58 protein-coding genes and 5 pseudogenes (2 of these 63 running past the window's edge) are annotated in these 57,671 nt (G+C 33.5%); 16 read left to right on the top strand and 47 right to left on the bottom strand.

Translation table 11 applies throughout. The annotated features are described in order from the left end of the window. The 3 genes from ACLBWW_RS13475 to ACLBWW_RS13485 form a co-directional block, all read right to left on the bottom strand. Window positions 1–268: the start of a lytic polysaccharide monooxygenase gene (locus tag ACLBWW_RS13475; RefSeq protein ID WP_048547409.1), read on the bottom strand. It extends 398 nt beyond the left edge of the window; the window shows 268 of its 666 coding nt (coding positions 1–268); it begins with the start codon at window positions 266–268; its stop codon lies beyond the left edge, outside the window. Between the two features lie 247 nt (window positions 269–515). After that, the gene (locus tag ACLBWW_RS13480) at window positions 516–1,031 is read right to left on the bottom strand and encodes a DinB family protein (RefSeq protein ID WP_098076159.1); all 516 of its coding nucleotides are present in this window, start codon (window positions 1,029–1,031) and stop codon (window positions 516–518) included. A 255-nt stretch (window positions 1,032–1,286) separates the two neighbouring features. Next, the gene (locus tag ACLBWW_RS13485; protein WP_447614072.1) at window positions 1,287–1,790 is read right to left on the bottom strand and encodes a GNAT family N-acetyltransferase; all 504 of its coding nucleotides are present in this window, start codon (window positions 1,788–1,790) and stop codon (window positions 1,287–1,289) included. Window positions 1,791–1,896: 106 nt separating this feature from the next. Here ACLBWW_RS13485 and ACLBWW_RS13490 point away from each other — a divergent pair, with 106 nt between their 5' ends. Further along, a complete protein-coding gene (locus tag ACLBWW_RS13490) occupies window positions 1,897–2,538 on the top strand; it encodes an HD domain-containing protein (protein ID WP_098047713.1) in 642 nt (213 codons plus the stop codon). 63 nt (window positions 2,539–2,601) lie between these two features. Next, a complete protein-coding gene (locus ACLBWW_RS13495; protein WP_048547416.1) occupies window positions 2,602–2,898 on the top strand; it encodes a hypothetical protein in 297 nt (98 codons plus the stop codon). Between the two features lie 146 nt (window positions 2,899–3,044). On the opposite strand, the gene ACLBWW_RS13500 is transcribed toward ACLBWW_RS13495, so the two are convergent. The 7 genes from ACLBWW_RS13500 to ACLBWW_RS13530 form a co-directional block, all read right to left on the bottom strand. Then, window positions 3,045–3,482, bottom strand: coding sequence for a carboxymuconolactone decarboxylase family protein (locus tag ACLBWW_RS13500; RefSeq protein ID WP_165775556.1), 438 nt, complete (start codon window positions 3,480–3,482; stop codon window positions 3,045–3,047). A gap of 30 nt (window positions 3,483–3,512) precedes the next feature. After that, entirely contained in the window at window positions 3,513–5,003 is a 1,491-nt protein-coding gene (locus ACLBWW_RS13505) for an alanine/glycine:cation symporter family protein (RefSeq protein ID WP_098221991.1), read from the bottom strand. A 130-nt stretch (window positions 5,004–5,133) separates the two neighbouring features. Beyond that, window positions 5,134–6,618, bottom strand: coding sequence for an aldehyde dehydrogenase family protein (locus ACLBWW_RS13510; RefSeq protein ID WP_048547420.1), 1,485 nt, complete (start codon window positions 6,616–6,618; stop codon window positions 5,134–5,136). An 18-nt stretch (window positions 6,619–6,636) separates the two neighbouring features. Further along, the gene (dapA, locus tag ACLBWW_RS13515) at window positions 6,637–7,554 is read right to left on the bottom strand and encodes a 4-hydroxy-tetrahydrodipicolinate synthase (protein WP_116442984.1); all 918 of its coding nucleotides are present in this window, start codon (window positions 7,552–7,554) and stop codon (window positions 6,637–6,639) included. 1 nt (window position 7,555) lies between these two features. Next, complete coding sequence (locus ACLBWW_RS13520) at window positions 7,556–8,497, bottom strand: proline racemase family protein (protein WP_098221994.1); 942 nt, start codon at window positions 8,495–8,497, stop codon at window positions 7,556–7,558. After that, window positions 8,494–9,531, bottom strand: coding sequence for a proline racemase family protein (locus ACLBWW_RS13525; protein ID WP_098047717.1), 1,038 nt, complete (start codon window positions 9,529–9,531; stop codon window positions 8,494–8,496). Before ACLBWW_RS13525 ends, ACLBWW_RS13520 begins: the two co-directional genes overlap by 4 nt. Continuing rightward, the gene (locus ACLBWW_RS13530; protein WP_447614073.1) at window positions 9,528–10,703 is read right to left on the bottom strand and encodes an NAD(P)/FAD-dependent oxidoreductase; all 1,176 of its coding nucleotides are present in this window, start codon (window positions 10,701–10,703) and stop codon (window positions 9,528–9,530) included. Before ACLBWW_RS13530 ends, ACLBWW_RS13525 begins: the two co-directional genes overlap by 4 nt. Window positions 10,704–10,885: 182 nt before the next feature. Here ACLBWW_RS13530 and ACLBWW_RS13535 point away from each other — a divergent pair, with 182 nt between their 5' ends. The 4 genes from ACLBWW_RS13535 (at window position 10,886) to ACLBWW_RS13550 (ending at window position 14,456) form a co-directional block, all read left to right on the top strand. After that, complete coding sequence (locus tag ACLBWW_RS13535; protein ID WP_048547429.1) at window positions 10,886–12,547, top strand: sigma-54 interaction domain-containing protein; 1,662 nt, start codon at window positions 10,886–10,888, stop codon at window positions 12,545–12,547. Between the two features lie 75 nt (window positions 12,548–12,622). Then, window positions 12,623–12,895: a (2Fe-2S)-binding protein gene (locus tag ACLBWW_RS13540; RefSeq protein ID WP_048547431.1), complete on the top strand. Its 273-nt coding sequence runs from the start codon at window positions 12,623–12,625 to the stop codon at window positions 12,893–12,895. After that, window positions 12,892–13,224 (top strand): (2Fe-2S)-binding protein, encoded by a 333-nt coding sequence (locus ACLBWW_RS13545; RefSeq protein WP_048547433.1) that lies wholly within the window; start codon window positions 12,892–12,894, stop codon window positions 13,222–13,224. Before ACLBWW_RS13540 ends, ACLBWW_RS13545 begins: the two co-directional genes overlap by 4 nt. Further along, the gene (locus tag ACLBWW_RS13550; protein ID WP_098089849.1) at window positions 13,221–14,456 is read left to right on the top strand and encodes an NAD(P)/FAD-dependent oxidoreductase; all 1,236 of its coding nucleotides are present in this window, start codon (window positions 13,221–13,223) and stop codon (window positions 14,454–14,456) included. The genes ACLBWW_RS13545 and ACLBWW_RS13550 overlap by 4 nt, the downstream gene beginning before the upstream one ends. A 24-nt stretch (window positions 14,457–14,480) precedes the next feature. Here ACLBWW_RS13550 and ACLBWW_RS13555 read toward each other — a convergent pair whose 3' ends face one another. Both ACLBWW_RS13555 and ACLBWW_RS13560 read right to left on the bottom strand, forming a co-directional pair. Then, the gene (locus ACLBWW_RS13555) at window positions 14,481–14,789 is read right to left on the bottom strand and encodes a YxcD family protein (RefSeq protein ID WP_000447756.1); all 309 of its coding nucleotides are present in this window, start codon (window positions 14,787–14,789) and stop codon (window positions 14,481–14,483) included. Further along, entirely contained in the window at window positions 14,777–15,226 is a 450-nt protein-coding gene (locus tag ACLBWW_RS13560) for a hypothetical protein (protein ID WP_098047721.1), read from the bottom strand. Before ACLBWW_RS13560 ends, ACLBWW_RS13555 begins: the two co-directional genes overlap by 13 nt. 259 nt (window positions 15,227–15,485) lie before the next feature. On the opposite strand from ACLBWW_RS13560, the gene ACLBWW_RS13565 reads away from it, so the two are divergent. Then, on the top strand, window positions 15,486–16,250 hold the full coding sequence (locus tag ACLBWW_RS13565; RefSeq protein ID WP_000447228.1) for a DUF1836 domain-containing protein: 765 nt from the start codon (window positions 15,486–15,488) through the stop codon (window positions 16,248–16,250). 195 nt (window positions 16,251–16,445) lie between these two features. On the opposite strand, the gene ACLBWW_RS13570 is transcribed toward ACLBWW_RS13565, so the two are convergent. Next, window positions 16,446–17,843 carry an HD domain-containing protein gene (locus ACLBWW_RS13570; protein WP_098706673.1) on the bottom strand — a complete coding sequence of 466 codons (1,398 nt, stop codon included), beginning with the start codon at window positions 17,841–17,843 and terminating at the stop codon, window positions 16,446–16,448. Window positions 17,844–18,335: 492 nt separating this feature from the next. Between ACLBWW_RS13570 and ACLBWW_RS13575 the strand changes: the two genes are divergently transcribed. Then, entirely contained in the window at window positions 18,336–18,941 is a 606-nt protein-coding gene (locus ACLBWW_RS13575) for a DedA family protein (RefSeq protein ID WP_000254824.1), read from the top strand. A gap of 38 nt (window positions 18,942–18,979) precedes the next feature. On the opposite strand, the pseudogene ACLBWW_RS13580 reads toward ACLBWW_RS13575, so the two are convergent. Beyond that, window positions 18,980–19,440 (bottom strand): annotated as a pseudogene (locus ACLBWW_RS13580) (DinB family protein). 140 nt (window positions 19,441–19,580) lie between these two features. Between ACLBWW_RS13580 and ACLBWW_RS13585 the strand changes: the two are divergent. Further along, entirely contained in the window at window positions 19,581–19,805 is a 225-nt protein-coding gene (locus ACLBWW_RS13585; protein WP_000558704.1) for a hypothetical protein, read from the top strand. Between the two features lie 38 nt (window positions 19,806–19,843). On the opposite strand, the gene dltD is transcribed toward ACLBWW_RS13585, so the two are convergent. The 7 genes from dltD to ACLBWW_RS13620 form a co-directional block, all read right to left on the bottom strand. Beyond that, the gene (gene dltD, locus ACLBWW_RS13590) at window positions 19,844–21,025 is read right to left on the bottom strand and encodes a D-alanyl-lipoteichoic acid biosynthesis protein DltD (RefSeq protein WP_098706672.1); all 1,182 of its coding nucleotides are present in this window, start codon (window positions 21,023–21,025) and stop codon (window positions 19,844–19,846) included. A 268-nt stretch (window positions 21,026–21,293) separates the two neighbouring features. Next, window positions 21,294–21,821, bottom strand: a complete 528-nt coding sequence (locus ACLBWW_RS13595) for a GNAT family N-acetyltransferase (protein ID WP_447614074.1) — start codon at window positions 21,819–21,821, stop codon at window positions 21,294–21,296. A gap of 119 nt (window positions 21,822–21,940) precedes the next feature. Beyond that, on the bottom strand, window positions 21,941–23,563 hold the full coding sequence (locus tag ACLBWW_RS13600) for a peptide ABC transporter substrate-binding protein (protein ID WP_447614075.1): 1,623 nt from the start codon (window positions 23,561–23,563) through the stop codon (window positions 21,941–21,943). Window positions 23,564–23,583: 20 nt separating this feature from the next. Further along, window positions 23,584–24,585, bottom strand: a complete 1,002-nt coding sequence (locus ACLBWW_RS13605; protein ID WP_048547444.1) for a C40 family peptidase — start codon at window positions 24,583–24,585, stop codon at window positions 23,584–23,586. 39 nt (window positions 24,586–24,624) lie between these two features. Beyond that, the gene (locus ACLBWW_RS13610) at window positions 24,625–25,686 is read right to left on the bottom strand and encodes a dipeptide epimerase (protein WP_141519945.1); all 1,062 of its coding nucleotides are present in this window, start codon (window positions 25,684–25,686) and stop codon (window positions 24,625–24,627) included. A gap of 153 nt (window positions 25,687–25,839) precedes the next feature. After that, entirely contained in the window at window positions 25,840–26,166 is a 327-nt protein-coding gene (locus tag ACLBWW_RS13615; protein WP_048547447.1) for a DUF3870 domain-containing protein, read from the bottom strand. A 259-nt stretch (window positions 26,167–26,425) separates the two neighbouring features. Beyond that, entirely contained in the window at window positions 26,426–26,782 is a 357-nt protein-coding gene (locus tag ACLBWW_RS13620) for an FtsB family cell division protein (protein WP_048547449.1), read from the bottom strand. A 287-nt stretch (window positions 26,783–27,069) separates the two neighbouring features. Between ACLBWW_RS13620 and ACLBWW_RS13625 the strand changes: the two genes are divergently transcribed. Further along, window positions 27,070–27,996, top strand: coding sequence for an aldo/keto reductase (locus ACLBWW_RS13625; RefSeq protein ID WP_048547451.1), 927 nt, complete (start codon window positions 27,070–27,072; stop codon window positions 27,994–27,996). A gap of 21 nt (window positions 27,997–28,017) precedes the next feature. On the opposite strand, the gene ACLBWW_RS13630 is transcribed toward ACLBWW_RS13625, so the two are convergent. Both ACLBWW_RS13630 and ACLBWW_RS13635 read right to left on the bottom strand, forming a co-directional pair. Next, entirely contained in the window at window positions 28,018–28,614 is a 597-nt protein-coding gene (locus tag ACLBWW_RS13630; RefSeq protein ID WP_048547453.1) for a DJ-1/PfpI family protein, read from the bottom strand. Next, a pseudogene (locus tag ACLBWW_RS13635) lies at window positions 28,611–28,694 on the bottom strand (ankyrin repeat domain-containing protein); the annotation flags it as partial. The pseudogene ACLBWW_RS13635 and the gene ACLBWW_RS13630, both read right to left, overlap by 4 nt. A gap of 173 nt (window positions 28,695–28,867) precedes the next feature. Between ACLBWW_RS13635 and ACLBWW_RS13640 the strand changes: the two are divergent. Then, window positions 28,868–29,300: pseudogene (locus ACLBWW_RS13640) on the top strand (cytidine deaminase). A 260-nt stretch (window positions 29,301–29,560) separates the two neighbouring features. Here ACLBWW_RS13640 and ACLBWW_RS13645 read toward each other — a convergent pair. From ACLBWW_RS13645 to ACLBWW_RS13655, 3 genes are all read right to left on the bottom strand, one after another. After that, window positions 29,561–29,791, bottom strand: a complete 231-nt coding sequence (locus tag ACLBWW_RS13645; RefSeq protein WP_000789031.1) for a hypothetical protein — start codon at window positions 29,789–29,791, stop codon at window positions 29,561–29,563. Between the two features lie 373 nt (window positions 29,792–30,164). Then, entirely contained in the window at window positions 30,165–30,428 is a 264-nt protein-coding gene (locus ACLBWW_RS13650) for a hypothetical protein (protein WP_098222009.1), read from the bottom strand. 204 nt (window positions 30,429–30,632) lie between these two features. After that, window positions 30,633–31,397: a class I SAM-dependent methyltransferase gene (locus ACLBWW_RS13655; RefSeq protein WP_048547454.1), complete on the bottom strand. Its 765-nt coding sequence runs from the start codon at window positions 31,395–31,397 to the stop codon at window positions 30,633–30,635. A gap of 194 nt (window positions 31,398–31,591) precedes the next feature. Here ACLBWW_RS13655 and ACLBWW_RS13660 point away from each other — a divergent pair, with 194 nt between their 5' ends. Beyond that, the gene (locus ACLBWW_RS13660) at window positions 31,592–31,873 is read left to right on the top strand and encodes a hypothetical protein (RefSeq protein ID WP_095205752.1); all 282 of its coding nucleotides are present in this window, start codon (window positions 31,592–31,594) and stop codon (window positions 31,871–31,873) included. Between the two features lie 62 nt (window positions 31,874–31,935). Here ACLBWW_RS13660 and ACLBWW_RS13665 read toward each other — a convergent pair whose 3' ends face one another. From ACLBWW_RS13665 to ACLBWW_RS13675, 3 genes are all read right to left on the bottom strand, one after another. After that, window positions 31,936–33,732 carry a Xaa-Pro dipeptidyl-peptidase gene (locus ACLBWW_RS13665; protein WP_098123828.1) on the bottom strand — a complete coding sequence of 599 codons (1,797 nt, stop codon included), beginning with the start codon at window positions 33,730–33,732 and terminating at the stop codon, window positions 31,936–31,938. A 201-nt stretch (window positions 33,733–33,933) separates the two neighbouring features. Beyond that, complete coding sequence (locus ACLBWW_RS13670) at window positions 33,934–35,310, bottom strand: sensor histidine kinase (RefSeq protein ID WP_098079512.1); 1,377 nt, start codon at window positions 35,308–35,310, stop codon at window positions 33,934–33,936. Beyond that, on the bottom strand, window positions 35,303–35,950 hold the full coding sequence (locus ACLBWW_RS13675; protein ID WP_048547461.1) for a response regulator transcription factor: 648 nt from the start codon (window positions 35,948–35,950) through the stop codon (window positions 35,303–35,305). The genes ACLBWW_RS13670 and ACLBWW_RS13675 overlap by 8 nt, the downstream gene beginning before the upstream one ends. 121 nt (window positions 35,951–36,071) lie before the next feature. Between ACLBWW_RS13675 and ACLBWW_RS13680 the strand changes: the two genes are divergently transcribed. Next, window positions 36,072–36,488, top strand: coding sequence for a hypothetical protein (locus ACLBWW_RS13680; RefSeq protein WP_048547464.1), 417 nt, complete (start codon window positions 36,072–36,074; stop codon window positions 36,486–36,488). 44 nt (window positions 36,489–36,532) lie between these two features. Here the strand turns inward: ACLBWW_RS13680 and ACLBWW_RS13685 are convergent, their stop codons facing one another. The 7 genes and pseudogenes from ACLBWW_RS13685 to ACLBWW_RS13715 form a co-directional block, all read right to left on the bottom strand. Next, window positions 36,533–37,030, bottom strand: a complete 498-nt coding sequence (locus tag ACLBWW_RS13685) for a DinB family protein (RefSeq protein WP_048547466.1) — start codon at window positions 37,028–37,030, stop codon at window positions 36,533–36,535. A gap of 102 nt (window positions 37,031–37,132) precedes the next feature. Next, window positions 37,133–37,591, bottom strand: coding sequence for a GNAT family N-acetyltransferase (locus ACLBWW_RS13690; protein ID WP_447614076.1), 459 nt, complete (start codon window positions 37,589–37,591; stop codon window positions 37,133–37,135). Window positions 37,592–37,672: 81 nt separating this feature from the next. Then, on the bottom strand, window positions 37,673–39,064 hold the full coding sequence (locus ACLBWW_RS13695; protein ID WP_447614077.1) for a 5'-methylthioadenosine/adenosylhomocysteine nucleosidase: 1,392 nt from the start codon (window positions 39,062–39,064) through the stop codon (window positions 37,673–37,675). A gap of 20 nt (window positions 39,065–39,084) precedes the next feature. Next, window positions 39,085–40,083, bottom strand: a complete 999-nt coding sequence (locus ACLBWW_RS13700; RefSeq protein WP_048547471.1) for a phosphotransferase — start codon at window positions 40,081–40,083, stop codon at window positions 39,085–39,087. A 15-nt stretch (window positions 40,084–40,098) separates the two neighbouring features. Further along, a pseudogene (locus ACLBWW_RS13705) lies at window positions 40,099–40,850 on the bottom strand (WecB/TagA/CpsF family glycosyltransferase). Between the two features lie 12 nt (window positions 40,851–40,862). Further along, entirely contained in the window at window positions 40,863–42,452 is a 1,590-nt protein-coding gene (locus tag ACLBWW_RS13710) for a M3 family metallopeptidase (RefSeq protein WP_098076191.1), read from the bottom strand. 114 nt (window positions 42,453–42,566) lie between these two features. Further along, window positions 42,567–43,835 (bottom strand): APC family permease, encoded by a 1,269-nt coding sequence (locus ACLBWW_RS13715; RefSeq protein ID WP_447614078.1) that lies wholly within the window; start codon window positions 43,833–43,835, stop codon window positions 42,567–42,569. A 142-nt stretch (window positions 43,836–43,977) separates the two neighbouring features. Here ACLBWW_RS13715 and ACLBWW_RS13720 point away from each other — a divergent pair, with 142 nt between their 5' ends. Further along, the gene (locus ACLBWW_RS13720) at window positions 43,978–44,412 is read left to right on the top strand and encodes an Lrp/AsnC family transcriptional regulator (protein ID WP_000343327.1); all 435 of its coding nucleotides are present in this window, start codon (window positions 43,978–43,980) and stop codon (window positions 44,410–44,412) included. Window positions 44,413–44,445: 33 nt separating this feature from the next. Here the strand turns inward: ACLBWW_RS13720 and ACLBWW_RS13725 are convergent, their stop codons facing one another. Together ACLBWW_RS13725 and ACLBWW_RS13730 are read right to left on the bottom strand one after the other, a co-directional pair. After that, a complete protein-coding gene (locus ACLBWW_RS13725; protein ID WP_048547477.1) occupies window positions 44,446–45,306 on the bottom strand; it encodes a DegV family protein in 861 nt (286 codons plus the stop codon). A 479-nt stretch (window positions 45,307–45,785) separates the two neighbouring features. Then, a pseudogene (locus ACLBWW_RS13730) lies at window positions 45,786–46,091 on the bottom strand (spore coat protein); the annotation flags it as partial. A 773-nt stretch (window positions 46,092–46,864) separates the two neighbouring features. Between ACLBWW_RS13730 and ACLBWW_RS13735 the strand changes: the two are divergent. After that, window positions 46,865–47,296: a GNAT family N-acetyltransferase gene (locus ACLBWW_RS13735; RefSeq protein WP_048547480.1), complete on the top strand. Its 432-nt coding sequence runs from the start codon at window positions 46,865–46,867 to the stop codon at window positions 47,294–47,296. Between the two features lie 202 nt (window positions 47,297–47,498). Here the strand turns inward: ACLBWW_RS13735 and ACLBWW_RS13740 are convergent, their stop codons facing one another. The 4 genes from ACLBWW_RS13740 to ACLBWW_RS13755 all read right to left on the bottom strand — a co-directional run bounded on the left by ACLBWW_RS13740 (window position 47,499) and on the right by ACLBWW_RS13755 (window position 52,181). Next, entirely contained in the window at window positions 47,499–49,001 is a 1,503-nt protein-coding gene (locus ACLBWW_RS13740) for a BC_2427 family protein (RefSeq protein WP_447614079.1), read from the bottom strand. A gap of 125 nt (window positions 49,002–49,126) precedes the next feature. After that, window positions 49,127–49,822, bottom strand: a complete 696-nt coding sequence (locus tag ACLBWW_RS13745) for a CsxC family protein (protein WP_048547484.1) — start codon at window positions 49,820–49,822, stop codon at window positions 49,127–49,129. Between the two features lie 549 nt (window positions 49,823–50,371). Continuing rightward, a complete protein-coding gene (locus ACLBWW_RS13750; protein ID WP_048547485.1) occupies window positions 50,372–51,142 on the bottom strand; it encodes a GNAT family N-acetyltransferase in 771 nt (256 codons plus the stop codon). Between the two features lie 259 nt (window positions 51,143–51,401). Then, complete coding sequence (locus ACLBWW_RS13755) at window positions 51,402–52,181, bottom strand: BC_2878 family exosporium-associated protein (protein ID WP_048547487.1); 780 nt, start codon at window positions 52,179–52,181, stop codon at window positions 51,402–51,404. Between the two features lie 253 nt (window positions 52,182–52,434). On the opposite strand from ACLBWW_RS13755, the gene ACLBWW_RS13760 reads away from it, so the two are divergent. Then, window positions 52,435–52,755: a hypothetical protein gene (locus ACLBWW_RS13760; RefSeq protein WP_046954336.1), complete on the top strand. Its 321-nt coding sequence runs from the start codon at window positions 52,435–52,437 to the stop codon at window positions 52,753–52,755. A 54-nt stretch (window positions 52,756–52,809) separates the two neighbouring features. Here the strand turns inward: ACLBWW_RS13760 and ACLBWW_RS13765 are convergent, their stop codons facing one another. From ACLBWW_RS13765 to ACLBWW_RS13785, 5 genes are all read right to left on the bottom strand, one after another. Further along, window positions 52,810–54,345, bottom strand: a complete 1,536-nt coding sequence (locus tag ACLBWW_RS13765; RefSeq protein ID WP_048547489.1) for an MDR family MFS transporter — start codon at window positions 54,343–54,345, stop codon at window positions 52,810–52,812. 23 nt (window positions 54,346–54,368) lie between these two features. Beyond that, entirely contained in the window at window positions 54,369–55,076 is a 708-nt protein-coding gene (locus ACLBWW_RS13770) for a cytoplasmic protein (RefSeq protein ID WP_048547491.1), read from the bottom strand. 18 nt (window positions 55,077–55,094) lie between these two features. After that, window positions 55,095–55,805: a bactofilin family protein gene (locus ACLBWW_RS13775; RefSeq protein ID WP_098047742.1), complete on the bottom strand. Its 711-nt coding sequence runs from the start codon at window positions 55,803–55,805 to the stop codon at window positions 55,095–55,097. Between the two features lie 13 nt (window positions 55,806–55,818). Continuing rightward, window positions 55,819–56,442, bottom strand: coding sequence for a YhbD family protein (locus tag ACLBWW_RS13780; RefSeq protein ID WP_447614080.1), 624 nt, complete (start codon window positions 56,440–56,442; stop codon window positions 55,819–55,821). 159 nt (window positions 56,443–56,601) lie between these two features. Continuing rightward, window positions 56,602–57,671, bottom strand: partial view of an ABC transporter substrate-binding protein gene (locus ACLBWW_RS13785; protein ID WP_447614081.1) — the 3' portion only. The gene runs 667 nt beyond the window's last position; 1,070 of the gene's 1,737 nt are visible here — the last part of the coding sequence; its start codon lies off the right edge, out of view; the stop codon is at window positions 56,602–56,604.

The raw sequence follows: 57,671 nt of genomic DNA on the forward strand, positions 1-57,671 counted from the left end.
CAGGAAAATGGCCTGCTCCTGCGATTTGTCCATCAGAAGGTCCTAATTGCGGGAATCCACCTATTCCTTCTACACTTTGCGGCTCGTATTGAATTGGTCCGCAATTTACATTTACCCCTTGCTTACATAAATAAGAACGGCTCGCTGGTGATTCAACATATCCATGAGCTGAAGCTTTTTCTGAAAAACCGAAAGTTAACAATCCCGTAAGTAATATACCACCACTTAATATAACTTTCTTCACCTTCTGTAAACCTTTCGTTCTCATCCCATCATCCCCTTTCCCATAATAAAGCGAAAATAACTATAGTCGGCTAGTCATCTTCTCTACATCAATTATAAGTCGAAGAACATACCTAAAAGAACCCTCTAAAAACTTTCTCAAATTCATTTAGTACATTAAATAAATTTTATTGATACATTCAAATAACACCGCTAGAGAAATATAGACGGTGTTAAATATACTAAATTAAACTATTCGTTTATAAATAAATTACGAAATTGGCAAAGTTAGTCTAGTTATCAAATAGCCCTCTCCCTCTCAGATTTGCGGAAACTGGCTCCTTTCCGATTTCACGTGCCCATATAGATAACTGGCCGATATGGTGGATTTCGTGGACAATGACATGACTTATTAACTCTCCGTGTGTACATTCAATGACTCGGCGCCTAATTGGTGCGTCTCTTGAGCTAATCGGCTCTTCATTGAAGTCAGCTTTTGAAAGTTTCCGAGAATCCATTTCATTTGTCCAAGAGGTCACAAATGGCTTCACTTTCCCGTGGTATTGAGCTGAAAGATTTTTCACTTTTTGTAAGCTGGCATACTCTTCAAACAATGGCTCCTCAGGCACTGATTCACCACGCAACCCTAAGATCCACATATATTCCACATCTACAATATGAAATAGGGTATGTAGTATACTGCCGAATCCACCGACCCGTTTCTTTACCAGTTCTTCGGCCGATATGTCTTCGCACCATGTAAACCAATCATCACGAACTTGCCAGTTATATTGAAACAGTTTCAACATCACAGCAACCTCCATCTTTTAGATTAACATTTAATATTCACCAAAAGACTTCAAAATCCTTATTTAAGTAATACCTCTTATACAACTGTTAAAACCTTATACAAATTGGCCCTCAAATTGAACATTCAATATGAAGTTAATGAATGAAAAGAAACCCCCTATTATACAGGGGGTTATCAATCTTTTTACAAATCAATACTCAGACCTAATAACAGATTTTTCGTTTGAAAATATCCCTCTTTTTAAATAAAAATACTAAATCATTTTATAATAAATAACCGTTGCATCTAAATTACCATTTGGAGATATTGCATATTCTAGTATTTTTCCAACTTCTTTATAGTCTAATGATTTATACAATCTATTAGAAGGGTCTCCTTCTCTCGTATCTAACACTATAAGAGATCTATTTTCTTGCTTTGCTCTTTCCTCTGCTTTTTGCATAAGCGAACGTCCAATGCCGTTACGTCTAAAGTTCGGGTGAGTCATTAACTTGCAAATTTCAGCTCTATGAATCCCATTAGGCTTTGTAACTAAATGTAATTGAATACTCCCTGCCACTTCATTATTTATTTTAGCAACATACAAGATCACTTCTGGTGCTAAAACAGTTTCCCAATACTTTGTTGATTCTATTTGTTCCAGTGGAGGTAAAAAACCAATTGACGCCCCATCATCTACAACCGTTTTCAAAAGTTTAGAAAGCTCTTCCATATCATCATTTATTTGCTTAATCTCTTCAATTACTACATTTTGCATTACTAATCCCCCCTTTTGTTTCATTGTACCAAGTTTTAAGGAAGGAAAAACGGGTTACTAAGATGAAATTATTTAAAGTACAATTTTTTAGAGAAAGGATACTTATATGAAGTATATATTAGATAGGACATACGCAAGAGAACTTCTCGAGTGGGCATATGAACAAAACCCAGGTCCGTGGTTCAAACATTCATATAATGTTGCTCTTGCAACTGAAAAGATAGCTGTAGAACTTATTAATAATGGGTATGACCTAAATGCTGACATAGCATATAATGCAGCTCTCCTGCATGATATAGGACGGTATAAAGGTTTTACTAAATCTGTTATTCATTCCTATGATGGTTATATGTATATGAATGATTTAGGCTATATAGGAAACGCGATTATTTGCGTGACACATTCATTCCCGTGCAAAAATGAACATTTAGACATAGCAGCGGAGTGGTCCCTTGTTCCTGATTATATGAAAAGCCGATTAATTGAAATTTTAAATAAAAATAGTGACTACGACTTATACAATAAGGTCATTACCCTTTGTGACGCACTTGCTGATGCAGAAGGCTTTACTACTCTTGAAAAAAGATTAATTTCAGTTGGTTTACGACATGGAACAACCTCTCATTCTTCTTTACATTGGAAAGGTTTCTATACAATTAAGAATGAATTAGAATCTTTAATCGGTAAGAGCATATACAGAGTTCTTCCTGACGTGGAGAAATCGATTTATAAAAATATGGAATGTTAAATTACATACAACTTAAAGACGGTAGAATTTTTGTATGCGTACTTCTAAAAAACTCATTGAAAAGTGGAGGGATTAACCATTAGTAACACAGGTTTTGACTTAATAAAACATGAGGACAACTTTAATCTTGGCTATGAAGATATCGAAGAGATATCTATGAGCTGTAAATTCTCTAACTGCACTCATACAAATGAACCACATTGCGCAATTAAAAAAGCTATTTCCGATGGATTTCTTACAGAAGAAATAATGAATTGTTATTATCGAGATAAGAATGAATTCGAATATGTATGTAAACAAAAGAACAAAACAAAAGCTATTGATTATATGAAACAATTGAAACTTTTTAGAAAATCTTAATACTAAATAAATAGTTGTTATTTCTCATTCCGACTAAATTTAAAATTCTTACTTTAATACATCACATACCAGATACTTTTTATACTCAAATTTAATCTCACGTAAAAGAACGTTTTAAACATAAAGTTTAAAACGTTCTTTTACATTCAATGCTTCTGATTTTTCAGTTCACTTAAACACTCTTGTACTAATGTTACCGCTTGACTCATTGCAGCTCCGCCAGCAAATGCCGCTGATACACCACACGCTTCCAAAATTTCTTTATCTGAACACCCTTGATCAAGACAACCTTTTGTATGATAAACGGTACAATATTCATCTTGCGTTGCTAGACTAATTCCTAATGCGATAAGTTGTTTTTCTCTTTTAGTTAAAGAACCCTCTTGAAAACAAGCTTGCGTGAATGCATTATATGTTTCAGCAATTTCAGGAATTTGGTTTGTAAAACTACCGATTCCTTCTTTATAATGATGTAGAACGTCATTTACTGAACTATGTTGTTCGTGTTCCATTTTATTATTACCTCCATTCCAATTATGTGTACCTATTGTAGTATGTGATGAAAAGAAGGCAATATACAACACTAAAAAGAATGAATATTCAGTTTATTTTAACTATAATTTCAGACTATCATCCTCTACCGTTTGTTCTTTATAGTTTTTCCTTTCAATCTCTTTACTTCTCTCCTCCCAAAAAACTAATCCTTCAATCCCAACTTTTTTAGGATCAAACACGGGATCTTTCCCTTCCTTTTTCTGTGCTTCATAATCTTTTAACACTTTTAATGCGATTTTACTTAATAGTAGAATCGCAATTAAGTTTAACCATGCCATGCTACCGATTCCTAAATCTCCAAGATTCCATAAAAGCGACGCTGATTCTACGCTACCGATGTAAACCATAATTAAAAATCCAATTTTTAAAACTGGTTTTAACCAGCTATGTTTAAGCTCACGATCTAAATAAGTAAGTGTCGTTTCAGCGATATAGTAGTATGCGAGTAAAGTTGTAAATGCGAAGAAGAAGATTGCGATTGAAATGAATAATGGACCAAACCCTGTCATAACAGTTTCAACTGCTTGTTGTGTATAAATTGGACCTGCATCAACATTCCCTATATTTTTTACAATAGCGCTTTTCCCTTCCGGTATAACATTATACATACCTGTTATTAAAATCATAAGAGCTGTCGCTGTACATACAACAATTGTATCGATATATACAGAAAACGCTTGAACTAACCCTTGTTTTGCAGGATGGGATACTTCAGCAGCAGCGGAGCTATACGTCGCTTCTCCAACACCAGCAACATTTGAAAATACAGCACGCTTTACGCCCCAAGCGATTGCTGCACCAACGATTCCGCCAAACATTTCATTTACACCAAAAGCACTAGAGAAAATTAAAGCGAACATACTTGGAATTTCTGTTACATTCGCAATTAATACGATACATGTAACAATTACATAACCTATTGCCATAAATGGAACGAGCATTTGCGAAACGCCAGCTATTCTCTTTACGCCACCAAAAATGATCGCTGCTAATAATACGACTAACAATATACCAGTTATATATTTACTAATACCGTTAGAGTTTTCAAAACCAACTGCGATACTACTAGATTGAATACCTGGTAATAAAACGCCATATGAAAGTGTTACAACGACCGCTACAATAACTGCAAACCATTTCATTTCCAGGCCTTTTTCAATGAAATATGGTGTACCACCTCGGTATTCATTCCCAACTTTACTTTTATACACTTGAGATAATGTTGATTCAACAAATGCACTCGCTGCTCCTAAAAGAGCCATTACCCACATCCAAAACACAGCTCCTGGTCCGCCAAAAGCGATTGCTGTCGCGACCCCTGCGATATTACCTATTCCAACCCTACCAGATAACGCTAAACAAAATGCTTGAAAGGATGAAATTCCCGTCTCCGAGCTCTTCCCTTCAAATAATAGTTTAATCATCTCTTTAAAATAACGAATTTGCAAAAAACGAGTGGCAATTGTAAAATACACACCTGCCCCTAATGCAAAAACAACTAACCCAATACTCCATACTTGCCCTACTAACCACTCTACTAATTGCTCCATCCAAATCCCCCTTAACATTCTTTTGAAAACTATTTTATATATAAGAAAACGGACAACTATTATTAAACCTTACAGTTGTCCGTATCTCTCATTATTTCATCCCTCTATTTATTAACAGTTAGATTCTCTATTACTTTATATTTACCCAAACGCTTTTCACTTCTGTATAGTTATCAAGCGCATATGAACCTAACTCACGACCGATTCCAGATTGTTTAAACCCACCAAATGGTGCAGCTGCATTTTCTAAGTTATAATCATTAATCCATACTGTTCCTGCCTTTAATTTATTGGCAACTTGATGTCCTGTTTTAATATTTTGTGTCCATACGCCCGCAGCGAGTCCGTATGAAGAGCGATTTGCTCTTTCGATAACCTCTTCTGTTGAATCAAATGGAAGTACAACGACAACTGGTCCAAAAATTTCTTCTTTCACAATTGTCATATCATCAGTAACATTTGTGAAAACTGTTGGCTGTACAAAATATCCTTTTTCAAATGCCCGTTCACCACCAGCAGCAACAGTAGCGCCTTCTGCTTTTCCTTGTTCAATGTAATGTAGCACACGTTCTTGTTGCTTTTTAGATACGAGTGGCCCCATTTCCGTTTCCTTCTCCATACCTGCTCCAAGTTTCACGTTATTCGCCATTTTCACTAGTTCATTTACGACTGTTTCGTAATGTTTTCGGTGAACGAACACGCGAGATCCAGCACTACAATTTTGGCCGTGATTATACATAATGCCTTGGAATGCACCGTTAATCGCTTCTTCTAAATCAGCATCTTCTAAAATGATATTTGGTGATTTACCACCAAGTTCTAACGTTACATGTTTAATTGTTTCTGCAGATTGACGCATAATATATTTCCCTGTAACTGTTGAACCTGTGAAGGCTACTTTATCAATATCATGATGGTTTACGATTGCAGCTCCTGCTTCAGGGCCAAAACCTGGAACAAAGTTTACAACACCGTTTGGAAAACCTGCTTCTTTAAAGAGCTTCGCTGTATATAATAACGATAAAGGCGTTTGCTCTGCTGGTTTTAATACGATTGTACAACCTGTTGCTAGTGCAGCTCCCATTTTCCAAGAAGACATAACGAGTGGAAAATTCCAAGGAATAATTTGACCTACAACGCCAACAGGTTCATGGCGTGTGTAATTTAAGTAATCTTTTGAAATCGGAATCGTTTGCCCGATAATTTTCGTAGCCCATCCCGCATAATAACGATAATTTTCTACAGTCGCTGCAATATCATCATCCAGTGCTACTTGATATGGTTTTCCATTATCTAAAGCTTCTAACTGCGCTAATTCTTCTCCATGCTCTTCAATTAAGTCTGCTAATTTATAAATAAGGTGCGCTCTTTCAGCGGTAGTCATTTCTACCCAAGGTCCTGATTCAAATGCAGATCTTGCAGCTTTTACCGCTACATCAATATCCTCTTCTCGCGCTTCGCATACGACAGCTAAAACATCTTCTGTTGCTGGATTGTATGTCTCAAATGTCTTCCCGCTAATGGAAGGTACAAATTCACCATTAATAAACATTTTAATTTCTTCATTTAAAAACGCTTTCACTTTTGGTCTCAGCTCAATGTTTGTCGTTAACATATATGCTCTCCTCCTTATTTAAACAGCTGCATGAGCTGCAATTTTTGAAATAATCGTTTGAAGTTTTTGATCTTCTTCTTCAGTTAATCCGAGTCTCGGATAACGAGAAGGTCCCCCTGCTTGCCCGTGTAATTCCATTGAGCGTTTAACAATTTGTACATATTTTCCTGATCCTTCAAGAAACTCGCAAAGAGGTAAAATAGCATCGTTTATTTCCCAAGCTTTTTCTAATTCACCATTTTGGAAATGCTCATACATTTTCGTAACAAGTCCCGGCACGATATTTCCTGCTACTGAAACCCATCCCGTTGCACCTACTAAATAAGATTCCATAACTAAATCTTCAGATCCACAGAATACTTGAAAAGCACCTTCGCCTTGTCGTACTAAATCTCTTGCTTTACGAATATCTCCGCTAGATTCTTTAATATGTGTAACATTTTCACATTCTTTTCCAATACGTAGCATGAGCTCTGTACTCATATCAACACCAGAAGTAAACGGATTATTGTATAACATAATTGGTATATTTACAGCGTTTGAGATTTCTTTAAAATGAAAATAAATTTCCTCTTCTTTCGGCTTACAATAGTACGAGTTAATAATTAATGCGCAATCCGCTCCGTGTGCTTCTGCATGTTTCGTATATTCAATCGTTTCTTTCGTCGTTTCTGCTGCAGTTCCTACAATAACTGGAATACGGCCATCAACTTCTTTTAATACTGTTTCTACCATTTTAAATCGTTCTTCTTTTGATAAACTAACAAACTCCCCTGTACTTCCATTAATAATAATGCCAGCTACTTTTTGCTCAATAAAATAGTTTACGTTTTGTTTTACACCGTTCCAATTAATTTCTTGCAACTCATCCATCGGTGTGATTAATACTGGAAATGCCCCTTTAATTTTTTTCATATTTATCTCTCCCTTTACCATTTTATTTTAGTAAAAATCCTGTCGGAAACGGATCTGTATGGTCTAATAGAAACGTCTGCATCCCTGTAATAAAACCTCTACTTTCGAAACGGAAAATGTAACCCGTTTCTTCCTTCTTCACTTTTTCAACAGTTATAAAGCTATTAAATATACTTTCATTTATAAAAGGTTTATCCGCTATATAATCATTTTTAAATAATGTATGAACAAAAGACACAATAGTAGAGACAAATCCTGGCGAACGTACGATGAAATTATCTTCATGAAATGTAATCGACTTTATATGGTTCTTTTCTTTCTGCGAAGAATCTACTAAAATAAGTCTTTTTATAAGTGATTGTTTTTGTATAGCTTGTAGTGTAGCTTCTCCCCATTTTTTCAATTCAGAAATGTTTTCAATACGAATTTCTGGTGAATACGCACCTTTTTCTACAACTGCATATACTTTATCTGCCTGTATGAGAGAGTAACTTAAATTACCGACTTGTAAATTTTTCTCAATCATATAACATAGTTTGCTTTCAAACGAAACAGAGACTACTTCATCATTCTCTACATACGCATAGACTGAGAATATGCCAGATAACGTTTCGATTTTGTATTGATTCGTCTCTCTCTTTTTTAAATACCCGCTTTCTAGTAACATCGTTATGACTGCGACAATACCTCCGTAGTGGAGAGGAATTGATCCTTCATGATTAAAAAATAATACAGCTGCATCGACTTCCGAATGAATAGAAGGAACGACGATACATCCATTTAAACCGATAAAACCACGCGGTTCATTTAATAAAAGCTGCATTTCATCTGCTAATTCACCTGAGAATTGTTCGTTTAATTGTTCTAAATTGTAGTAGTACTTACATGGTACATCTTTTATTACACGAAATGCCTCGCCATTTACGTGTACGTCTACTGCTGTATACATTTTTTGAATGTTCATTTTACATCCTCCGTTTCATGTTCCATCGGCGGAATTAGCAAAAAGCCTTCTTTCAGCGGATCCTTTTCATTGTAAAAAAATCTATGCATACCCATAAGCCAGGCTGAACCTGTAATTTTCGTTACGACAGCTTCAATATTTTCTACAGATGTTGTATTTATGACGCACCCTTTAAATAAAGAGCCAACGATACTCTCATGAATAAACTCTTCATCCACTTCAATTTTTTGATTTGCGTATAATACAGCTAGCTTCGCTGATGTTCCTGTACCACATGGAGAACGATCAATTCCTCCTGGCGGAACGACAACTGTATTTTTCACATGAGCACTTTCATGAGTAGGATCCGTATAAAATTCAATATGGGTTAACCCTCTAATAAACGAATACTGCGGATGAATGATTTCAAATTTCTCATTTATGATATTTCTAATATGAATTGCCTTATCGATAATTGTAGATGCATTTTCCGGTACTAACTCTAAACCTACTGACTTCGCATCAATAATGGCATAGAAATTTCCTCCATACGCAATATCTGCTTTAACAGTTCCAATTCCTTCGACTTGTACGGTGATATGTTTCAGTAAAAAAGCTGGTATGTTACAGAAAGAGACTTCTTTCGCTTTTCCATCTTGAACAAAGATATCAACTTCAACTAAGCCGGCTGGCGTGTCTAACTTTAACGAAGTAATCGGTTCAACTACCGGAATTAAACCTGATTCAATTAAAGCTGTACATACACCAATTGTATCGTGACCACACATCGGTAAATATCCACCTGTTTCTATGTAAATAACACCAATATCTGCTTCAGGATGACATGGATCTGTTAATAATGCTCCTGACATGACATCATGACCACGCGGTTCATTCATTAACAATTTGCGAATCCAGTCATACTCCTTTTTCATATGTAACATCTTCTCTGCCATCGTCTCTCCAATTAACTTAGGAAGTCCGCTAATCAATGTTCTCGTTGGATTCCCGCCTGTATGTGTATCAATTGTCGTAAAGACTCTTTGTGACCTCATCCGTTTAACACCCTTTCTGTAAAACGACTCAAACGAAGTGGTTCAATAGGAATAATTGTTTCTTTTTCATTTAATAACTCTTCAATCACTTTCCCAGTAACTGCGGCAAGACTAATGCCGTCCCCTTCATGCCCTGCTGCTATAAAGTAATTCGGGATATGTTCCACACGTGAAATGATTGGCAAATGGTCTTCTGTCCACGGACGTAATCCAGCGTATGAACGAATCACCATCATATCCGCCATTTTCGGATAAAAGCGTATTGCTCTGTTCGCAATACATTTAATTAACTCGTTATTTATCCTCGTATGAAATCCTACAAACTCTCTACTACTACCAATTAAAAAATTTTGGCTTTCTGTCGGCTCAAACACAAGAGCTACCCCATATTTTTCAGTTAAAGCATCCACTTTTCGTTTTCCACCAAATTTAGAAATTAAATAACCAAATTCCATTACTTTACGGCAACCAACGTGTTGTTGCCTTGAAGCTACAATAATATGTCCTTTTCTCGGTTCAATTGGGATATTTACATCCAACATTTCTCCGATCTTTGGAGCCCATACACCAGCTGCGTTTACTACTTGCTTCGCAGTAAACGTCCCATTTGTCGTTTCTACAATAAAGTAACCGTCTATATCTCTTTTCATTTCTTTTACTTCTGTATGATTAAAAACTTTCGTACCAAACTTCTTCGATTCTGCAAGAAGTGAAAAAGCGAGAAGATATGGATTTACAGTCGAATCCGTTGCGCATTCTAACCCGCCTAATAAATCGTCCGCGAAAAATGGTGATTCTGCTCTTATATCTTGTCTATCAAGCATTCGAAATGGTAATCCAGCTTCTTTTTGACGATTTACCCATTGCAGCGCTGCTTCCATCTCTTCGTCCGACTCACATACGAGAATACTTCCTGGCGCCCTATATTCAAATGAGTGCTCTAACTCTTCACTTAAATCAGTTACTAATCTTTGACTTACTAATGACATTTGACTATCAAACCCTGGGTCTTTATCAATAGCCAAAATATTTCCGTCACACCGTGAAGACGTCCCACTGACAAATTCTCCTTTTTCAATGATTGTTACGTCTCTTCCATATTTTGATGTGTAATAAGCGATAGAACATCCTATAATACCACCGCCTATTATTAAAACGTCACAGTGCCTCACGTAGCACCCCTCCCTTCTTTTTACTCCCTCACTTTCTTTTATGCAATTGACGTGCCAACTCTACATATATACACTTTTTACAAATAATATTTTTATTTTGTAAAAATATTTTGAATTTATCATAAATAGGTGTATTATTTTTTTATCACTGTCAAAATTTTTATACATAATAGGAGGACAATATGGCATTCTCATTTCCCACAATACAAGAATTTCTAAAAACTTTATTAATTGATCACACAAACAATTTGCAACATATTGAGCAAGTTAACGAAAAGTTTTATTACAGCCCTTCTACTACAGAAAAATACAACTGTGCAGTTATAGATGAAGATGATTCATTCAACACTTTAATTGACGCATTTTCTCATGAAATGATTGTTATCGTAATAAACGAAAATAAAGAGCCTATATGCTGTATAACGGCTCAGCAAATCATTCCGTTTCTTGTTAAGTCTTACAATGAACTACAATCTTTCTATAACACCGTAATACAAACAACTGATTCTTCTGTTACAGTTATCGATGATAAAGAATGTGTTCGTACTTGGACAGATGGCGCCGAAAAGATTTTTTCAGTCAACCATACTGAAATTATTGGACAACCTATCACTCGCTTTTTTGACTATAAAGATTTGGAAATTTTGCAATCATTACATGACGGAAAAAGCATAATTGCACAGTTCCATCAGCCTCGTCCAGATTTATTTGTATTAATTAATTCAAACCCAGTGTATTGTAACGATGAAATTATTGGAGCAGTCGTTTCAGAAACTGATGTTACGAATCAAGTTGCTTTAAATGAAAAACTATTTAATATGTCACATGAAATGCACCGATTAGAACAAGAGGTCGCAAAGTACAAAGATGAATCCGACCCTTTCCTTGCGATGAATGGAAAGAGTCCTGTTATACAAAGAACGATACAATTAGCTAGAAAGGTGTGTTCGGTGAAATCAACAGTTTTAATACTCGGAGAAAGTGGTGTTGGAAAAGAAGTATTTGCGAAAGCAATCCATGAAGCAAGTGAAGCAGCTAAAGCACCTTTCATTTCAATTAACTGCGGCGCCATTCCAGAAGCGTTATTTGAAAGTGAATTATTCGGGTATGAGCGCGGGGCGTTTTCTGGTGCAAATAGTAAAGGGAAAAAGGGTAAAATAGAGCTCGCGCAAGGCGGTACATTATTCCTAGATGAAATAGGAGAAATGCCGCTCGATATGCAAGTAAAGCTTTTACGTGTACTACAAGAACGAAAATATTACCGAGTTGGTGGAGAAAAAGAGATTCATATTAATTTCCGCATTATCGCTGCTACAAATCGTGATTTACAAGAGGAAATGAGAAAAGGAACGTTCCGAGAAGATTTATACTATCGCCTAAATGTAGTTAGCTTACATATTCCACCGCTGCGCGAAAGACGCGAGGATATTATTGAATTAACCTATTCTTTTTTAAACGATTTTTCAATCAACTATAACAGACCAATTCGTGACTTACCTTCCAGCATTATGCATGAGTTACTTCATTACAATTGGCCAGGTAATATTCGCGAACTTCGTAACGTTGTTGAAAGACTTGTCGTATTTGCGACTGACGGTATTATAAAACAAGAATATTTACCATTTCATACAACTGAAACGTTAGACAATCATACGGCTCATTCCCTATTACTCAGCAACAATCATACAATCCTTTCTTTACAAGAAGAAATGGATGAACATGAGAAGAAAGTTATTGAGAGGGCTTTACGCATTTTAAATGGGAATAAATTAGAGTGCGCGAAACAACTCGGTGTTACGAGAGCCACTTTATATAACCGTTTAAAAAAACTTGGTTTACAATAACCGTTTCCCTCCTCTATATTGGCATAGTTTTTGCATTATATAATTTGTGCAAACCGAACTAGAGGAGGAATACATATGACGAATAAAGATCATGTAATTGTTTGTCGATGTGAAGAAGTTACATACGGTCAACTTCAATCGACAATTGCTGAATATAATTGCTCGGCGAGAGAATTAAAACTAAGAACACGTGCTTGCATGGGATTTTGCGGTGGCCGCACATGTAGAATGATGATAGATCGAATGATTGAAAGTGCAAATCCTGAAGTAACTACTAATGAAATTCCATTAAAATATCAACCACCAGTGCGCGCAGTTACCTTCGGAGCGGTAGGTGAAAATAAATGAATAGAATTACCTATCATCCTGTTTTAGGGAGTTTAAATAGTAGTAATCGCATCACTTTCCAATTTAACGGGCAACAATATGAAGCATATGAACATGAAACGATTGCGGCCGCTTTACTTGCAAACGGAATAAGAACTTTAAGAGTGCATGAAGATAGCGGGACGCCGCGAGGTATTTACTGTAATATCGGGCATTGTTCTGAATGCCGCGTGACAGTAAACAATCAAACGAACGTACGAGCATGCTTAACTGTTGTTGAAAAAGACATGGTAGTTAATAGCGGCAAACAGCATCCAAATATCGTGAGAGAGATGGTGAAAAAGCGATGAATGATGTCATTATTATCGGAGCTGGACCAGCAGGTTTGTCAGCCTCCATCTCTTGTGCTCGTTTTGGACTAAATGTACTTGTTATTGATGAATTTATGAAGCCTGGCGGAAGGTTGCTCGGACAATTACATCAAGAACCTACTGGAGAATGGTGGAACGGAATAGAAGAATCAAAACGCCTTCACGAAGAAGCAAAATCACTTTCAGTTGATATTCGATGCGGCATTTCCGTCTATAATTTAGATAAAGATGAAAGTTCTTGGTTCGTACATACGAATATCGGTACGTTAGAAGCGCCGTTCGTTTTACTTGCTACTGGCGCTGCTGAGTACTCCATCCCCCTTCCTGGTTGGACACTTCCAGGAGTAATGTCGATTGGTGCAGCCCAAGTAATGACAAATGTACATCGCGTTCAAGTTGGGCGAAAAGGAGTAATTATTGGCGCTAACATTTTGTCATTCGCTATTTTGAATGAATTACAATTAGCGGGAATTAAAGTGGAACATATTGTACTTCCTGAAAAAAGTGAATTAAGTCAAAAGGCTGGTGAACCAGAAGAAGTTTTAAACTCTCTCTTACATGCTGCACACCTTGCTCCATCACCTTTATTACGTATAGGTAGTCGATTGATGAAATATAATTGGGTGAAACAAGCTGGATTAAACTTCTATCCAAATAACGGTATGAAAATAAATGGCACACCACTTCACCTTCGAAAAGCAGCTCTTGAAATTATCGGTACAGATCAAGTTGAAGGTGTACGGGTTGCTACTATTGATACGAAAGGAAACATCATAACTGGATCGGAACAAATATATGAGGCAGACTTCGTTTGTATTGCCGGTGGCTTATACCCTCTTGCTGAGCTTGCTGCTGTAGCTGGCTGTCCTTTCCGTTACATTCCGGAATTAGGCGGCCATGTTCCACTGCATTCCGAAACAATGGAAACCCCTCTTCCCGGTTTATTTGTAGCCGGCAATATAACTGGCATTGAAAGCGGAAAAATCGCGATGGCACAAGGAACTGTTGCTGGATATTCAATCGTAAAACAAGCAAATACAAAATCCCATTCGGTTGAACAACACTTGCAACAGGCGATCCAACATGTACATACCGTACGACAACAAGCTGCCATTCAATTTAACCCGATGATTGATGTCGGTAGACGGAAAATGAATGAAATTTGGCGTGATTATTCCCTAGCATTTGCTCATACTAAAAAGAGCTGCTGAGATTACTCTCAACAGCTCTTTTTTCTATTCATTTGAGTTATTAAACTTTGCTAATGCGTAAATGCCTTCTTCATCATCTAATTCAAGTTGTAATCTTGCTGCGAATGAATTGACATTATATTCTCTGTCAAGCAATAAGCGTAGTGCTTCGATTAAGTTCGCTTGAATTAAAATTTGTTTGCGACCATTTACTTCTACTTCAGCAGAAAAACCGTAGTCATCGTCATACATTAATTCAACTAAAACTTCTTCTGGACCAACTTGTCTTTTTTCAGCGATATATACGCAAAGTGCATTTATTAATTCTTGTTCAGAAATTTTTATTGTTTCCATGCTACTTCATCTGCCTTTTTCTTACGTTGATCTTTGAAGTATTTAAATGCACGAACTGCTAACATTACGATACCAGCCATTACTAACATATTTACCATAAACGCTAATACAGAACCAAGAGCTCCCATATTTGCAAATAAGCTACCCATTAGTAAACCACCAAGACCACCTAGTAATAAACCTTTCATAAAGCTTCCTTTATTACTTTTTGGTGCTGTGTTTGTTGCTTTGTTTTTTGAATCTGTTGTTGTTTTTTGTGAATTCACGTTACTATCTTTTTTGTTCAAATCAACTTTTGACTTTTGACCAGAACTTGGTGTGTATGATTTCTTACCAGATTTGTAACTCTTCGCTGCTGCGTGATCTACAAACATGAAGCTACTAGCTCCAAAGATAACCATGAATGCTGTCATGACTGCTACAAGTTTTTTCAACATATTATATCCATTCTCCTTTTATATAGATATATGTGAAATCTACCTTTCTAGTAAATTAAGAATGATAGATTTGTTTTTAAAAACATTTTAAAGGTTCTTATGAACTTATTATATGAACTTTTGTCGAAATATGCAAGCATTATTTACTTATAACAGTTTGGTGACAAAGGAAAAATTAAGCAAAACAGAATTGACTTTAAATGAAACAAAACATATTATAGGTTCATAAGAACTTTTTAATATTTTTGGAGGTGAAAAGATGGAAACATTTCATCTCACACGAAACGAAATGGCTACCCTTCTTCTATCTTTAAGAGGATGGAATACGAAAAAGCCTCTCGGTATTTTACAAGAAGCGTGGGCAAAGTCACATAAAAAAGATATTGAAAGCGGACAAAGCGTAACTGCTTTTATTACTACCGCACTTTCACCTATTTTTGAAAAACTGATTAAAATTGATGATACAGACGTCGGTTTTTCATTAAATGAAATAGTTGCGCTTGGAAATCAGATTGAAAATACAAGTTTCTCAGTAACGGCCATGCAAAACTGGGTAAAACGAGATATTAAAGAAATGATTGGCTCCCCTCAAAAAGGGAAAAAATATTCAATTGAACAAGCAGCCTTACTATTCATTGTTGAAGATTTAAAAACAGCACTTGATTTTGAATCCATTCGTAAGCTATTACGCCTTATCGTAAATGACCCAGCCGATCGAAGTGATGACTTAATCAATCCTGTTCATTTATATGGAGCATACTCTTCCCTATTTGAAGAACTCAATCAAGGGAATTGCTTACAACTAAATGCAACAGATACAGTTCATACAATTGAAAACATCGTAAAAGAAAAAGCTGATAAAATCGCAAGCAAGTTCGATCAAGTTAACAACGAACAACGTGAAGCAATTCGTAACGCTATTATTATCGCCACACTTTCTGTACATACCGCTTATGTACAAATGTTAGCGAAACGTTACGTAACAGCAACTTTATTTTTACAAAATTTAGAAGTGAAACCGTAAAAAATAGGAGCAGAAATGCTTCTATTTTTTTATAACGAAAACAAGCATCAATCTGTTACATACTTAGAACATGTTGATGCTTTTTTCTCTAGGTATTAATTATAAAAAACCATAATCGCCTATTATTAATTCAAAAATGCTCATCTCATTCTATTAAATTTCAAACAGGCTTTCTCGATAAATTTCATTCCTTCATCATTGTAGCTCTTTATAAATTTCAATTTGAGCTTTTGAGCTATTAGCAAAATTTAGCCAATCCTGTCTTACATTACTAATATTTTCAGTTACCACAAGTTCAACAATATCTAAATGTGAAACATTCGTTGTTATCGTTTTGTTTATACCATTAACTTTAGCACCTGACATATACTTAGCGATCTTAGGGTTTAATGCGAAAGCAAAATCAATTACGGTAGCACCTTGCGGTAAGTTCACGGAATCTAACTTAGGAGTAAATACAACAATATTATCTTGGAATAGTTCATATGATACTAAATCATAAAATTCAACCGCATCTTGAGTTACTAGATCATTTGTCTTAATAAAATGATCCATCAATTTATGAATTATATTTTGCATCTCCTTATCAGTTATACTTTTTGTAAGTACATGAAATACTCCTTTATCTCGTATCTCTTGATTTATTTTTGTTTCAATACATATCACTATTTCATGGTTATTGATCACCACTTTGGTCTTTAAGTATTTGTTTAATACATCACTTTCAATTGCTATATTATCTTCAAATTGATATGGAATTGGTTGGTATAGTTGATGTATAACTCCTAATATTTTATAACAGTCTAAATTATTTGAGGCCGTGATAATTATTTTTGACACTACTGTAATGTCTTGAATATCTTGGAGACGAGAATAAGCTGTATAAATAGGGCTTACTTCATAGTCCACTTCAAATATTAAAGTTCGATTCAGAAAATTATTTATATCTAACATAATATTTTGAGACAAATCCTCTAATAACTTAACATAATTTTGTAAAAGAATACTCATTCCCTTATATTTAGAATGGTTAAGATAATAAAAACCTAAATCTTCTAACTCGTGTTGAACATGTAATAGCCCTAATCTTTTACAAATCGGAGCGAAAATTTTGAGTGTTTCATTTGCATAAGGAACTTGTTTCTTTACAGCTTTCACCTGTAAAGTTCTCATATTATGTAGACGATCTATCACTTTTATAATAGCTACTCTTATATCTCCTTGCGTAGCTAACAATAATTTCTTTAAATTTATTGCTTCATACTCTTCTTTATTAGAGATTTGTTTTTTATCAATTTTAGTTAACCCTTCTACAATATCAGCCACTTTTTTACCGAATATATCACGTATATACTCAATTGTATAATCTGTATCCTCCACCACATCATGTAGTAATGCTGCAACTAAAGTTATTATATCTGCCTTACAATCTAACAAAATTTCTGTAACTGCAAATGGATGAGTAATATACGGCTCACCGGAAACGCGAAATTGTCCTTCATGTCCTTTCTCAGAAACTAATATAGCTTTATGTAATTGTTCGATTTCTGCTTTATGTAGATATGAGGCCTTTTCTAATAATGCTTTTTTCATATTTTCACCTTCATCACGTTAATTTTCTATAAAATTTCATTAACATTATAATTCGTTATTAGAAAGTGAAGTACCTGTCTAGGTGATAAGAGAATATTTATATTTTTATTCTCCTTGAATTATTTTTTAATTTTCAAACCTATAAGCCACCCTTTGAAATACTTTTGTTTTTATCAGCCGAATCATATCTCGATCCCAAATAGAAAATAGTCCATAATTTTAATTCTTATTATGCATACATTACTCTTCTCACTTTGGAAATTAAAAGCCTATAACATTATCATTTATATATGAGAAATTTTTAATAATCTTTTCATTTTCTCTTCATGAAAACTAAGCTCATATCCTGTACTATACTACTTATGAGAGACATAAAAGAATTGAAATAGCAATCCCCTATATAAATAAGGTATAATCTACATATAGTGAACCTTTTACGTAGTTAAATAAAGGGGCATATATTCAAAAATTCATAAATTAGAAGGTGCAACAATGGTAAGTAGTTTTATTCACTCAGTATTAACATTTTTTGAAGGGCTAGGTTATTGGGGCATTATGCTTGGACTTATGATTGAAATTATCCCAAGTGAAATCGTCCTTGCTTATGCGGGGTACTTAGTATTCAATGGTAGTATCTCATTTGTAGGTGCAGTTATATTCGGTACAATTGGCGGCGTTATTGCTCAAATCTTTATTTATTGGCTTGGACGATACGGTGGACGACCTATATTAGAACGATACGGAAAATATATTTTCATTCATAAAAAACATATAGATGCAGCTGAAGATTGGTTTAACCGTTACGGGACTGGCGTCATTTTCACAGCGCGCTTTATTCCAGTAGTACGCCATGCAATTTCAATTCCTGCCGGGATTACGAAAATGCCTTTCCTACGTTTCACTACATTAACAGCACTTGCAATCATCCCTTGGTCTATTATTTTCATTTATTTAGGTGAAAAACTAGGTGAGAATTGGGAGAATATTAACGAAGTTGCTGGACCATATGTGAAATCATTCGCAATTGGCGGCGTCATTCTTATTCTTTTATACTTCATCATTAAAAAATGGACAAAAAAGCGTAAAAATCTTGCGTAAAAATATAAATAAAAACCGCTATACATTCATTACGAATGTTAGCGGTTTTTATTATAGGCTTGATTATATATTAGAAATTGCATTATTTCTTCTTTGTGCTTTAAGTCATGTTGAATTAGTGATGAAAAGTAATGATTTAATTTCACTTTTTTAGTACCAAATTGGTAGACATTATAAAAATATTTGGTGGGAATTCGCTCAATTTCATCCACTAACTGTTTACGAGTAACACTAAATTGATTTAATAGTTCTTCTTTTGAAATACCAGATCTCGCATATTTAATTGCTCCCTTATTCATTTCCTCAACATCTATTGGAACATTTGGTACAGATTGTCCACTTATAAAGTATGGAATTCTATCCTTTATTAAAAACACATCCGCAATTGCCCATGAACCTTTTTTAATGCCTGAAACCATATATCACCAGGTACTCGCTTCAATGTTTGACACCATTCTATACAATTTAACTTTTCTTCCAAAACATTCTCTTTCTTCATTATTCATTCCTTCCTCGCACTTGTAATTCATTCTTATTAATATCTTCTAGAAATTGTATAAAAAGCCTCCATAATTATGTGGATAAGCAACAATGCATTCGTCCATTTCGTATATTAACTCTAAAAGGAGTGATTTCCCTATGCATTGGCAACAAAAAATACAATACTTAATCGGACGCCCTATCGGTATTTCCTTCATAAATGGGCAGGGAACTTCTGGTGTATTATGTTCAGCACATGATGGTCAATTATATGTGTATGAATACCTTTATCAAGCGCAGTTCGCAATGAAGCATTATGATTTTAGACAAATTCAAGATATACATGCCTTTCCGAATTGCCCACATCAAAATACTCTATACTAAAAAAGGAACAGCTTATAGCCGTTCCTTCTTCTCCACTCTTATTTTTCAATATAAAAGTTTTGTACTGCTTCATCAAAGTAAATCCAGCCTTTCCAACCTAAATGAATTGTATCTTTTAAGAAATACTTATCATATTCATGGCCAGAAAAATCAACTACTGGGTATCCTGCTTTCTCAACTTGTTCCCGAACTTTTTTATAATACACTTCGCGGCGTTCTTTAGGGAAACCAGCGTAATCATACCACGGTCCGTTTACAGGTACAGAAATAAAGAGTGGTTTGACATTTTTCTCTTTAAAAATATTTAAAACAATTTGTAAGTCATCATATTCTGGTGATTCTTCATACGATTCATTTGCTCTAAAGTTTTTTAATCCTTTTAATTTTTTCTTTAAATTATGTTTATAGTAATACGGATTTTCAATTCCGAATGTGTTTGTAGTAGATTCCGCTTTTCCTTCTTCCTCCGCATGTTTACGTGCATCTACCCAAGAAATTGAACGAAGTCCGATATTTGTTTTCTCTTTCATCGGTTCGATTTTAAATAAAGAGTTAAATAAATCTCTATGATCTAAAATATTTCGATGCATATAAGCAATTGGTTTAACTAAACCTGCTTTTATGTTATGTTTCGTATCATTATACACAATACCTTCTAATGAATTTTTTAATATATCATCTTCTTGAACAACTTTATAATCTAATAGTCGTTTCGCAATTTGCTTCTTCATTTCAACATTTATTTTATCATTAAAAATAAAATGATATGCTTGTTGCTTAGAGAAATTGTTAGTGAAATCCCCTTGTGATACCCCAGTCTTTGTAAACCATTGTGGTGATAAAACAAAGACTACTTTTTTACCTTCTAGTTCATCCATTGTAGACGTCATATTTAATATATGAGCTAAACTTTGCGTACCGCCAATCCCCATTAAATATGGCGTAAAACCAGCCGGATTTACTTTAAAGTAATTAGACGGGTGATATGCATCCATTCGTAAAAATTCAGATGAACCATACATCGGTAAATAATGTGAATTATCTAGCATTTTTTGCTGTAAGAAAACACTTTGTAGTTTTTCTTTTTGTAAGGAAGTTGCCGCATCTTCTACTTTCTTATCACTAATAAGTGATACTAAACTTTTCGATGGGATTAATATGATAATGAAAAAAAGCACACACGCTAAAATTATGGGACCAAAAGCATGCTTCATTTTCATCGTCTCTTCCTCTTTCTATTGCTATTAAATTGTAACCCTTGTTTTTGACACGCCATCATTTCTCTCCTTTTTCTCTATACATGTTCCATTCTATTTATCTATTATATACATGTATGTATTTCTTTCCTTGTTCTATTAAGTTCTATACAAATAGCGCAAGAAAATGTTTCCATAGAAACACGTTAATTATACAAGATTCTACATAAATTTCACACTGGAATTTTACTAATAATTTTATTTTTAAGACATGAAAAAATATATAAAATGTCTATAATTCATCAGGAGCTATATTAAATTCAAAATAAGATAAGATACGTCCACTATAATCAATATCATGAGTATATGTAAAACCTAACTTTCGTAAAAGATTTTTCGAATTGTCATTTGCTATTTTCACCCTAGCAATTATTCTTTTTACACCCATCGTCTCTTTTGCATATTGAATAGAAGCCCCTGCTGCTTCTGATGCATATCCATTTCCACAATAGTCTGGATCAAGTAGATACATAATCTCTATTTCATCAGTTTCATCCACTTTTCTTAAACCACAATGTCCTAAAAGCTTTCCTGTTTCACTATTAAATAACAACCATACACCAAAATTATACTGTTCCCAATGTAATATAAGATTCCTGATATAATCATTTGCTTCTTCTTTTGACATTCCTCTTGATTTAGCAAGCCATTTGCCAACAGCTTCTTTCTTTAATATGTTATAAAATTGATCAACATATTCTATACTTGGTTTCCTCATGAACAATCTTTTTGTACATATTACTTCCTTTTCTTCAAACATAAACATCATTCCCATCCAAATATTTTATACAGACCAGTAAATTATACCACGGACTATTTCTCTAACTTTAAATAAGAAAAACAGACTATCACACATGTGAAGTCTGTTTCTTCATAATTTTATTTCTGCACATCTGCCCATTTTAAACTTGTAGCTGGACCGAATTGATGTACATATAAATCTTTCACATGCGGCTTTTGTAAGTATGATAATCCGCGCTGGAATACCGGTGCAATTACTGCATCATCCAGTAACATTTTCTCAGCATCTTGCATTGCTTTCCAACGAGCTTTTTCATCATTACCTAATTCTGTTTTAATCTTCTTAATTAACGCGTCATATTCCGGATTTGCATATTCTGTATTGTTCACACTGCTTCCAGAAAGGAATACTTCTAAATAAGTCATTGGATCTGGATAATCCGGTAACCAGCGTGATAATGACATTTCATATTCTTTCTTCTTCTCTAACGCTAGTTTTTGCGTGTGTGGTTGTAATTTTACATTTACCTTTAAGCCTGGTAAGTTTTTCTCTAGCTCTTCTTTAATGTATTCTCCTACTTTTTTGAAGTTTTCTAAGTCATAGTTTAATAATTCAAGCGTCACTTCATTTGTACCGGTCTCTTGCTTCGCCTTTTCCCAATATTCTTTCGCCTGTTTTACATCAGTTTTATTAAACTCACCTGCTGTACTTCTAAAATCTTTTTTATCTGGACCTTTTAAAAATCCTTTTGGTACGTAATAGTTAGCAGCAACCGAACCATCATTTAAAAATGAAGTCGCAAGTCCTTTCTTATCAAACACTGTACTTAGCGCAAGCCTTGCGTTTTTATTTTTAAGAATCGGTACATTTTCATTGAATCGGAAGAAGTACATAACCGGATCTGTATATTGTTTTAGCTCTTTATTACTTTTATATTTATCGACGAATTCTGTAGAAATGACAGCTCTATCAACTTTATCTGTTTCATATAAATTTACCGCAGTTGAAATTTCTTTAACAATTTGATAGTTTACTTCATCTAGCTTCACTTCTTTCTTATCCCAATACTTATCGTTTTTTTTCAGTGTAAAACTCGCTTCATGCTTCCACTCTGATAATGTAAATGGCCCGTTATACACCGCTTTATTTGCTTCTAATCCGTACTTATCGCCCTGCTCTTTCGCATATTTTTCGTTAATTGGATAGAAGGACGGTAAAATAAGTAATTTCGTAAAATACGGCACTGGATGTTCTAGCTCTACAACGAATGTTTTATCATCCGTCGCTTTTATTCCTAATTCATCTAAACCTAATTGTTTCTTATTTATTTTCTCCGCATTTTTCACATCGTAAGCAATGTATGCATATTGAGAAGCAGTATCCGGATTAATCAGCTGCTTCCAAGCGTATACGTAATCTTGTGCTGTTACTGGATCTCCGTTAGACCATTTCGCTTCACGCAAGTGGAATGTATATGTTTTTCCATCTTTACTTACTTCATATTTTTGTGCTCCAGCCTCAATCACTTCATCATTTTTCGATAAACGGAATAATCCTTCCATTACGTTATTTAAAACGTTAAACGATACTGCATCTGTTACTTTCCCTGAATTTAATGACGGAATTTCACCCGTTTCTAGTAACTGCAATACTTTCTTCTCATCTTTCGGCTTTGTCGTTGTTTTTTCTTTTGCGCATCCTACTAAAAATGAAGAAACTAATAGAGTACTAACTAATGAGTAACGAACAACTTTTTTCATTTGAAAACCCCCTCTATTTTTTAAGGTAAGTAACGACGAGCACCAGCGTATTCTTCTATATATCCTGGTGTATTTAGCGGTATAATCTCTACTGATCTTTCAGCTCTTGGTGAGTGAATCATATTTCCGTCACCAATATACATAGCAACATGGTGAACACTACCTTTTCCTTGATCATGTGCAAAGAAGATTAAATCTCCTTTTTGTAAATTTTCTTTATCAACTGCAACTCCATTTCTCGATTGCGGACCTGAATCCCGCGGAATTGTAATACCGTGTGATTTATAAATCGTATGTGTAAATCCAGAGCAATCAAATCCAAAGCCACTTGTACCTGCCCATATATACGGTAATCCTAAAAACATTTTTCCAGTGTTTATTAAATCATCAGCTGTCGGAGTTGGAATATCATTTTGCGAACGGTAAACTGTCCCATCATTTTTTCGTAGCCAAGCTTTCTGTCCGTTTGGTAACAACACGCGGTACGAAATCGTATCTTCACTAAGTAGTGGCAGTCGCGTATTATAGCTCACTTCAAGTGATTTATGTTGTTCAGAAGGATTTATATATAAAATGGCTGTCGGTTTTGTTACTAATACGAAAGGTTCATTTGTTTTATCAGCAAATTCTTGATTATATGTTAACTGTTTTTCGGGCATCCACCCTGGATAGCCCTCTTCATTTCGAGGTGTTGGCTGACCATGGACTAACACTTTAACCCAGTCCCCTTTTTTATCAACAACCGTTACTTCTTGACCTAATAACGCTTGCGTTTCTAATTTATTTGCATTTGTTAACCAAAGTTTCTCATCAAGCGTCATTGATTTCGTCCACTTCCACAAATCAACTGGGTTTGTAGCGCTCGGTGCATCAATTGGCCGTAATGAATCAGGCGCAGTCCAAAGTGTTGCGGCAGATACATCGATAAACACTTTACTATCTTTCTTCTCTTCAGCATTTGCTGATGTAAACGATGAAAATATAAATAAAGTTGTTAAAAATGCAGTTCCTACTTTTTTCATAAATATCCCCCTTAAAAGATAGTTTACTAGTCTCTTTTCCTAAGATTTACTATTCACTGTCGTTTGAAGGTTTACCTTTGATCCAGAATAAGTCATTCCTTCCGGTTCTTCCATTAACCAAAGCGGTGCATCCAAATCGAAGTAATGAATATTAGGATGTGCAGCAGCTAAATGGGCTACAGCGCTAACAGAAAGTGAAGATTCCATCATACTTCCGACCATGCATTTTACACCAGCTGTTTCAGCAATATCGGCAATACGCCACGCTTCACGTATACCACCACATTTCATTAATTTAATATTAATTAAGTCTGCATATCCTCCTTGAACGATTTTCAATGCATCACCCGCTGAAAATATGCTTTCATCAGCCATAATAGGCGTTTGCACATGATCTTTGACGTACTTTAATCCATCCCAATCTTTCGCATAAACAGGTTGTTCAATAAATTCAATATTTAAATTGCGATTTTCCATCTCTTTAATGATCGTAACCGCTTCTTTTGGATTCCACCCTTGATTTGCATCTAATCGTAACGTCGTATTTTTGGGTACGCTATTTCGAATCGCTTCAATACGTTCTAAATCTAAAGGAGCAGATTTCCCCACTTTAATTTTTAAAGTTTGAAATCCTTTTTCTACATGTTGCTTTGCCTCTTTCGCCATAATAAAAGGCTCATCTACACTCACCGTAATATCTGTATGAATGTCTTTCTTCCCGCCTAATAATGCGTAAAGTGGAACGTTTTGATGTTGACAATACACATCATATAAAGCGATATCTACCGCCGCCTTCGCACTTGAATTTCCAATACAACTCATTTGAATGTGCTGCAGTAACTGCTGAAATTGAATAATACCTTGACCAATTAAACAGGAACGCATCGGTCCTAAAATTGCTTCTTCAATTCCGTTAGCGAAATCCCCCGTAATAACTGGTGTTGCGGTTGCAGCACCCCTCCCAACAATTCCTGCATCTGTATAAATATATACATCTATACTTTCTATTTCAGTTACGGTACGAAGCGCCGTTTTAAACGGTGTATGAAGATTTACACGTCTACGATTTACTTTTACATCGGTAATTTTCATATTGTTCATCCTTTCGTTGTCTGACAAAGTGGAACCTTAATCCACAAAATAGATTAGTTTTTTACGGACAATTAATCTCCACTTTCGCTTGCTTTTCATATAGGAGGTTAATGTAAAATAAAAAAATCCAGCCATAAGAAGATTCTTATGGCTGGATTTTGTCTAGGAATAGGTAGACAAAGCAGCGATTTGATTATATTTTTTCTGTGCATCTTTTAATGCTACAAGTAGTGCTTTTTGAGACGAACCAAAGTATCTATTTTTTATTTCTGTTACCAATAGTGGATCATTAATATTTTTATGTAGAAACAAATATTTAACGAATTGTGATGTTAATGCAATTGTCGCTGAGCAATCTGCATCTACAATTTCCCCTGTCTCCTTAACAAGTACAAACGCTACAAAATAACTTTTGAACTTTTCGGTAATAGGATTATTTTGAGGTGCTTTCGCATCCCCTACGATATAAATTGTATTTGAAGCGTACACAGCTATCTTCCTTTCTAATACGGGATAACGGTTTTCTTAATAGTCGTATGAGTGATAAACTCAACGTTGATTAAGAAATGTATCCGCTTACCTTGTATTATAATACAATTGACAGAATTTTAACAACATTTATTTCAGTGTATATTCCATAAGTATAAAAACAGCTCAAACTCTTCATTTTTACAATATGTGATTGTTACTTGTACCATGCCATTCATACATAAAAAAACAGCTAGCAATCGCTAACTGTTCTATTACACTACTTCGGCAACAAAAATATAGTTTCATTTGACTTTGAAAATTGATATTCTTTTCTCGCAAACTTCAAAATTTCTTCCTCATCGTCTGTTAAATTTTCTATGTTAGTCTTTAAAGAATCCTGGTCTTTCTTTAAAGAGACCAATTGTTTTTTTTGATTCGTTATTGTATCTTTTTTTTCTACGATTATTTCTTGTTGTTTCGTTAAAATAAATTGAAGGTACAAAGTAGCCGCCGCAATAAATATAAACATGAATATAAATCGTCTTAGTTTTTTCTTATTAATTGCTCGCTTCTCATTAGGCTGTGATAGTTGCTCTTCTATATTAGGAACATTTATTCGCTTGAGTTTCCTCATTATGAAATCCCCCTAACACATATATTTTCACTACCCTCGGCATAATCCCTTACTAACTATAATTCTATTCTTATAAAATAAGCTCCTTCACAAAAATATCTTACAAATTAACCAATTAAAGATAGCATTCGACGACATTTCCATATTTACATTGCATTTTTTTATGTATGCTGCCATAAAATAGTAGTTTCTGTTATTCTTTTTCTACTATTGTAGAAGAGTTTTTTTACACACAAAATACCTTCCCTACATATCGATGTTATAACATGCTTACAAGGAGGAAAAATATGCATTACCGTACATTAGGTAAAACTGGAATAACTGTCTCTGAAATAGGTTTTGGGGCATGGGCAATCGGTGGTGATGAATGGGGACCTGTTAACGATAAACAATCTATAACCGCTATAAAAAAAGCAATTGAGTGTGGTGTGAATTTTATTGATACTGCAGATGTGTATGGTTTAGGACATAGTGAAAAGTTAGTGTCTACCGCAATTAAAGGATATCGTAATGATATTATCCTATCAACGAAAGGCGGTTTAATCGGACATCACTACGATCCGAATGGAGAACCTGTATATGATACTCCCGAAAAAATCATCGCCGTATTTGAAACAAGTTTACAACGTCTTCAAACAGATTACATTGATCTTTATTTTTGTCATATTTGGTGGCATAACCGTAGAGAAACAGAAGCATTTTTACGTGCATTTGAAGTATTAAAACGTGATGGAAAAGTAAGAGCAGTCGGTGTTTCGACACATGATTTACAATACATTCGTCATTTCAATAAAAACAATGAAATTGACATCGTACAACTTGATTACAATATATTGAATCGAAAACCAGAAAATGATATTTTGCCATTCTTACAAGAAAAAAATCTAGGAGCTGTTATTCGTGGGCCGTTAAAAATGGGTATTTTAACTGGAAAATTCACAAATAAAACAACTTTTCCAAATGGAGATTTACGCAAAGATTGGCCAAATGAAAATTGGTTTCAAGAAGACTTACAAAAGGTAGAGAAACTTCGGTTGCTCTCAAATAAAAATCAGACCTTAGGGCAACTTGCACTTCGCTATATACTCACTCATCCAGCAGTGAGTGTTGTAATCCCAGGTGCAAAAACAGAAAAACAAGCACAAGAAAATGCAAATGCGTCTGTTCGCCCTATTTTGAGTGATGAGGAGATTAGCTATATTCAATCAATATAAAAAAAGCCCGGCCTGGGCTTTTTAATTTTGTAAGTCAATATCATATTCCATGCTTCTTGCTGTTTCCTCAGCAATCTCCACACCTAACAAATTTTTTACAATATGAAATGACATGTTAATACCAGCTGAAATACCTGCAGATGTAATAATGTGTCCTTCATCTACAAATTTCACATTCTCCATTACTTCTACATTCGGAAAATCTTTTTTGAAGGTTTGAATACTAGCCCAATGCGTTGTTGCTTTTAAGCCTTCCAGTAAACCGGCTTTCGCAAGTAATAGTGCACCCGTACAAACTGAAGTCATTAGCTTTACTTCTTTCATTTGCTGACGAACCCAATTTATTATAATATCATTTTGCACTTCATTTTCCCGAACGCCTTTACCACCGGGAATGATTAAAATATCAACTGGTGGGAAATCTTCAATACTATAATCCGGTTTTACCTTTAATCCGTTTCTTGCTGTAATCATTTCTCCATTTTGGCTAACTGTATAGACAGTAAATGGTTTTTCTTCATCCGCTTCGGTTACAGAAAAAACTTCAAATGGCCCAGCAAAGTCTAACACTTCTACCTCGTTAAATAAAAATATGCCCACACTCCATTTATTTATCATACGTTCACTTCCTGTTTTAAATGATGTAAAAGGTGATCATGTCCTTTTTCTAATGCAATATAATATGCTGTTCTCCCATCTTTCAAAATATTTAAGTTTCCCCTTCTTCTATATGTTCTATTGATTATGATATTTTCCTGTTAAAACTACAGTTTACATAATAATATTATCTCTCCGATAATTATCTGTTATTTTAAATATCAAATTTTTCCGTTAAAATAACACTAATCATGTTTAATATGGAGGAGAGATTATGTTACAAGTAATGCCTTTAAATAATGAAGACTATGATTTAATTACAGCTGCTGAAAAAGTAATCGAAAAAAAAATATAAATATGGTCGTCATCATATCGGTTCAGCTGTAAGAACTAAAGCAGGTAATATTTATGCAGCAGTGCATGTTGAAGCGAATGTTGGAAGAATAACAGTATGCGGTGAAGCTATGGCGATCGGAAAATCTACTTCAGAAGATGATCATGAATTTGATACCATTGTCGCAGTTGCTCACCCACACCCTCATGAAGATATAGAAAAATGTTGGGTTGTTGCTCCATGTGGTAGGTGTCGAGAATTAATAAGTGATTACGGAAAAAATACGAACGTTATACTTTCTTATAATGGTGAACTTGTAAAATGTAACGTAATGGAATTATTACCTGAAAAGTACACAAGTGAAGTAGAATAATCATTCCTGTTTTCCATTCATCAAATAATATTATTCCAATAAAAAACAATCCATTTTAAAAACGGATTGTTTTTTTATTTCTTTTTTATGCAGTTTATTTTATTTTTCTATTTTCGATAATTATAAAATTATCATTAACAAAAATGAAATTCAAATATTCAAGTACGTATTGCGGTTCGTTTTTCATTTGAAAATTAAAATTCTATTTCTCCTTACATTCGAAAAATATCAATATAAATTCTCTAAAATAAGCAGTCTTATCATACTAATCTATAACAATTCTGTCTTCTTCCCTTACCTGTTTCCTTTAACACATATGATTTTAAAACAAGCGCTGTTAATGAATCTGTTAATGTTTTATATGATAAATTAGATAACGCTAATAGATCGTTCGTATATAACATTCTATGCTTCTCTAATAATAATAGTACTAATCGTTCCGACGGTTTTAATGCCTCATCACTTTCTAGTATAAAGTCTATATTTTTCATTTCTCTAATTGTTACTCCTTATATAAAAAAATACTTGCACAACTAATTTAATATAAAAATAATACACAACAAAATTTGAAGTATATTAAAATAACATCGTTCCGAAACACTATTATACTATAACATAGAAAAAGCATTTCCCGAAATAGGAAATGCTTTTTAAAATTGCTTATATGTTTCTTCCAAACTTACATTATATTTCGAATTCTTATCCGTACAATTTCCTCCTAATTTTTGCTGGTCATAACGATGTATTTGTATTAAATTAACCTATTCTGAATTGATTTAAAGAAATAAAAACGGTTATTCTATCATACTCTAAACATGAATGAATAACCGTTTTCCAGCTTCTTCTCAATTATCATGTTCTACCTTAAATATTTCTTGCAATATGCGGCTTACTGTAATGACTTGTACCACCGCCGCCTACTACTACTTTACCTCCTTTTTCAAAAATTAATAATTTACTTGAACCATCTGCAAGTAGTACTATTACTTCAGCATTATTACTTGTTGCTACATAAATTACATAGCCACTTTTTGATATACATGTTTCCCAATTCGCATCAAATTCTGATCTTACTACACGATTGGAATACACTTGATTTTCAAATCTGTCTTGTTCTACGTTTTCCAAATTTATCCCCTACTTCTCTAAAATATCATTTATAGAAAAATAACAGTTCTATTTGAAATAGTAACTGCCTTTAATATAAGTAGTATATGTAGTTAGTAGAAGAATGCTTGGACAACCACCGGAACGTAATACCATGTAAGTAATATACAATTGAAATAAGGCAGACGATATTATATCGATTGCCTTATTTTCATACATAGTTCTTTATTTTTCGTTTCGCACAGCTTCAAAAGTAAACATTTGGTTTGCATTTGACGGTTCTTTTTCATAAACATAATCAGCGGAGCACGTAATGTTAGAGAAACCTATACTTTCTAACAGAAGTTTAAACTCTTCTATTCCATACCAGCGCACCGCAAAGCGTTGCAATTCCGTTTGTACTAACTGCCCTTTACTCCATTTTTCATATTTTAAATATGATAGAGTAACTTGGTTCAGCCAATCTATTTCAATTGATTTATTTTCTAATGTAATTCCGTCTCCGCTCGGCAAAGAAAAAGTCGATGTATGAATCTCTCCTGTTTTCCAGTCATGCGGAAGCATAATATCTACGATTAATCGCCCGCCTGGATTAAGATGTTCATAAAAACATTTCAATGCGTTTATAGAATCCGCACGATTTTCAATTAAACAAAAGGATCCAGTAGGAATGATAATTGCCTCATATTTATGCGGCAGTGAAAATTGTTGTAAACTTCCTTCATACAAATGAGGATGTAAGCCTCTCTCATTACATCGTATACGGCACGATTCTAGCATTTCAGGTGAATAGTCAATCCCATCCACTTTAAAACCAGCTTCAAGAAGTGGGATGATAACACGCCCTGATCCTACTGCCGCTTCGAGAATTCTTCCTCTACCATTTTTTAAACGTTCTTGGTAATACTCAATATCACCATTTAAAGAATACCCGACAGGCTTAGTGTAATCATAAAGTTCCGTGCAAAGTGTACTATAAAAACTAAACATTTATTTTCTCCTCCGTTTTATACGTACGGAAGATTTTAACTCAATTAATCTTCCTGTACCTTTATTTTTAATAAAAATTCGAAAGAGCTGACTGTCATAATATATCACTCGCTTTCCATACAATATAATTATATTGTATAATATTCCATTTAAAATGAACATATGAAAATTCAGAATTATATTAAAAGGAGGATATGATGAATTCATTAATTGGACTTATTTTTCTTCTTATCACTTTTAATACACTGATTTTCTTTATAGCAAAGAAATATAAACGAATATGGAAAATAGCTAGTGGTATTTTCATACTTTCTTCTCCCGTTGTTTTCTTCGCCACTTTGCACGTAATTGGTGAAAAAGTAGGAGATGGATTCGCTGGAGGTTTTGCTGGGCTAACCTTTAGTGGTCTATTGATCATGAATGCAATTTTTTTATTTGTTGTAAGCATTTTTGTATCTACTAATAAAAATTCATAATAAACTCCCCATTTCAAAGTTTAAAGAGCTTACTATGCAGTAAGCTCTTTATTCATAACTATTTATTTCACAATCGGCAATGTTACTTCACTTAATTTTACTGTAAGCTTCGTGCCCGCTTTCGGTCTAATTGTATAATCATAGTCACTAGCGATTAAAATGACCCCTATTTGATGCCCCGCTTTAAATACATAATCATCAGGCTGCATATCCCATGTAAATGTATAATCTTTGCCCGGTTGAATCGCTGTTGAATTTTCTATACTCTTTAAGTTTTGTGGATCCATCCAGCCTCTCGTTACAATTTCCGGCTTTGCTCCACCATAATCAACAAGTAAAGCAGTTAAATTTGATACAGATCGATCAATATTTCCTGTAATTGAAATCTTTGGTGTACCGCTTATACGCGTATCTTTTTGAAGTACAGGCATTGTATACACTAATCGATTGGCTACTTCTAATTCTGGGTTTGCTATTAATTGATTTGATTTCATTTTTGCATCATCTACGAATGAGAAAACTTTATTTGCAGAGCCCATACTTAATGGCAAATTAACTGCTTTGTTACTTAAATACATACGAACTTTTGACGGTACAGCTGCTGGATCCGGCCAATTTTTTATTTTATCCCACGTTTTATTTTCACGTTGAACATCAACCATTGGTTCATTCATAATTCCATTTTCAATTCCATACAACCAATAATCGAGCCATTTATTTTGTGTTCTTTGCCAGTCATTCGTTGATGTTCCACCGTGTCCACCTTGATGTAACCACATTTTACGAGGAACATTATTTTCTCCAAGTGCATCCCACCATTGCGCGAACTGCTTCGTCTTTACATTCCAATCATTTAAACCATGAACAACAAATACGCTTGCTTTTACATTTTTAGCATCTTTTACATAATTACGTTTATCCCAAAAACCATTATAATTACCAGTTTTTCGGTCTTGTCCAGCTGTTAACTCTTTTATTACTTGTCCGCAAACTTCAGGATTTTCTCTTGTTAGTACTGCTTCGGCCATGTTATCTGTATCTTCTCCTTGGTATCCACCTGGCGCAATGACTGCACCATTTGCACGATAATAATCATACCAACTACTAATCGCTGCGATTGGAATAATTGTTTTTAACCCTTCAACACCAGTCGTCGCAACAGCATTCGGTAACGTACCATTATAAGAAACACCTGTCATACCTACATTTCCTGTAGACCAATCAGCCTTAACCTCCTCACCATTTTCTGTATATGCTTTCGCACGCCCATTTACCCAATCAATAACAGATTTCGTCCCTAATATTTCTTGCTCATCCCCTGTAGTTGGACATCCGTCTGACTTTCCAGTTCCAATACTTTCACCTAAAATGACTGCATAGCCTCTTGGCACATAATAATTGCCGTACGAACCAAGATTAACAGCTCCATACGGTTTGCCTTCATACGCATACAATTCTTCATCTACATTATATACAGGAACATCTTTTAAACCCGCTCGATATGGGCTCATTTCATATATAACGGGCACTTTCACATTAGGATCTGTTTTGGGGCGCATAACTTTTACTGACACTCTGTCTTTTTTTCCATCTCGATCGCTATCAACTTCCGTCTCTACAAATAGATTTTCGATAATTGCTTCATCAAGCGAATAAATCGGTTTTGTCATCCCATTTTCTAATTCAATCTTCGTATTTGATTGTACCCCTTCTGAAACTTTCCCATTTAACTTCACATCATTCTCATTTATGTAGTTTGTTTCTTTATTGTCTGCATACGCAGTCATACTAGAAACTCCCGATATGACTGATAAAGATAAAATTGTTGATAATGTAATTGCTATTTTCTTTTTCCCCATACTCTTTCCTCCCCATATATTTCTCCTTTTACTATACAATAAAATTACTGAAAATTCAGTTTATATTTTATACAACCACTTGAGAAATTTGTAGATCACTCTTTCAACGGGCTTTCAAGTATATATATTTTGAATTACTACTTACATATAATCAATAAAAAACATCGCCTATTAATAGACGATGCTTCTACTAGTATTAAATTAATCGTTCTTCATATTTATATAAAATCGTATCTCTCCCTCTAAAGTAGAAACTCCATAGTTAAAACCATGTCTTTCTAAGATGCTTTTTACGATTGCTAAACCTAGTCCTGTGCCTGAATGGTCTTTACTGCGAGAAGATTCTAAGACGTAAAATGGTTCCCAAATTTTATCGATATCTTTCATTTGTTCCGCATTCATACCATTTTGAATTTGAAAATATACACTTTCATTTCGTTCTTCTAAAGTAATTTTTATATGTTGATTTGCTGTATATTTTATCGCATTTGAAATTAAATTTTGAAACACCATTCTCATTTTATTTACATCTGCATAAACAACTGCATCGCTAACATTATAGTTCACTTGCAAATTAATCTCTTTCGATTCCAATTCAATCTTATGCTTATCTAATATACTTTGGACTAGTGATTTAATATCGAATTCTTCTTTTTCTAAAACATCTCTTTCTAGTTTAGAAAATCGTAATAACTCTTCAATTAGGTTTGAAATGTGATCAGTTTGTTTAATAATAGTATCTATGTATGTACCATCATCTAAACCATCTTTTATTCCCATAGAATATGCTTTCACTAATGCGATTGGAGTTTTTAATTCATGCGTCACATCACCCATAAATCGTTTTAAATGTTCATTTCGATCTGTTAAATCTTCATGCGCTTCATTTAGTTTTTCACTCATGATATTAATACTATTAGCTAAGTCTCCTATTTCATCATTTGTTTTCACTTTCGTTCGTTCAAATTTCAAATTTGAAATATCTTCTGCAACATTACTTAATTCTTTCAATGGTCTAGTGATTGTTGTTGAAAGTATCCATACAAGTACGATAATGAGAAAAATCGTAATGCCAAAAATGTAAAAATAAAATGAATTTAACGTTTTTATTACTTCATTAGAATGTGCGATCGAAACTCCTACTAAAATTAACATATCGTCTTTCGCAATGTATTTCACAAAAAAACTAGATTTAATCTTTTCTTGATCATATATTTTATTCGCTTGCCTGAAGTTCTTTACTTTCATTACTTCTTCTTTTGTAATCCAAAGTTTATTAAGGGCAACCCTTTTCCTTGTAAGTTGCATACGTAACTCATCATTAATTTGATCTTCCGAATTGTTAATTGATGTATACGCAATCGTAACATTTCCTTTATTTTCAATGCTAGTAATTGCTTCATCCAGTTGTTGGCTCGGTATGGACTGTATTTGTGCTGTAATACCTTCTAAACTTTCTCGCGTTTTGTAAATATTATATTTCGGTAAAAGATAGTTAATTAATAATAAACAGATTGTAAAAATAAGAATAACAGTTAAAGAAATGCTGAGAAATAGCTTTTTTCCAAGTTTATTCACTCTGCTCCTCCAAACTATATCCTAGCCCGCGGTGCGTCTTTATAATATTTTCTCCTACTTTTTTACGTAATCTTCTTACATGTGTATCAACAGTTCGCTCTTCTCCGAAATAGTCAAATCCCCATACGATATCTAACAATTTTTTTCGAGTTAAAATCATGCCTTTATGATTTAAAAAACACTTTATTAATTCTAGCTCTGTTTTTGTGATATCTAACTCTTTGTCATTTTTATAAACTTTATTTTTAGTGAAATCTATTTTCAAATCTTGAACTTGAATGACATCATCATGCTGGACAAGCTTTTTCGCTCTAGTAATTAGTACGCCTGGATGAAATGGTTTTTTTACGTATTCATCTGCCCCGCTTTGAAGCGCTGCTAATTCATCTTCACTTTCACTTTTCGCTGTAAGCATTAATACCTTTACGCTTGAATTCTTTTTTATTTCCTGACAGACAGTAATACCACTATGTTTCGGCATCATCCAATCCAAAACAGCTAAATCAACTTTTTCATCATAAAATATTTGAAGTGCTTCTTCTCCATCTTTCGCTAATAAAACTTCGAAGCCTTCTTTCTCGAAATAAGCTTTTAAAATCCTTAACATATCTTGTTCATCATCTGCTATTAATACTTTCATACATGATCCTCCATTGCTATTAAACAAAAACCAATTGTATTATACAACTTCTTTGTTACATAAATGTGACAGAAAAATATTTAAACTTTTTAAGGGTATAGTAAAGACGAGGTGTTGTATTATGATTAAAAAAATCGGGGTCATTACTTTTCTTTGTTTCTTATTATCAACAAATGTGTTCGCAAATACAAATCAACAAATTGAAGTGTTTGATTGTCAAAAAGAAATGGTCGTTCAAAAACAATCTTTAGATCCAGCTATTCAAAAAGAAGCTGTTCAATATGCTAAATCGATTACTGGCCCATTCAAAAACTTAAACGTCGTTCCAAAAGATGGTCACATGATAAAAATCCCTTTATCTAAACCAGTTTCTATTACAAATCAATGGTTACATACAACAATTGATGAAGTACTTATCCTTCTCCCGCTTAATCAAAAACCTTATATTATGCTTTACGATGATGAAAATAATCCACATTTTTATTATGTAAAAGGTGATCCGAAGGGATTATTGAAAGAGATGAATGTTAAATTATAATATAAGAAAGATCCCATAAATATCATTTGTGGGATCTTTCATTATCAGTTAGCAACTGCATTTTCATTTAAAAAATGAATAATCTGTCTTTTATGATGGTTATCATGCTCTATAAATTCTTTAATAATATATATAAGAGAATACGGCGTTCCAGTATGAGGACAGTGTGATACTCCATTGGCTGTTAAAGGTTTCTTTAGTTTTTCATCATGCAGTAATCTAAGTTCTTTTACGAGTAACTCTCTTTTAGCTTTTGCTTCTTCAAGAAGTCTCATCTTAGATATTCCTGATTTAGCATAATTAGATGCTAGTTTATTATATGTATCAAAATCAGGAAACTCCATTCCCTGTCCTTCTCGCACTGATGGTAATACTTTAGTTAAAAGACATTCATCCCAATTCATAATATGAGATACAATCTCACCAATAGTCCATTTCCCCTCTGATATTGGATTCATCCACAATTCTTCTTTCATACCTTTCAATGTATTTAGCCAAATTGAATATTCATTGAAATCGTGAATAATTTTATTTTCTCCCATCATCCAATTCCCCATTCTAATAATAGATTCAAATAAATTATAGCATCAATCCACACGAAATAGAACAAAAGTTCTATCAAGAGGGCGATACATATAAATTCACTACATCCTTTTATTCAAGTTCAAATAATGGCTCGCTCCCACAAATTTTATCCCTTTCACAAATCCAATCGAAGTATAAAATTTGTCACCCTGTACTGTATCTGTATTTAAAACAACAATATTAAAATATTTTTTCGCATCGCTTATAATTCTTACTAATAATAACCTACCTAATCCTTTCCGGCGGTATTCTTTTGCAATATAAAATCTTCTTAACCGGCTAATCTTATTGTTTTCTGTATATGGATCCTCATTCAGCCCTCCTATTCCAATCAACTTTTCCCCTTGAAAAATGCCATATAAACATTCACCAGTTTTGTTAAATATGTTTATTTTATTTTCATATTCACTTATTAGTCTTATTAAGAAATTAAATCCTTCTTCTTTGCTTTCTTGAACAAGATAATCGTGTTCGTATATCATTAAATCTTCAATTTGTTGAATATGTATATCTTTCAAGTAAATTCCCCCTTAATATAAAAATACGTAAAAATGCTCAAGAATTATTTATTCTGAGCATTTTTATGGTTGTTATTTTATTTAATTCGTAGTGTGCATATTCTTTACTTCATGCAATATCCCCTTCAACTCCAATAAATCATCTATTACTATATCCGCCTGAGCAAGTTCATCTTCTTGCGCAAAATCAAAATTACATCCAATCGCAATCAAGCCATTATCTTTAGCTGCGTTTATATCAGATAACCGGTCCCCAACTACAGCTGCTTCTTTTATATCATATTTGTTTAAAATACTTTTTACTAAGTCGCTTTTATTAAGTGAGTTTATTTGCTCAATACTAAATGTTTCAGTAACCCATTGGTCTAAATCATAATAAGATACGATTGCTCGTAAATATTCAGTTAAACCATTACTAGCAATATATATTGAACAATTATTTTCTTTTATGTATGTAAAAACTTCTTTTACGTTCGGGTATAAAGCACCTTTTCCGCTCTTAATGTTTTCAATTAATCTTTCTAAAAAATATGTATCTATTTGTTCTCTTACTTCAATAGAATGATTCGGTAATAAAGCTTCCCAGACTTTCGGCAAAGGCACACCCATAATTTCACGGTATTTTTCAATAGGTGTTACCGTATCCCATAATTGTAGTGATCTTAAGTAATCAAAAGTATCATCTAACGATAATTCTAAAATTTTATCAGTTTGAAATAACGTTCCGTCCATATCAAAAATTAATGCTTGTAACATGTCATTCTCCCCTTTTGAACTATAAGTTTTACTCAATATATTTTTCAGCATCTCAACGATAATTTCTGAACAATAATTTGCGGCAGTTTTCGCGAAGTCGTCATAAGAAATTTGCGCTTCATCATCTGCACTGTCAGAAATACATCTTATAACAAGAAATGGTACTTCATTTATGTAAGCAACATGGCCAATTGCTGCGCCTTCCATTTCTGTACAATGCGGCGCATATTCGTCTATTAATTTCGCTTTTAGTTTTGAATCCTCAACAAAACATTCACCACTGACGATTCTTCCTTCATGAATCTCCATATGTAAACTACTACTATTGCATGCTGTACGTGCTAACTCTATTAATTCCTTACTTGCATTAAATTCTTCTTGGAACGGGAATAAGTTTTTCATTTGAGTTTTACTTACATCATGATGGGTAACATTCGTTGAAATAACGATATCACCAACTTTTACATCTGGATGTAATCCGCCAGCAACACCTGTATTGATGATAGCATCTACATCAAATTTATGAATTAATGTTTGCGTACATGCGGCTGCATTTACTTTCCCTACACCAGAGCGTGTAATAATTACTTTTGTTCCCATGAATTCGCCAATGTAAAAAGGCATTCCCGCAATCGTCTGTTCTTCTTGTATAGCTAGTTTTTCTAGAAGTAAGTCTATTTCGATTTGCATTGCTCCGATAATGCCGATTCTGTTCATGAATGTTATCTCCTTTTTTCTTATAAGTCTGCCAATATATTATGTAATGCACTATAATTTTCAGCTATCCAATTCATTTCATCTGCAAAACGTGAAGGTGGTACACTATTCTGATCCATATTAGTATGAATCCACCATGTACTCTCCATATACCAAAGCATTTGAATTGCCCGAACAATACTCCCTATTGGAAAGTCTAATTTATTACGGTATCCGGCTAAAAATGATGCAACAATACTCTTATTTAATACCCCATCATGTAAGGCACAAGATATAACCGCACGCCCAATATCCAACTCTACATAATCATAATCCATACGATCAAAATCTAGAATTGCTGAGACTTCATCATTATGGAATAAGAAATTATCTACCCATAGATCACGGTGCACCCATCCTTTTTTACTACTATAAAATTGATCTATATTTACTAATTGTGTTGCTTCTTGCTGCAATTTTATATGGGAGAGAATATGTTCTTTTCCTAACTGTTCTGCTTCTTTCCTTTTATCTTCCCAATGTTTCAACCTTTCCTCTTTAGTAGGCGGAACAAATTTAGGGTTTTCTCCCTCTATTAAAGAGCCATCATTTAACAGATTATGCATTTGACCTATTGTCTTACCAAGAGAGTAGATTTCCTTTTCATTCACTTTTCCTGGTGAAATTAGATTACCTTCTTTATGTTCTAAAACTATAAATCTTTCATTATTTTTTGATGTATGCATTACATTATTTTTATAAGTTAGAAGCTTCGGACAACATACACCATTATTATGTAGTCTTTGCTGGTGATGTAATGCTTGTATTAAAAGTTCTGGGTTATACATTTTGTACCGTTCTTTATTATATTGCTTTAATACAAAAGATCCTGCATCCGTTTCGAGTTTCCACTTCAAATTTAGCCAACCGCGATGAATAGGTATTGCTTTTTGAATTTTAAATTCAAATAAATATTCACATTCTACTTTCAGCTCTCGAAAAATTTCTTTAGCTTTTTCATTAGATAACGGCTCTATCATCTTGTTTATCCTTTCTTAACTTGGTGTTCCTTTCATCCTCTCTACCATAACTGAAATTAAAAATTTCGGAAGTATAAGTTGTCTCTTTAACCGTTTCGGCTGCGAAAGTAACCTATACAGCCATTCAGTTCCTGTATCCCTCATAATTTTGGGTGCTCTTTTTACAGTACCAGATATTATATCAATCATGCCTCCTATACCAATAGATAGCGGCACGTTTAATGTTTGTATGTTTTCATAGATGAATTCTTCTTGTTTTGGTGAACCTAGTCCTACTAGTAGTAAGTGCGGCTTGAATTGCTTAATTTTCATTTTTACTTCTTCTATTTCTTCGCCATTTACAAATCCATGCTGTCCTTTAAACTGTGCTCCTGGGAACTGCTCATTTAATTTTTTTAGTGCCTTTTTATTACTTTCTGGCGCAGCTCCAAAAAGAAAGACACGATATTCATTGTCATTACAATATTTTATTAAATCGTGAGTGATATCTGCCCCAGTAACACGTTCTTTCAAAGTTCCTTTTAATATTTTCGAGCCTATTATGACGCCAATCCCATCCGCTGTTATTAAATCTGCAGAAAGTAACATCTTTTTAAACTGCTTTGATTTAGCCGTGCTTTCCTTTGCAGACATAACAATTTCAGGATTTGCAGTTACTACAAACCTTGGTTTCTCTTGTTGTTCATGTAGCCAACCTTTTAATAAACTTATAGCTTTTTCATATTCTAAAGTTGAAAAGGTATTCCCTTTATAAGTTGGTGATCCACTATACTCTCTCCTTACATAAGCCTCAAATATTCATCAACATCTTTAGAAATTTGTTTAAAAGCTTTATCCCAGAATGCATAACTTGTTATATCTATTTCAAAATGTTTTTTCATAAGCTCTTCCACTGAAATTTTTCCTGTTTCTCGTAAAAACTCCTTATATTTCGAATGAAAAGTACTTTTACTTTCATTAGCTATTTCTAATAAACTAAAACTAGCTAAATACCCAAATGTGTATGGATAATTATAAAAAGGAACATCTGCTATATAAAACTGAATGTATTTCATCCAAACAAACGGCTGATATTCTAATAACGCATGCCCATATGCTTTTTCTTGCGCTACTATAGATAATTTCTCGATTTCATCAGCACTTAAAGAACCTTCTTTACATTTTTCATAAAAGTTCTTCTCAAATTCAAACGATGATCGTATTGCCATTACATAATTAAAACAGTTTCTTATTTTCCAACTAAGCAATGACTTTTTCATATCTATACAATCTGTTGTTTGAATTAGATAGTTTAAGAGTACCGTTTCAAAGAAAATAGACGCTGATTCAGCCGTACTCATTGGCAAATAATCATCTAAAAAAGAAGTAGATTGTTCAAAGCTCATATTATAAAAATGCCAAGCATGTCCTAGTTCATGCGCAAGTACTCTTACACTATCAATACTTCCATCATAACGCATTGAAATTCGCGATTCTTTCTCACTGAAGAAAGGAGCGCAAAACCCGCCTGGTGCTTTATTATCTCTCGGCTCCGCATCCACCCATCTACTCTCTATTGCATTCCGTGCAAATTCTGCTAATTCTTTATCTATATTTTCAAACGCATCGTATATGTTTTGAACTGCTACTGAAAAAGGGATATGAATCTCATTATTCTCCTTTACGGTCATAAGTTCATGCCATGTAATCGAAGCTTCTTCCTTCTTATACACGTTTACAATACTCGCTAATTTATCAAGGTTTTCTTCTGCCACATTCCACATTTGTAATAATACATTTTCAGAAATGCCATTCGCATGTAAAGATTGAGTTAAAATATCTATGTCTTCTAATTCATTACTCTTTGTATTACGTAATCTCCCTATTTGATTCAATACAGTAGCAAAGATTTCTTTTTCCTTATGTAAGGCATTTGTTAATAACTCGAATACTTCTACTCTTTCCTTTTCATTATCACTATTCATTGCAATATTATTTGCTTGTCCAAATGATATTTGCTTATTATTGTGCTCTATTTCTATCTTATTTCTTAATTGTATGTACATATTTTCCCATGCACCAAGTTCATCTTTTATTAAATTAGTATTAATATTATTGGAAGTTTCCATTTCACTTTTCTGTATTACTTGCCGTACTTCTTTTTTCAAATCTTTTACTGTCGTAGTCGATACAGAAAGGTCAGATGAATTACTTTCTTCAGCAGATCGGCAATACAAATAGTATTCTGCTTTTTCAATAGCTTGTATAAGTTTTGAAAGAATCTCTACATCTTTTGTCACATAATATTGTTCTTTCAACCTCAATATTGGCGTTACAATATCCTCGATTGGATACAATCGATCTAAATCCCACCTAGTAATTTCATGCATTTTTATAGCCGCCTCCTATTTTTACAAATAGTTACAGATATTTACCCTCACAATTATAAACGAAATGTAAAAATTTTAATATCTTTAAATATTTAGATTTCTACAAACGCATTCTTATTTATATTCTTTTCTTCTGCTACTGCAACGTACATAGCATAAACAGATAAACGATACAGCTACTGGAATCAGTATTACTCCTCCAATAAAAGGATAAACAACCACACAACATGTAAAAGCTACTATAGAAAAAATTTTACCTAACCTATTCTTTATTAATTTCATTCCAGCTGCAGTACCGACTATATATGTAACAATTCCTAACGAATTCGGTATTAAAACAATTTTATCTATGCTAATATGGAAAACGAAACTTATTAACAAACCAACAAATGCAATAAAACCTACAACTTTTACTGCATTTGTTGGTGTTTCTCTTTTTTTATTAATACGTGCTAAATAACGCGGTGCAACTTCTTCTTTTCCTAGTGAATAACCTAAGCGCCCGATACTTGCGATAAATGCATTTGTCGTCCCTAGACAAATAATAAAAGCTACAAATCCAATTATCCAAGCAAATTGGTCACCTAATGTTTGTTTGATAACAAGCACGAGAGCTGTAGTATTATCAGCATTTACATAATAAGATTTCGTTCCAATTACCGATAATGCAATACCTATATATAAAACTCCAATAATTATAATCGCAAATCCCGTAGATAGAATAATATTTCTTTTTCTAGGTGTTTTAAATTCTGGAGCTAAACTTGCAATAGCTTCCCAGCCGAAAAAAGACCAAAAAATTAATAATGATGCCTCTAAAATTGGATTTATTTCTTGCATAGAAATATGTACATTTATATTTTTTATTTCAATATAAGGTAGTGAACTAATAATTGTTACAATTAAAATAAAGAAAGTTAATACACCAATACATACTTGAAACCACCCACTCATTTTTAACCCGTATAAATTAAAACTAATTGAAATACTTAAAATAATAAGCGCTATAACGTAAGAGTAATATGGTGATAAAGCAAACACTTTCACTATATACATTCCACCAGTCATTGAGACTACGATTTGTCCAACGCTACCCGCAATAAAAAAACACCATCCTATAATAGCACCTATATTTTTACCGAAAGCTTTTTCTGCAAACGTGGCAATTCCACCTGCACTTGAGTACTCAATCGATAAAAAAGCGAATGTGAATGCAAGTGGAACACTAAGTAATATCATAACAAGCCAAGAAAAAATCGCATTCCCTTCTGCTACACTCGCCGTCATACCAGGTAATATAAGGATTCCCGATCCTAAAACCGCTCCGACATATAAGGCTATTCCCCTTTTAATAGAAATCGTTTCATCAAAATGATTAGACATTACAAGCACCTCCATTTATATTTTAATTATAGAAAGTTATCAGTCTATTCAATATACAAAAGTGTATGTATTTTTACATAAGGTTTTATATTATGTATTTGTTTAAGAAATTTACTTTCAATTTTGCAAAGGAGCATAATTCATGGATGAAATTGATAAGAAAATAACGCTATTACTACAAGAAGATGCCAGAATGACAATTACAGAAATGACCGAACACTTACACCTCAGCCGCCCTAGTGTTACCGAGAGACTAAAGAGATTACAAGATACTGGAATAATTGAAAAATATACCGCACGGATATCATTAGATGCAGTTGGAAAATCAATTCAAGCATTTTTAAGAATTGAAAATCTAAAGATTCCTTGTAAAAAATTTGAGGAGAAAATCTACGAGGAATATAGAATACTCGAATGTCATCGAGTAACAGGTGAAAGTAGCTATTACTTAAAAGTAGCGGTTCACTCTATGAAGGAATTAGAGGAATTAATTGATATCGTTATACCATTTGGAACAGTCAAAACTTCGATGATTTTATCTTCACCGATACCATATCGACCAATTATTACTGATTAATAAGAAAAAAGGATTGATCAAAAGATCAATCCTTTACTCTACCTCATTTAAGAAGAACAATGTTAACGCACCTGGTCCTGTATGCGCTCCGATTGCTGCTCCAATTGTATTTACGATAAATACTTCACAGCCAAATCTTTCAGTAATTAATGCCTTTAATGCTTCGGCAGTTTCTAAATCATCACCGTGAGTCATAGCGATTGTTTGACCTTTAAGGTCTTTTCCACGCTCTTCCATAATATCTACAATTCGGCTTAGTACTTTCTTTTTCCCTCTTACCTTTTCAAGTGGTACAAGTTTTCCTTCTTCTACGTTTAAGATCGGTTTAATGTTTAGTAAACCACCGATAAAACCAGCTACTTTACTTAAACGCCCACCTCTCACTAAGTACTGTAAGTCAGCTACTGTGAAGATATGTTCTATATGGTTCATTAGAAAATCAACACGTTTTAAAATATCTTCTTTTGATGCACCGTCTTTCGCCATTTTAGCAGCTTCTAATACGACAAGCCCTTGACCAAGCGAAGCACATTTCGTATCAATAATTTCTAAATCTAAATCAGCATATGTTTCTTTCACTTCTTCTTTAATAACAACTGACGATTGATATGTACCAGACAGTTCAGATGAAAAAGCTAAATATATACAAGGATTACCTTCTTTTGCATAAGAAACAAATTTTTCTTGGAAAGTTTCAAGTGAAGGCAATGACGTTCTATAAACAGCGCCTTCTCTCATGTTTTGCAATAATGTAACTGACTCTAATGTAACTCCATCTAAATACTCTGTTTCTGCTTCATCATAAACACGGAGTGGAATTAAATCAACATCATATGCTTGCAGCAATTCTACCGGTAAATCCGCCGCACTATCCGTAATGATTTTAACACCCATTTTTAAACCTCTATTCTGTTATAAATATAAAAATATAAAATAAAAATAGTACTTTTAAATTATATACGTAAAACTTAAATGAAGAAAGGAAAAGACTTTATATTGTATGCACTATTCTTCAAATGTTGAACTGTTAATAAAAATCATTCCAATTTAACCAATTGTTTATTGTTATTTTTTCTATACCACGAATAATTTTAGGGATTTTTCATTATTATATTTAAATTATTTAATTTAATGTGGTCTTTTCAAATTTATACTGTTTAAAATTAAAAAGCCAAATCCAATAAAGGAAACGGCTTGTTAATTTTTAAAAAAATAACCAAACTTTATTTTCCATCACATTGTTTGTTAACCTTATTATTCATGCAATGTTAAATATTAGTCCAATTATGATTAATATTTTAGCCTGTACTATAATTAAAAAAGTGAATACTTATCCCTAAGAAGCACTATATTTAAATAACAGGTCAAATATTTTATAGAATATTTAATTTTACTAGTAAAGCTAATAAAATTTGGAGAAGAATTTGAACATTTACTGCTATGTCTGTATCCGTAGTCGTAACTGTAACATTTCTAGAATTTCTAATGACAGTTTCTTGTTTATTAACTTGTTTAACAGATGATTTTTGAAACAATTCTTGTGCTACACGGTCAGCTTTTTCACTATCTGCTATAGAAATACTTATTATAACCACGATAGCTGCTTGTAATGCTGCTTGAATAGATAACGCAGCTTTTGTATCTGTAGTTGTAACTTCTACATCTGCTGAATCAACAATTGTATTAGCAATATAAAAATATTGGCTAACTACTAGCATCTTATGTATTTTTAAAAAATTTGTTTGGACAAGTAACTTAATCTTCTATTTTTTTCTACAGCTTTCTTTGTGACTAATCTAGGCTAGATTTCATACAATATAATTGTTCCTTTCTTATAACCTGATCTCGTCACTTTAGTTATAAAAATGTGAGTATATCCTATAACCTTTTTCAGGAATCATCCGTAATTTATATCAGGAAAAGTGCTTTGTTTTACTGAAAGGTGGTTGCGGAAACAACCGCCTTTTTATTTGTAACAAAATAAAATTTTTATACAAAAGCCCCATAATTAAATACACTTAACTTCATATGATATATTGCATCCTTTCTTTTTAGAGTGGATAGTCTTTACAAAAGAGCACTTTCCGAAGTGCTCTTATATTTATGTTCCTTTTCCTTTTTCAAGAGGATTTTTCTCACTCAGGCTGGTGATTACCACATTTCCTTAATAGTTCCAATTAATAAAGTATATACCAATTCAAATAAGCCTATAAACTCTATATGCTTAAACATTAATGAGTTACCGAACGCGCAAACTAGTTTTCCTTTTAACTTTGTAACACCAAATTCATAAGGTTGTTATCCTCTATATAGTGAAGTCATCATTTCAATACCAGCCACCCAACAACTTCAGCTAATAAAACAGACGTTACTATATCAAGGTTCGTTTGATTTATTATCTTTCGCTCTCTATAATGAAAATATCACACCAGTATTCCGAAGGAGGATGCATTTGAGTATTCAACTAGCTTCATCTAATGATCTAGAATGGGTTAATAATCAATTTCAATCAATAGGATTTGTACGGAGTGATTTAAAACGAGATAAAGTTGCAATCATTACATACAACAACGAGTATGCAGGTGTGGGACGATTAGTCAAAATAGATAAAGATACTATAGAAATAGGTGGGATTTTTATTCTTCCCCAATTTAGAGGGTTACAATTAGCTGGGGAACTTGTATCATTTTTAGTAGAAACTGCGAAAAAATTACAAGTAAAAAATGTATATTGTCTTCCTTTTGAGGAATTAGAAAACTTTTATAAGAAATATGGCTTTACTGAAGTTGATGCTACAAAAGAAGTTATTCATCCAAGTATTCTAAAAAAGTATAACTGGTGTTTGGATACTTATGATAAACATGTTTTACTATTTAAGTTGTGAGTTTCTAAATTAGGATTTAACACCTTGTATTTCCCCACATGTAAAAAAAGATTTATCACGTTTCACCTAGTTAATTAACGTATTGTTAATTACTACATTCCAATACATGTTAGCTAGCTTGTTTGTAGACTTGCTAGCACTTTTTGTGTTTCTCTATTACAAACTCCTAAAAAATTCAACTGATTGATAGTGATATAATCATTTATGTAATTCGCACACGAACTTCCTGTTCTTGTAATAATTGGACGTTCAGTTCCAATACAATATTTTGCATTAACTGGTAGATCTTATCATGATGTTCACTTTGGTCTGATGTAAATTCAATACACTGAAATATATAGCCTTCTACACGTAAGCTTCCTTTTTCGATTATAGATGGATTATTTCCTTTCTTTATTATTTTTGGCAATAAGAATTCTTTGTTTGTTACAATAATTTCCTGTGATACTTCTTTTATTTCTATAACTGTTTCTTTAAAAACAATCTTTTCTATTAAACTAATTTCACCTTTATACCTCCCTATTTCTATTGGTAATTTCGCAGTTATATAATTATTTACATTTGCTTCAGCTTCCTTCTCTAATATTATACCGTGTATAGGAATCCATGAAGATGAGCCTACCCAACTCTCTTCAATATTCCCTTTTGCTTTTTGATTAGAAAGTTCTAAAAGTACCCTCTTTTCATGAAGGTTTGAAGAAACTAAATTACAATCAATTTCTCCATGATAATATTCCATTGTAGTTAGTAACGTAGAATCCAGCTCACGTCCTCTTGCATCTTTTTCATTACGAAATACAAATACTTCTTGATTTTTCACATTCATATTAGGGGATTTTTTAAAACTAGTAACATCCGAAATAATAGAAAACGGGGTTTTCACTTCTATTGAACGTACTGAATTCGCTATTTTTGATTCAAAATCTATATTTTTGTCCTCTAATCGACTCGTTTCATGTTCTTTTCCTAGGACATTCTTTTCAATTTTTTTCTCAAATTTATTTGCTTTTCCTTCTTTATTGGGCTCTAATTCTTTACTTTCTTTCTCTGCTTGTATTGCTTTTTCTTCTTTTTTTGATTCTGGTTCTTTATTTTCCTTTTCTGCTTGTATTGCCTTTACCTGACGCTCTGATTCTTTACTTTCTTTCTCTACTTGTATTGCTTTTTCTTCTTTTTTTGACTCTGGTTCTTTATTTTCCTTCTCTGCTTGTATTGCCTTTACCTGACGCTCTGATTCTTTACTTCCTTTCTCTACTTGTATTGCTTTTTCTTCTTTTTTTGACTCTGGTTCTTTATTTTCCTTCTCTGTTTGTATTGCCTTTACCTGACGCTCTAATTCTTTACTTCCTTTCTCTGCTTGTATTGCTTTTTCTTCTTTTTTTGACTCTGGTTCTTTATTTTCCTTTTCTACTTGTATTGCCTTTACCTGACGCTCTAATTCTTTACTTCCTTTCTCCGCTTGTATTGCTTTTTCTTCTTTTTTTGACTTTGGTTCTTTATTTTCCTTTTCTGCTTGTATTGCCTTCACCTCACACTCTGGTCCTTTACCTTCTTTCTCTACTTGTATTGCTTTCGCTTTTTTCACTAACTCTGTTTTTTTACTTTTCTTATTTTCTCTTATTTCATGTGATTGCTCTTGACCAATAAGTATTTCCCCTTTGTAAACTTTGTTCCATATTTTCTTACCAACCCATGGATTTTTCATCACCATCCCCCCACTAATGAAACTCATAAAAATATATTTTTGTATACGACCATTTCATTATTATATATGTTTTATAAAACTAAAAAAAACATTGTCTTTTTATCAAAGACAATGCTTTTTTAGTTTTACACTCGTACTTGTTGCACTTGTAAAACTTTCACAGTAAGATCCAGTACAATTTTCTCACGAAGAGTCTCAAATGATTCGTTTAATTCTGTTGGACAAGGAGAGAAGTCTAATTCAAAAAATTGAGCGCTAACTAATTCGCAATACGGTTGTTCGTTATAAAAAACAGTATTTTCAAAGAAGTATTTGTCTAAACGTGGTAAGTCACCATTTTTAGGATTAATAAAGTGAGATGTAGTATCTGAGGAAGAAGCTACTATTGCTAGTGATAGAAAATCAGTTTCTGTCAAATCTGCAAAACCAGAAAATGGAACATTTGCGATGCGATCGAATAGTACTGAATTACATCCACTACCTGCATATTCAATGTTTTTACGAATATATCCTTGTACAAATAACTTTGCTCTTGTAACTCGGCGGTAATTTGTACCTGGTACTGGAGTGAATGCTACTGGAACTAACTTACACTGTGTTAAAAATACGTTTTTTAACACACGTTTAATTTCGGATGCTGCAGGTGCTAATGGAACATCTGATTCTACAACAATTTGAATTGTTCTTTCGGCTAATACAACTGGAATTTTTACAATCGGTGCTCCCGGTGTAAGAATTGGTGCTGCTGCCTCATCACTTAATGGTGTTTGGGTTTGTCCTACTACCTGACATGGTACATTAATTGGACATTGTTCACTCATAATATATAATCTCCTTTTTAAAAAAAAATTAGAGTTTTTCAACTCTCTATACTGTATATGTACTTTTTCTATTAATGCGTGGGTTTGTATCATAGTCACTTTTATCATTTGTAAAATAAGAGATTCATTTCCTCTGGATAGTTAAAAACACATAAATTAATAATAGGAACCTATACTGATATCTACCTATATAAAATAGAATTTCTCGACTTTTTCATGTTAGAGCTATTAGGCGTTCCAAAATTAATTTTTCAAGAGTCTTTTATTCCATCTAACAAAGGATAATATTTAATAAGAACCATTTACCGACTTTTTAATATCCACAAAATAGAAGATTACGACTAATATATCTTTTTATAAAAAAATAAAAACCGACTAAAAAAGCCAGTTTTTGCACCCAATATATAATAAAATCTTCTTATTATTGAACTAATTATTTTATTTTCTAATGTTTTGATAGAGTTTTTAAAAATTCTATTAAAACATTCTAGTCATCTGTCTTTCCCTTTAAACTCTTTACTTTGTACAAATCTTAGACTCTCTGCTCATTCATCTATTATCCACAAAATACGTATCATATGCCTTATCAAAAACATATCCTAGTTTTTCTGCCAGTTTAGCAGACGTAGTATTCGCAGCATCCCAGTTTGGATATATCCCTTTTTCTAAACAGTCCAAGATTAACGCCGCGCTAACTATAGTTGCCAATCCTTTTCTTCTATGAGTGTGATCAGTCGCAACTTCAATTTCAATCCCATCATCATAAATGCTATATGATGATGCACCACATACAACTTCACCTTGGTACAAAATACTATACCCTATACCCCGTTTTAAATAATCTTCTACCGATTGAAATTGACTTGTAAAATCTTCAGAGACCTTATGTAATGTAGGGGTATTTACAATATGTTCATCTATTTTTCTTAACTCGTATCCTTTTGAAAGCGCTGATATAAAAGATTGTAATTTTGAACGATTAAAAACTTCCGCATTACGTTTGAATTTATAGCGTAAAAACTTATCTATTTTTCTTTCGTAAAATGTTTCTAAACGCTTTTTCCACTCTTCACTATTTACGATTACTAACATTCTATCAGGAATGTTACGTAGTAATTCTTCTGTTTCTTTCCTATTTGGATCCCCAGCGTAAAATGTGAAAATCCCTACCGTAACTTGCGCTACTGTTGGGTTTTCAAGATCATTTACCCAAGCAGTACCCATATGTCCTTGTAAATAAGAAAGTAAAACAACGTTATTGAAATCCTCGAACATAGTAACTAATTTTTCTCTCGTATGTATACTCGCTTCATATATCATTAACATTCCCGCTTTCTTTGGAATCAGTTTAACTCTACTTTTCATATATAAACAAAAGTTTATTAAACTATATATAATCGTAAAATATTCGTAAATATAAAATTATTATAACATCTAATAAATAGTGAGCGACTGTCCAGTATAAAGGTTAACAGTAAATATACTTAATAATAATTTGCAATCTACATGTAACCGATTATCATCTTTTATTATGTAATACCCCTCAATACTCGTTTGAGGGTTCATTTAAATACGTATGTTATAACTCATTCTTATAAATATATGATTCTGTTTCTCCATTTTTATATACTTTAGTCAATTTAACAACTGACTTGTACGTATTATTGTCATTCGTCACCATCTTTTTCATATCTTCTATTTCAACATTACCAGTTCCACCCTTAGTTTCCAAACAGTTCGAAATATTTAGGTATCCACTCGATGCGAAAAGAATAATAAACGTAAGATCAGGGAAATTAATGAACAGTATTCCAAACTTTAAAGGATTCGTAGCCGTATCAGATAAAACTAATCGAAAGTTTAATAGTTCCGGCACTTGAACAAAATCTTTAGAAACAATCGCTTCACCTATTATAGTAATTTGCTTTACGACATTCCCCATCTCATCTATAAATTCAGTACAACTAGGTGCATCAATTGTTTTTGCTTGTAGTGATAAATTCAATTCTAGATTGTGAAAGTCAAAAAAGAGTGTACTACCCTCTGTTAAACATTGCGGACAAACATTCCCAAGTAAACTAAAATCCACTTCAATAAATTTAACTTTCGTTTTACAACTACAAACTTTTCCTATTCGAATTGCATCAATCCTAGAGCAATCTACAAAAATAACCTCATTGTCCTCTTGTGCGAAGGATACGATACCATTCCTCTTATTAAATGAAAGAAAATAAGATACAACAATTTCGTTTCCGGCGATTACAATACTCTCAACTTTTGTAAAAGGCTCTAGACTTCGCAAAAATTCACAAATACTATTTTGGCAGCATTGATAATTTCGTTTCGGCTCACAACCCACTTACACTCCATCCCTTCCCTATATGTTTTATCTAATACATATACTATGAACGGCGTATAAAAAAGCTTGGACAGTATAACTTTAACTCAGGAATATAGGTACTTACTTATCACATTAAAAATGAAATTACGCCAATAATGTGTAATAGCACATAAATTTCCCTATAAATACATATAACAATTTCATCTTTCATGAAAAAAACGTTATAATAAGGTGTAGCCTCTACGATTACGTTATAAAGGAGAATAAAACAATGGCTAAAATTAAAGTATACCAAGCAAAAGAAGAAAATATGGATGCAGTAAAGAACATCATTGATGTTGAGGAACAAAACCCAACTACTGAAAACTTACAAAATCTATATGCATGTGTATTAGAAACAGAAGATATGGCATTGCCTGAATCATACATTGAAGAAGATATCTTAATTGATTCTATGGAAGTTATGGTTAACGCTTCTCAAAACAAACTAAGAGACTTAGGTGCATACGATGTAATCGAAGTTCAAAACAAAGGTAAGAAAACACAAATTTTATTATTAGCAGACGAAGAATACGAAATTATCGAAGGCTAATCTAAATCCGTACATACGAAAAAGCTCCTTTCCAATTGGAAAGGAGCTTTTTCATTACGCTTTTGATGTTTCACTCTTTTTATTCGTTTGCTGTTTCTTAATTACCATACGCTCATTTCCCATAAAGAAAATAAATATAAATGCTAGACCTGCTGGTACTAATGCCCACATAAATGTTTGAACGATGGAGCTAGAAAGAGCGTCAATAATTTTATCTAATATTTGCGGCGGGATTTGAGATCTTGCCGATTCTGATAGAATAGCTCTTGAATCTCCTAAAGCGTTTGTATTCATTCCTCCGCCCATACCTTTAAAAGCTTCTTCCAATTGATCTTGGAAACCTGTTCTTTGAATCATTCCGAAGATTGTAATACCTAGTGTCATTCCTAATGAACGAATGAAATTACTCGTTGAAGTTGCAGATCCACGCTGTTCCATACCGAAGTTGTGAATAGCTGCCATACTTAGTACAGAGAATGAGAAACCTACTCCAAATCCAATGATAATCATATAAACCGTTAATAATATTCGACTTGTTTCTGGTGTTAATGTGCTTAATAAGAATAGTCCAATTAGCATAATAACAGCAGAAATAATCATAATGTTTCGGTAGCTAAGCTTCGTCGTTAAAAATCCACCTAACTGCGCTGTTACGACTGATCCTAACATCATCGGTAAAAGTAATAATCCTGAGTTTGTTGCGCTACCACCGTATACACCTTGAATGAATAACGGTATGTATACAGTTGCTGACATGAACGCAGCACCGTAACATAATGCAATAATGGTACTCATTCCGAATAAACGTTGTTTAAACATTTCAAATGAAATGATCGGTTCTTCTACTTTACGCTCAATAAAAATAAATGCAATAATTAAAATAGCGAATCCGCCAAATAAACTTAATATAAAGTTAGAATCCCAATCATACTTTTGTCCACCTAGTTCTAAAGCAAACATTAGCGAAACTACTGCACCAACTAAAGTAACTGAGCCAAACCAATCAATTTTTTGCTTTCTATGAACTCGTGATTCTTTATAAAAGAATGTAATAAAAATAAGTGCTAAAACGCCAAGCGGTAAGTTAATGTAAAATACCCAGTGCCAGCTTATGTAATCTGTAATATACGCACCAAGCAGCGGACCAAAAATACTTGATAAACCAAATACTGCTCCGAATAATCCACCCATCTTCCCGCGCTTTTCAGGAGGGAAAATATCAAAAACGATAGTAAACGCGATCGGCACTAATGCCCCGCCGCCAATACCTTGAATGGCACGATAAATACCTAACTGTGTAATATTTTCAGCAGTACCACAAAGTGCCGAACCAATCATAAAGACGATTAAACCAAAAATAAAGAATCTCTTTCTACCATACATATCTGATAGTTTTCCGAATATCGGCATACCTGCCATTTCTGCAACCATATAGGCAGAAACGACCCATACAAAGTTTTCAAGGCCTCCTAAGTCACCAACAATCGTTCCCATCGCCGTTACGACAATGGTATTATCCATTGATGCCATTAAAATACCTAGCAATAAGCCCGCCACAACAAAGCCGAGCTTATTATTCTTCTCAACCATAACCTTGCTCTCCCTCGTACTACTTATATTTGTTTATGTTCTTTTACAACTGCATTACCTTTTTGATTAAAACTAGTATGATATTCTACAACATTAATTTCACATCCTAAACCAATGGTAACGTTATTTCCTCGTACTACTTCAGCAATCGTATGCTCTAAATAAATTTCATCTCCTTCAATGATAGACGTTTGGAGGCTTCCAGCATGACTTGTAAATGGAATAAATCTCGCTTTTTTACGAACGGTAATCTTTTTACCGCCGATTTCTCTCACTTTGCTGCCTTCATAACGAAGTGAAATTTCAATATTTTCAGCATTAAGTAATCCATCACTTTCAAGGCCACCAGTTAGTGATAGTTCTTCAACTTCAATATCTCCTTTCACATTTAAAGCGCCTTTCACATCTACGAAATCACCAGTAAACTTCCCTTTAACTTCTATCATACCTCTTACTTTCGTTTTTTCAATATGGGCATCACTATTCATTTGTGTATTTCCGTATACTTTTACATATTCCGCAGTTACATTTCCTTGTACTTCACTATCTCCATACACAACATAATTTTTCACTTTCATATTACCTTGTACATCACTCGTTCCGTACGTTTTAAATTCATTACAACTCATATCATTAGAAATCGTTCCTTCGCCGCGTATCTTCACTTTGTTATAATCCCCGCCTGCTGAACTACCAGAGCCATTGACAGTAAGACTATGTTGATGTTCCATATTACTTTCTCCCTCCCATTAAACCTGCTTCATTTCTTTTACATTCGCGCTTTTATCGACAGTAAGAACACCCGTATATTCAATGAGTTCAATCTCACAGTTCGCTCCTACCGTCACATTGTTTCCTCTTACCGTTTTTATGTGAGCATAATCAATATCAATATTGTCACCTTCTAATAGTTCAGCCTCTAATTGCATACCAAATACTGATTTAAACAGTCTACTAAAAGTACTTAGTCTATGTTTTACTTTAATCGTTTGACCACCAATTTCTTTTGCTCGACATGTACCGTGAATATTAATATTTATTTCATCGGCGCTTAATAATCCACCAATTGTAAATTGTCCTTCTGAAGAAAAAGTATCCACTTCACAATTCCCATCAATCGTTGCTTGACCGTTGATTTTAAATTCTTCTCCAGTTACATTTCCACCTACTGTACCTTTTCCTGCAATTTTTAAACTGTTTGCCTTCACATCTTGCGTAATTGTTGCTTTCCCATCAATTCGCATCGTTTCCGCAATAACTGTACCATCAACTTTACCTGATCCACTAATTCTTGCATTGCTACTTTTCAAATTTCCAGTAACAGCACCATATCCGTTACATTCAAATTGGTCACATTCAATATTTCCATTAACAGTCCCTTTTCCATTTAATTGCACTTTATGAAACTCGCCGCCATTCGATGAACCGTAACCATTTATAATCAAATTATCTGTACGCATACTTTCTCCTCCACTACAACAGTTTCGTTTTTAATGCTTCCGTATATTTCATAATTGCTTCGCGTAAAACAATTTTGATACCTTTTTCAAAAATTAAATCGTCCACATTTGAAACTAAGAAACATGTAGAAATCCCTAACTTTCGGACGATGATTAAGTCACAAATTTTATGCTTAATCGCCTCATAATTTTCACGTAAAACTTGCAAGACCATTTTTCCTTCTTCTAAACTAATCTCTCCCGATTGTAGTAATTCCTCTAACATATACACATAAAGAATATCTACAAATTGAAACTCTGTTGTTTTATTCGTTTGTTCTATGAAAAATTGTAAAACTGGCTCTGATGCAATTCCTTTACTTAAGACGTCTTCCTTTGTTAAAAGGATTTCTCTTACACTCGGTGAAAACATATTTGCTAGTTCATCAAGTGATAAATCTTCTTTCATCGTTTGGATTTTATCAATACGCTCTAATATCTTTTCTTTCGGAAAAAATGTCTCTTGACCCGTGAATGTTGACTTTCGTACAAACCAATCTTCCGGTATTAAATTTTTTCTTTTCCACCTATATAACTGTCCGTATGAAATACCAGTTAGTTCTAATAAATCTTTTTTTGAAATTAAATCTGTACTCAACTGTATAACACTCCTTCCTGATAACAATGTAACATAACACTGTTACGCTGTAAATAGACTTTTATCGTAAGTAGCGTAACAATGTGTAAAACAAACCTGTTTCACACACGAAAAAAAGGCTCTTACACATCATTTAAAACGTGTAAAAACCCTTATATATCAAAATGTAAACCATATTTCATAAAAATCAATCCACCCTTGTGAATTAATCATTATATTTTGTACTTTTTCGTGAGAAGTTACTTGTTGTTTGTTGCGGTATAAAGGAATAATATGAATTTGACGTAACAAAGTGTTCTCAATATCGCGTAACAATGTAACTCTTTTTTCTACTCGTTCTTGTTTAAAATACGGGGACAACATTTTATGAAAGTTCATGCTGCTTTGCCCATGAATAAAGCTATTTTTTGTAAGAAACATATATAGCAGACTATCTTCTATTCGTTCGCTAATTGTTGCACTATCATGCATCATATCAGCCTTTTGTATCGTACTGATTTCCAATAACTCTTCAACTTCAAGAAAATTATTTTCTACACGAATCCCATACTTCGCACACTCTTTCTGAATCCATTGTGCATCTTCTACGTGATCTTGTCCTGTAAATGTGTAGAGTTGTAGCACTTCATAATGATACGTACTCCTTTTAATTAAACTAGCTATATCTTCCTCAATCTCTACTATGCTTTCATTTGCTAATATTAGTTTCTTTGCCACTTCTCCACGTTCTCCGCCGAGTTCTTGAACAATCCTATCGCTATGAATGATTTTATGTAGTGCCTTTCGAAACAGCTCATCTTGCATTGGTCCTTCTTTTACAAGATTGCACGTTACATATGTCACGTTCGATTCAAGCCGAGACAACTCTTTATTAGGCTTTTCTTTATCTTTATACTGCGCCTTTACTAATACATCATACGTATTTACATTTTGCTCTACATTCATTAGTTCAATTCGGTCAAGAAAAGGTCTTTCACGATAATATAAATCATGCACTTCTAATACAAATAACTGTGCATTTTTCTCACGTAATATAAAAGGACCTGTACCAATAAAGATTCCTTTTTCATCTTCATGTACGATAGAACACTGTTCTGCACTTAGCATATGTAAAAACATCCTATTTTCCGTATGTAATTGAATTTCAACAACATATTCATCCACTGCACGAATATTTTCAACATGTTGCAACATCCATGCGTGTGGGTTGTTTTCAGCTTCCATAAATC

It is taken from the genome of Bacillus sp. M5A3_1b (assembly GCF_053345335.1).

Coding starts and splice junctions, on each gene's coding strand:
- ACLBWW_RS13710 (WP_098076191.1), bottom strand. CDS start 42,452: ATGCATGAAATTACTAGGTGGGATTTAGATCGATTGTATCCAATCGAG.
- ACLBWW_RS13505 (WP_098221991.1), bottom strand. CDS start 5,003: ATGGAGCAATTAGTAGAGTGGTTAGTAGGGCAAGTATGGAGTATTGGG.
- ACLBWW_RS13695 (WP_447614077.1), bottom strand. CDS start 39,064: ATGAACAGAATCGGCATTATCGGAGCAATGCAAATCGAAATAGACTTA.
- ACLBWW_RS13625 (WP_048547451.1), top strand. CDS start 27,070: ATGCATTACCGTACATTAGGTAAAACTGGAATAACTGTCTCTGAAATA.
- ACLBWW_RS13490 (WP_098047713.1), top strand. CDS start 1,897: ATGAAGTATATATTAGATAGGACATACGCAAGAGAACTTCTCGAGTGG.
- ACLBWW_RS13510 (WP_048547420.1), bottom strand. CDS start 6,618: ATGTTAACGACAAACATTGAGCTGAGACCAAAAGTGAAAGCGTTTTTA.
- ACLBWW_RS13760 (WP_046954336.1), top strand. CDS start 52,435: ATGGCTAAAATTAAAGTATACCAAGCAAAAGAAGAAAATATGGATGCA.
- ACLBWW_RS13645 (WP_000789031.1), bottom strand. CDS start 29,791: ATGAAAAATATAGACTTTATACTAGAAAGTGATGAGGCATTAAAACCG.
- ACLBWW_RS13595 (WP_447614074.1), bottom strand. CDS start 21,821: ATGTTTGAAGAAAAGGAAGTAATATGTACAAAAAGATTGTTCATGAGG.
- ACLBWW_RS13575 (WP_000254824.1), top strand. CDS start 18,336: ATGGTAAGTAGTTTTATTCACTCAGTATTAACATTTTTTGAAGGGCTA.
- ACLBWW_RS13540 (WP_048547431.1), top strand. CDS start 12,623: ATGACGAATAAAGATCATGTAATTGTTTGTCGATGTGAAGAAGTTACA.
- dapA (WP_116442984.1), bottom strand. CDS start 7,554: ATGGTAAAGGGAGAGATAAATATGAAAAAAATTAAAGGGGCATTTCCA.
- ACLBWW_RS13565 (WP_000447228.1), top strand. CDS start 15,486: ATGGAAACATTTCATCTCACACGAAACGAAATGGCTACCCTTCTTCTA.
- ACLBWW_RS13725 (WP_048547477.1), bottom strand. CDS start 45,306: ATGGGTGTTAAAATCATTACGGATAGTGCGGCGGATTTACCGGTAGAA.
- ACLBWW_RS13745 (WP_048547484.1), bottom strand. CDS start 49,822: ATGAGTGAACAATGTCCAATTAATGTACCATGTCAGGTAGTAGGACAA.
- ACLBWW_RS13570 (WP_098706673.1), bottom strand. CDS start 17,843: ATGAAAAAAGCATTATTAGAAAAGGCCTCATATCTACATAAAGCAGAA.
- ACLBWW_RS13525 (WP_098047717.1), bottom strand. CDS start 9,531: ATGAGGTCACAAAGAGTCTTTACGACAATTGATACACATACAGGCGGG.
- ACLBWW_RS13680 (WP_048547464.1), top strand. CDS start 36,072: ATGATTAAAAAAATCGGGGTCATTACTTTTCTTTGTTTCTTATTATCA.
- ACLBWW_RS13775 (WP_098047742.1), bottom strand. CDS start 55,805: ATGCGTACAGATAATTTGATTATAAATGGTTACGGTTCATCGAATGGC.
- ACLBWW_RS13765 (WP_048547489.1), bottom strand. CDS start 54,345: ATGGTTGAGAAGAATAATAAGCTCGGCTTTGTTGTGGCGGGCTTATTG.
- ACLBWW_RS13610 (WP_141519945.1), bottom strand. CDS start 25,686: ATGAACAATATGAAAATTACCGATGTAAAAGTAAATCGTAGACGTGTA.
- ACLBWW_RS13620 (WP_048547449.1), bottom strand. CDS start 26,782: ATGAGGAAACTCAAGCGAATAAATGTTCCTAATATAGAAGAGCAACTA.
- ACLBWW_RS13485 (WP_447614072.1), bottom strand. CDS start 1,790: ATGCAAAATGTAGTAATTGAAGAGATTAAGCAAATAAATGATGATATG.
- ACLBWW_RS13600 (WP_447614075.1), bottom strand. CDS start 23,563: ATGAAAAAAGTTGTTCGTTACTCATTAGTTAGTACTCTATTAGTTTCT.
- ACLBWW_RS13660 (WP_095205752.1), top strand. CDS start 31,592: ATGATGAATTCATTAATTGGACTTATTTTTCTTCTTATCACTTTTAAT.
- ACLBWW_RS13715 (WP_447614078.1), bottom strand. CDS start 43,835: ATGTCTAATCATTTTGATGAAACGATTTCTATTAAAAGGGGAATAGCC.
- ACLBWW_RS13770 (WP_048547491.1), bottom strand. CDS start 55,076: ATGGAACATCAACATAGTCTTACTGTCAATGGCTCTGGTAGTTCAGCA.
- ACLBWW_RS13480 (WP_098076159.1), bottom strand. CDS start 1,031: ATGTTGAAACTGTTTCAATATAACTGGCAAGTTCGTGATGATTGGTTT.
- ACLBWW_RS13700 (WP_048547471.1), bottom strand. CDS start 40,083: ATGATAGAGCCGTTATCTAATGAAAAAGCTAAAGAAATTTTTCGAGAG.
- ACLBWW_RS13630 (WP_048547453.1), bottom strand. CDS start 28,614: ATGATAAATAAATGGAGTGTGGGCATATTTTTATTTAACGAGGTAGAA.
- ACLBWW_RS13740 (WP_447614079.1), bottom strand. CDS start 49,001: ATGAAAAATCCATGGGTTGGTAAGAAAATATGGAACAAAGTTTACAAA.
- ACLBWW_RS13605 (WP_048547444.1), bottom strand. CDS start 24,585: ATGAAAAAAGTAGGAACTGCATTTTTAACAACTTTATTTATATTTTCA.
- ACLBWW_RS13545 (WP_048547433.1), top strand. CDS start 12,892: ATGAATAGAATTACCTATCATCCTGTTTTAGGGAGTTTAAATAGTAGT.
- ACLBWW_RS13720 (WP_000343327.1), top strand. CDS start 43,978: ATGGATGAAATTGATAAGAAAATAACGCTATTACTACAAGAAGATGCC.
- ACLBWW_RS13750 (WP_048547485.1), bottom strand. CDS start 51,142: ATGATATATGAAGCGAGTATACATACGAGAGAAAAATTAGTTACTATG.
- ACLBWW_RS13535 (WP_048547429.1), top strand. CDS start 10,886: ATGGCATTCTCATTTCCCACAATACAAGAATTTCTAAAAACTTTATTA.
- ACLBWW_RS13560 (WP_098047721.1), bottom strand. CDS start 15,226: ATGTTGAAAAAACTTGTAGCAGTCATGACAGCATTCATGGTTATCTTT.
- ACLBWW_RS13550 (WP_098089849.1), top strand. CDS start 13,221: ATGAATGATGTCATTATTATCGGAGCTGGACCAGCAGGTTTGTCAGCC.
- ACLBWW_RS13585 (WP_000558704.1), top strand. CDS start 19,581: ATGCATTGGCAACAAAAAATACAATACTTAATCGGACGCCCTATCGGT.
- ACLBWW_RS13685 (WP_048547466.1), bottom strand. CDS start 37,030: ATGGGAGAAAATAAAATTATTCACGATTTCAATGAATATTCAATTTGG.
- ACLBWW_RS13555 (WP_000447756.1), bottom strand. CDS start 14,789: ATGGAAACAATAAAAATTTCTGAACAAGAATTAATAAATGCACTTTGC.
- ACLBWW_RS13655 (WP_048547454.1), bottom strand. CDS start 31,397: ATGTTTAGTTTTTATAGTACACTTTGCACGGAACTTTATGATTACACT.
- dltD (WP_098706672.1), bottom strand. CDS start 21,025: ATGAAAATGAAGCATGCTTTTGGTCCCATAATTTTAGCGTGTGTGCTT.
- ACLBWW_RS13675 (WP_048547461.1), bottom strand. CDS start 35,950: ATGAAAGTATTAATAGCAGATGATGAACAAGATATGTTAAGGATTTTA.
- ACLBWW_RS13520 (WP_098221994.1), bottom strand. CDS start 8,497: ATGAACATTCAAAAAATGTATACAGCAGTAGACGTACACGTAAATGGC.
- ACLBWW_RS13665 (WP_098123828.1), bottom strand. CDS start 33,732: ATGGGGAAAAAGAAAATAGCAATTACATTATCAACAATTTTATCTTTA.